The sequence below is a fragment of the Nostoc sp. CALU 1950 genome, assembly GCF_051172895.1.
GTDB lineage: Bacteria > Cyanobacteriota > Cyanobacteriia > Cyanobacteriales > Nostocaceae > Nostoc > Nostoc edaphicum_A.
In genome coordinates, this window is the sequence record NZ_JBDNJQ010000010.1 from 1 (window position 1) to 57671 (window position 57671).

General features: G+C 41.5%; 44 protein-coding genes and 1 tRNA gene. 21 read left to right on the forward strand and 24 right to left on the reverse strand.

What is annotated here, in order from left to right; all coding sequences use genetic code 11:
• Nucleotides 1-63: 63 nt before the first annotated feature.
• Nucleotides 64-1992, reverse strand: a complete 1929-nt coding sequence (locus ABF638_RS04910) for an alpha-amylase family glycosyl hydrolase (RefSeq protein ID WP_435020742.1) — start codon at nucleotides 1990-1992, stop codon at nucleotides 64-66.
• 1142 nt (nucleotides 1993-3134) lie between these two features.
• Here ABF638_RS04910 and ABF638_RS04915 point away from each other — a divergent pair.
• The 3 genes from ABF638_RS04915 (at nucleotide 3135) to ABF638_RS04925 (ending at nucleotide 6966) form a co-directional block, all read left to right on the forward strand.
• The gene (locus tag ABF638_RS04915; protein ID WP_435020744.1) at nucleotides 3135-4187 is read left to right on the forward strand and encodes a hypothetical protein; all 1053 of its coding nucleotides are present in this window, start codon (nucleotides 3135-3137) and stop codon (nucleotides 4185-4187) included.
• Between the two features lie 354 nt (nucleotides 4188-4541).
• Nucleotides 4542-6380, forward strand: a complete 1839-nt coding sequence (locus tag ABF638_RS04920; protein ID WP_435020746.1) for a protein kinase domain-containing protein — start codon at nucleotides 4542-4544, stop codon at nucleotides 6378-6380.
• 367 nt (nucleotides 6381-6747) lie between these two features.
• Nucleotides 6748-6966: a hypothetical protein gene (locus ABF638_RS04925; protein ID WP_435020748.1), complete on the forward strand. Its 219-nt coding sequence runs from the start codon at nucleotides 6748-6750 to the stop codon at nucleotides 6964-6966.
• 63 nt (nucleotides 6967-7029) lie between these two features.
• Here ABF638_RS04925 and ribD read toward each other — a convergent pair whose 3' ends face one another.
• The 4 genes from ribD to ABF638_RS04945 form a co-directional block, all read right to left on the reverse strand.
• Nucleotides 7030-8244 carry a bifunctional diaminohydroxyphosphoribosylaminopyrimidine deaminase/5-amino-6-(5-phosphoribosylamino)uracil reductase RibD gene (ribD, locus tag ABF638_RS04930; RefSeq protein WP_435020750.1) on the reverse strand — a complete coding sequence of 405 codons (1215 nt, stop codon included), beginning with the start codon at nucleotides 8242-8244 and terminating at the stop codon, nucleotides 7030-7032.
• A 253-nt stretch (nucleotides 8245-8497) separates the two neighbouring features.
• Nucleotides 8498-9271, reverse strand: coding sequence for an SDR family oxidoreductase (locus ABF638_RS04935; protein WP_435020752.1), 774 nt, complete (start codon nucleotides 9269-9271; stop codon nucleotides 8498-8500).
• A 440-nt stretch (nucleotides 9272-9711) separates the two neighbouring features.
• Nucleotides 9712-10197: a hypothetical protein gene (locus ABF638_RS04940; RefSeq protein ID WP_435020754.1), complete on the reverse strand. Its 486-nt coding sequence runs from the start codon at nucleotides 10195-10197 to the stop codon at nucleotides 9712-9714.
• A 254-nt stretch (nucleotides 10198-10451) separates the two neighbouring features.
• The gene (locus tag ABF638_RS04945; RefSeq protein WP_435020756.1) at nucleotides 10452-11291 is read right to left on the reverse strand and encodes a nuclear transport factor 2 family protein; all 840 of its coding nucleotides are present in this window, start codon (nucleotides 11289-11291) and stop codon (nucleotides 10452-10454) included.
• 84 nt (nucleotides 11292-11375) lie between these two features.
• On the opposite strand from ABF638_RS04945, the gene murG reads away from it, so the two are divergent.
• Together murG and ABF638_RS04955 are read left to right on the forward strand one after the other, a co-directional pair.
• Complete coding sequence (gene murG / locus ABF638_RS04950) at nucleotides 11376-12449, forward strand: undecaprenyldiphospho-muramoylpentapeptide beta-N-acetylglucosaminyltransferase (RefSeq protein WP_435020758.1); 1074 nt, start codon at nucleotides 11376-11378, stop codon at nucleotides 12447-12449.
• 38 nt (nucleotides 12450-12487) lie between these two features.
• Complete coding sequence (locus ABF638_RS04955) at nucleotides 12488-13813, forward strand: hypothetical protein (protein WP_435020760.1); 1326 nt, start codon at nucleotides 12488-12490, stop codon at nucleotides 13811-13813.
• 51 nt (nucleotides 13814-13864) lie between these two features.
• Here ABF638_RS04955 and ABF638_RS04960 read toward each other — a convergent pair whose 3' ends face one another.
• Complete coding sequence (locus tag ABF638_RS04960) at nucleotides 13865-14227, reverse strand: VOC family protein (protein WP_069073015.1); 363 nt, start codon at nucleotides 14225-14227, stop codon at nucleotides 13865-13867.
• Nucleotides 14228-14478: 251 nt separating this feature from the next.
• On the opposite strand from ABF638_RS04960, the gene psbA reads away from it, so the two are divergent.
• The 3 genes from psbA (at nucleotide 14479) to ABF638_RS04975 (ending at nucleotide 17267) form a co-directional block, all read left to right on the forward strand.
• Nucleotides 14479-15561 (forward strand): photosystem II q(b) protein, encoded by a 1083-nt coding sequence (gene psbA, locus ABF638_RS04965; RefSeq protein ID WP_435020762.1) that lies wholly within the window; start codon nucleotides 14479-14481, stop codon nucleotides 15559-15561.
• A gap of 260 nt (nucleotides 15562-15821) precedes the next feature.
• On the forward strand, nucleotides 15822-16331 hold the full coding sequence (locus tag ABF638_RS04970; RefSeq protein WP_435020764.1) for a hypothetical protein: 510 nt from the start codon (nucleotides 15822-15824) through the stop codon (nucleotides 16329-16331).
• A gap of 48 nt (nucleotides 16332-16379) precedes the next feature.
• Nucleotides 16380-17267 (forward strand): hypothetical protein, encoded by an 888-nt coding sequence (locus ABF638_RS04975; RefSeq protein ID WP_435020766.1) that lies wholly within the window; start codon nucleotides 16380-16382, stop codon nucleotides 17265-17267.
• Nucleotides 17268-17354: 87 nt separating this feature from the next.
• Here ABF638_RS04975 and ABF638_RS04980 read toward each other — a convergent pair whose 3' ends face one another.
• From ABF638_RS04980 to ABF638_RS05000, 5 genes are all read right to left on the reverse strand, one after another.
• The gene (locus ABF638_RS04980) at nucleotides 17355-18077 is read right to left on the reverse strand and encodes a hypothetical protein (RefSeq protein WP_435020768.1); all 723 of its coding nucleotides are present in this window, start codon (nucleotides 18075-18077) and stop codon (nucleotides 17355-17357) included.
• A 436-nt stretch (nucleotides 18078-18513) separates the two neighbouring features.
• Entirely contained in the window at nucleotides 18514-18708 is a 195-nt protein-coding gene (gene rpsU, locus ABF638_RS04985; RefSeq protein ID WP_069073011.1) for a 30S ribosomal protein S21, read from the reverse strand.
• Between the two features lie 124 nt (nucleotides 18709-18832).
• Nucleotides 18833-19144, reverse strand: coding sequence for an RNA recognition motif domain-containing protein (locus ABF638_RS04990; RefSeq protein ID WP_181932305.1), 312 nt, complete (start codon nucleotides 19142-19144; stop codon nucleotides 18833-18835).
• Nucleotides 19145-19536: 392 nt separating this feature from the next.
• Entirely contained in the window at nucleotides 19537-20400 is an 864-nt protein-coding gene (locus ABF638_RS04995; RefSeq protein ID WP_435020771.1) for a 3'(2'),5'-bisphosphate nucleotidase CysQ family protein, read from the reverse strand.
• A gap of 28 nt (nucleotides 20401-20428) precedes the next feature.
• The gene (locus ABF638_RS05000; protein ID WP_435020773.1) at nucleotides 20429-21328 is read right to left on the reverse strand and encodes a sugar kinase; all 900 of its coding nucleotides are present in this window, start codon (nucleotides 21326-21328) and stop codon (nucleotides 20429-20431) included.
• 120 nt (nucleotides 21329-21448) lie between these two features.
• Between ABF638_RS05000 and rsmI the strand changes: the two genes are divergently transcribed.
• The 5 genes from rsmI (at nucleotide 21449) to ABF638_RS05025 (ending at nucleotide 29987) form a co-directional block, all read left to right on the forward strand.
• Complete coding sequence (gene rsmI, locus ABF638_RS05005) at nucleotides 21449-22309, forward strand: 16S rRNA (cytidine(1402)-2'-O)-methyltransferase (RefSeq protein ID WP_435020775.1); 861 nt, start codon at nucleotides 21449-21451, stop codon at nucleotides 22307-22309.
• Between the two features lie 182 nt (nucleotides 22310-22491).
• Nucleotides 22492-23979, forward strand: coding sequence for an ArnT family glycosyltransferase (locus tag ABF638_RS05010; protein WP_435020777.1), 1488 nt, complete (start codon nucleotides 22492-22494; stop codon nucleotides 23977-23979).
• A gap of 557 nt (nucleotides 23980-24536) precedes the next feature.
• The gene (locus ABF638_RS05015) at nucleotides 24537-24815 is read left to right on the forward strand and encodes a GlsB/YeaQ/YmgE family stress response membrane protein (protein ID WP_181932300.1); all 279 of its coding nucleotides are present in this window, start codon (nucleotides 24537-24539) and stop codon (nucleotides 24813-24815) included.
• A 54-nt stretch (nucleotides 24816-24869) separates the two neighbouring features.
• Nucleotides 24870-25781, forward strand: coding sequence for a hypothetical protein (locus ABF638_RS05020; protein ID WP_435020779.1), 912 nt, complete (start codon nucleotides 24870-24872; stop codon nucleotides 25779-25781).
• 558 nt (nucleotides 25782-26339) lie between these two features.
• Nucleotides 26340-29987 (forward strand): response regulator, encoded by a 3648-nt coding sequence (locus ABF638_RS05025; RefSeq protein ID WP_435020781.1) that lies wholly within the window; start codon nucleotides 26340-26342, stop codon nucleotides 29985-29987.
• Between the two features lie 149 nt (nucleotides 29988-30136).
• Here ABF638_RS05025 and ABF638_RS05030 read toward each other — a convergent pair whose 3' ends face one another.
• From ABF638_RS05030 to ABF638_RS05040, 3 genes are all read right to left on the reverse strand, one after another.
• Nucleotides 30137-31543: a lysophospholipid acyltransferase family protein gene (locus ABF638_RS05030; RefSeq protein WP_435020783.1), complete on the reverse strand. Its 1407-nt coding sequence runs from the start codon at nucleotides 31541-31543 to the stop codon at nucleotides 30137-30139.
• Nucleotides 31544-31656: 113 nt separating this feature from the next.
• Nucleotides 31657-32118: a DUF2127 domain-containing protein gene (locus ABF638_RS05035; protein ID WP_435020785.1), complete on the reverse strand. Its 462-nt coding sequence runs from the start codon at nucleotides 32116-32118 to the stop codon at nucleotides 31657-31659.
• A gap of 311 nt (nucleotides 32119-32429) precedes the next feature.
• Nucleotides 32430-32502: transfer RNA gene (locus ABF638_RS05040), tRNA-Ala, on the reverse strand.
• Between the two features lie 71 nt (nucleotides 32503-32573).
• Between ABF638_RS05040 and ABF638_RS05045 the strand changes: the two genes are divergently transcribed.
• Nucleotides 32574-33461 carry a rhodanese-related sulfurtransferase gene (locus ABF638_RS05045; RefSeq protein WP_435020787.1) on the forward strand — a complete coding sequence of 296 codons (888 nt, stop codon included), beginning with the start codon at nucleotides 32574-32576 and terminating at the stop codon, nucleotides 33459-33461.
• A gap of 167 nt (nucleotides 33462-33628) precedes the next feature.
• Here ABF638_RS05045 and ABF638_RS05050 read toward each other — a convergent pair whose 3' ends face one another.
• The 3 genes from ABF638_RS05050 to ABF638_RS05060 form a co-directional block, all read right to left on the reverse strand.
• Complete coding sequence (locus tag ABF638_RS05050; protein ID WP_435020789.1) at nucleotides 33629-35122, reverse strand: ATP-binding protein; 1494 nt, start codon at nucleotides 35120-35122, stop codon at nucleotides 33629-33631.
• A 7-nt stretch (nucleotides 35123-35129) separates the two neighbouring features.
• Complete coding sequence (locus ABF638_RS05055) at nucleotides 35130-37931, reverse strand: PAS domain S-box protein (protein ID WP_435020791.1); 2802 nt, start codon at nucleotides 37929-37931, stop codon at nucleotides 35130-35132.
• Nucleotides 37932-38618: 687 nt separating this feature from the next.
• Nucleotides 38619-40151, reverse strand: coding sequence for a SagB/ThcOx family dehydrogenase (locus ABF638_RS05060; protein ID WP_435020882.1), 1533 nt, complete (start codon nucleotides 40149-40151; stop codon nucleotides 38619-38621).
• 291 nt (nucleotides 40152-40442) lie between these two features.
• On the opposite strand from ABF638_RS05060, the gene ABF638_RS05065 reads away from it, so the two are divergent.
• Nucleotides 40443-41282: an alpha/beta fold hydrolase gene (locus ABF638_RS05065; protein ID WP_435020884.1), complete on the forward strand. Its 840-nt coding sequence runs from the start codon at nucleotides 40443-40445 to the stop codon at nucleotides 41280-41282.
• Between the two features lie 29 nt (nucleotides 41283-41311).
• Here the strand turns inward: ABF638_RS05065 and ABF638_RS05070 are convergent, their stop codons facing one another.
• Nucleotides 41312-41524, reverse strand: coding sequence for a hypothetical protein (locus tag ABF638_RS05070; RefSeq protein ID WP_435020888.1), 213 nt, complete (start codon nucleotides 41522-41524; stop codon nucleotides 41312-41314).
• Here ABF638_RS05070 and ABF638_RS05075 point away from each other — a divergent pair.
• The 3 genes from ABF638_RS05075 to ABF638_RS05085 all read left to right on the forward strand — a co-directional run bounded on the left by ABF638_RS05075 (nucleotide 41438) and on the right by ABF638_RS05085 (nucleotide 44457).
• Complete coding sequence (locus tag ABF638_RS05075) at nucleotides 41438-43159, forward strand: protein kinase domain-containing protein (RefSeq protein ID WP_435020793.1); 1722 nt, start codon at nucleotides 41438-41440, stop codon at nucleotides 43157-43159. The two genes, ABF638_RS05070 and ABF638_RS05075, sit on opposite strands and share 87 nt — an antisense overlap.
• Before the next feature lie 94 nt (nucleotides 43160-43253).
• Nucleotides 43254-44159, forward strand: a complete 906-nt coding sequence (locus tag ABF638_RS05080; RefSeq protein ID WP_435020795.1) for an Rpn family recombination-promoting nuclease/putative transposase — start codon at nucleotides 43254-43256, stop codon at nucleotides 44157-44159.
• A 43-nt stretch (nucleotides 44160-44202) separates the two neighbouring features.
• Complete coding sequence (locus ABF638_RS05085) at nucleotides 44203-44457, forward strand: hypothetical protein (protein ID WP_435020797.1); 255 nt, start codon at nucleotides 44203-44205, stop codon at nucleotides 44455-44457.
• A 59-nt stretch (nucleotides 44458-44516) separates the two neighbouring features.
• Here ABF638_RS05085 and ABF638_RS05090 read toward each other — a convergent pair whose 3' ends face one another.
• From ABF638_RS05090 to ABF638_RS05110, 5 genes are all read right to left on the reverse strand, one after another.
• The gene (locus tag ABF638_RS05090) at nucleotides 44517-45305 is read right to left on the reverse strand and encodes an ABC transporter permease (RefSeq protein WP_435020799.1); all 789 of its coding nucleotides are present in this window, start codon (nucleotides 45303-45305) and stop codon (nucleotides 44517-44519) included.
• Nucleotides 45306-45388: 83 nt separating this feature from the next.
• Nucleotides 45389-46372 carry an ABC transporter ATP-binding protein gene (locus ABF638_RS05095; RefSeq protein WP_435020801.1) on the reverse strand — a complete coding sequence of 328 codons (984 nt, stop codon included), beginning with the start codon at nucleotides 46370-46372 and terminating at the stop codon, nucleotides 45389-45391.
• 261 nt (nucleotides 46373-46633) lie between these two features.
• Nucleotides 46634-48280 carry an ABC1 kinase family protein gene (locus ABF638_RS05100; RefSeq protein WP_069072992.1) on the reverse strand — a complete coding sequence of 549 codons (1647 nt, stop codon included), beginning with the start codon at nucleotides 48278-48280 and terminating at the stop codon, nucleotides 46634-46636.
• 31 nt (nucleotides 48281-48311) lie between these two features.
• Complete coding sequence (yidD, locus tag ABF638_RS05105) at nucleotides 48312-48608, reverse strand: membrane protein insertion efficiency factor YidD (protein WP_084227296.1); 297 nt, start codon at nucleotides 48606-48608, stop codon at nucleotides 48312-48314.
• 78 nt (nucleotides 48609-48686) lie between these two features.
• The gene (locus tag ABF638_RS05110) at nucleotides 48687-49751 is read right to left on the reverse strand and encodes a mannose-1-phosphate guanylyltransferase (protein ID WP_435020804.1); all 1065 of its coding nucleotides are present in this window, start codon (nucleotides 49749-49751) and stop codon (nucleotides 48687-48689) included.
• 115 nt (nucleotides 49752-49866) lie between these two features.
• Here ABF638_RS05110 and ABF638_RS05115 point away from each other — a divergent pair, with 115 nt between their 5' ends.
• Together ABF638_RS05115 and ABF638_RS05120 are read left to right on the forward strand one after the other, a co-directional pair.
• Nucleotides 49867-51387: an LCP family protein gene (locus ABF638_RS05115; protein WP_435020806.1), complete on the forward strand. Its 1521-nt coding sequence runs from the start codon at nucleotides 49867-49869 to the stop codon at nucleotides 51385-51387.
• 85 nt (nucleotides 51388-51472) lie between these two features.
• Nucleotides 51473-51979: a pentapeptide repeat-containing protein gene (locus tag ABF638_RS05120; protein ID WP_435020808.1), complete on the forward strand. Its 507-nt coding sequence runs from the start codon at nucleotides 51473-51475 to the stop codon at nucleotides 51977-51979.
• 82 nt (nucleotides 51980-52061) lie between these two features.
• Here the strand turns inward: ABF638_RS05120 and ABF638_RS05125 are convergent, their stop codons facing one another.
• Nucleotides 52062-55079, reverse strand: a complete 3018-nt coding sequence (locus ABF638_RS05125) for a GAF domain-containing sensor histidine kinase (RefSeq protein WP_435020810.1) — start codon at nucleotides 55077-55079, stop codon at nucleotides 52062-52064.
• Between the two features lie 848 nt (nucleotides 55080-55927).
• Here ABF638_RS05125 and murJ point away from each other — a divergent pair.
• The gene (murJ, locus tag ABF638_RS05130) at nucleotides 55928-57532 is read left to right on the forward strand and encodes a murein biosynthesis integral membrane protein MurJ (RefSeq protein ID WP_435020812.1); all 1605 of its coding nucleotides are present in this window, start codon (nucleotides 55928-55930) and stop codon (nucleotides 57530-57532) included.
• Nucleotides 57533-57671: the final 139 nt, after the last annotated feature.

Consider the following 57671-nt stretch of genomic DNA (forward strand, 5'->3'; position numbering starts at 1 on the left):
GGTCTTTTGTAGAGACGGCGATTTATCGCGTCTTTGTGATAAATTATCGAATCTTCTATATTTCTAGGATTCTCTTCCCGATGCCCAGGTATCACGCCATTTGACAGTGCCTTCTTTGGCAATCACCCAGCGACGATTTACCAGATTTTCGCGCAGAGGCGATCGCCCTTCCCGCCACATGGCATATTTATAAGCAATCAGCTTACCAGCACTCTCATCAAAGGGAATCTCGGCAGACCAGGTATTCGAGTTGATGTACTCTAAAGGATATGCTTTGCTGATATCCCAGTTACCCAACTCTGGGCAATCTCCTGTCACCACAATGATTTCACCGGGTTGAGTATCTACGCCATTGAGTTGGATGCGGACAATTGTCTGTGCTTTAATCCGTTCGCCAACGTGGCTGAAAACAAGCACTCCCCGTTCCTCTAATACCAGGTTATAAATCTTGCCGTCTTTCACTTCATACTTATTGCGAGTCACCACGCAAGTATGTTCTCCATCGGGTAATTCCGTTTCTACTTCTGGGAGAGTAACTTCTCCTCCTCGGTTTAAAGCTACAAAACACAGAGAGTCACGATAGCGGCGTACATAACAGTAAATATCAGGTGTTAAGTATTTTTGCCAGTGGCTACCCATTGATACAGCTGGATTCAGTCGCCGTAAGCCAGACAGCAGCCTGACACAACGATAAATCTCACTTTCGGTATCCCAATTTTCCATCATTGGGCGGTTATACGGGTCGTTACCGCCATCGGTGTCGTCATGCAAATACTGTTCTGTACCGTAGTAAATGCAGGGAATACCGCGACATGTCATGATTAAGGCGATCGCCACTTTCAACATCGCTGGATCGGGATTCAGCGATTGGAAGCGGCACATATCATGGTTATCGATGAAGGTGATTAACTCTGTTGCCCCGTTATAGCGATAATCCTGGTCAAAAATGTATTGAATTGTTTGGAATCCCATTTCTGAACCTTGCCCTAGTGCGGCTCGAATTGCTACACACAGACCAAAGTCTAGAAGTGTCATACCTGAGTGGTTAACAAATTCTACGGAGCGATCGTCACTAGGATTACTGTAAATCCATTCACCAAAAATAAACACATCTGGTTTGTGATTGGTCATCTCGCCAGTGAATTCTTGCCAAAACCAAATCGGCATGTGCTTGACAGTATCCACTCGTAGTGCATCCACACCCCGATCTAGCCATTGTTTAATAGCTGACTTAATATACTCCCGATATTCTGTATTGTTTTCATTAAAAGTTGCTAGACCAGCTAGTTCACAATTCTGCACTTGCCAATCGTCTTCCCAGTTTTGCACTTCACCATAGTGGTGATACCAATGATTGACATCATCATTGAAGTCAGCAATTTTCACACCATCATCAAATAATTCCCCTTTGCTACCGCTGGTATCAGGGCTGCTATGGTTGCAGACAATATCTAGCACCAGCTTCATATTGCGCTTGTGTAGTTCTGTAATTAACCGATCAAAGGTCGTATTTTTTTCTTCTTGGGTAGCATTTAAAGAAGGATTCTCTCCATCGGCAATGTAGCGAGGATTAATCCGTTTAAAATCTTTTGTCCAATAGCCATGCATCGCGGCATTGCTAATAAATAATTCTTCTACTTGCTCGAATAGTGGAGTCAGCCAAATGGCTGTCACTCCCATGTTTTTAAGATAGTCTAATTTGTCGATGACACCTTGCAAGTCGCCACCCCAGTACTTACCCCAATCTTGTCTATTTGGATCATACAGTTCTGAGTTTACACCTTCGCTGTTATCTGGATCGCCATCATAAAAGCGATCTACCACAAGAAAATAAATAGTTTCCTGACGAAATTCAATATCTCTGGTGTAAAGAAACTCTAAGTCAATCTCAGTTTCTGAGGGTGGGCTTTCTATAATAGCTTCTACTTTTTCTTGTGCAGAATCAACTTTATATTGATCCGGTGAAAACTGGGATGGAGGGGTTTTTACCATAAAAAAACTCAAAATTTCATGTAATTCACAGTTGTAGAAACAACAGTACAACGTTTTGAGTATTGTGTGTCGCTACAAACTTCGGTATTGTGACATCCTGCCTACGGTGTAGGTATCTATCGCTAGCTAGTTTATAATTCTATCGGTAGACATAATTCATCTGCTAGAGGATAAAAACAAAGGAATATAGCAGTTATTAACAGTAATTGCTTGATAACAAAAATTTACAATATCTAGTTAAAGTGACTTGTGGTAAATATTGAGCCTAGCTTGATTTAAGTGTATATTCGACAACAGATTTTATAACATCTAAACTCCCAATACGTTTCGGTTAAAGGAGAAAGGGAAAAGAGGAAAGGTTTTGAATACATCCTTTCCCCCTTTCCCCAGACCACAAGGAAAGTGAAAAAGCTTATCCGAACCGTATTGCCTCAATTCCTTCTGTGTTGAAACCAGAATTTGTACTGCGAAGTCAACACCTGGTTAATAACCTGATGGAATGTAAACTTGATCAAGTTCACCCTGTCAATTACTACCATTTGAAAGACTCGATTAGCGCTCACTTGAATTACTATGAAATACCAGGCATCCTGGGGAGAGTAAGGACACCAAGGTTACTGCTTAGATTCAAGTTTTTACTAAAATATCGCGATCGCTTCCTGTATATCTCAAATCATCAGAGGGTAAGTCAGGAGTTTGTGGAGTGGATTACAGCAAAGCTTAATTGGCGCTGGAGATTAGCTGTCAACAAGGTTTCGTTAAACCTGAGCAATACCAAGTAAACCAGATATTAGCGAACTTTTTCTCTAGAAGATTTGCCAATACTACTCGCTTTGTGCATTTTGAACCCAAAGTTTGGTTTTGGGAAAGGGTTACTGGGTTTGGGTTAAAGGTTTTTAATTTCCCTTTTCCCCTTCCCCTTATCCCCAGAGGGGGCCCCACCTTCCCCTTTCCCCCTTAACCGACAAGTATTGAAAGATTTGCTTCATTGGTGAAGAGTGCTGAGTCAAAAAACCACCACGCCACTTGCTTATGGGGAAAACTCTCAAACCTTACTCAGCACTCAGCACTGAGTAAGGTAAACTGACCATTGTCACTTTCAATCTATTATTACTATCAACCAATTAATTTAGGTAGCAATTATGACCAAATATGACAAGGTTTTTAACTCACCAAAGACATCAAAAGAATCACTCAGTCCAGAAGAAGCGGTGGCGGCGATCGCAACTGTCACTGCGATCGCTGATTCATCCATTGAAGATGTAGATGCAGAAAGTTTAGCTGGTATCCTTTGGGAATTCGAGGTCTTTGAGGAATACTCAGAAGATGAAATCGCAGAAATAGTTGATAGACTCCTCGCCATTGCAGAAGAAGAGGGAATTGGGCCTTTGTTTAATGTCGCCAAAGTATCTCTTTCTGATGAATTAGTGCTGGATGGTTTTGCTGCTGGGGTAATCGTGCTTTTAGATGATGAACTCGCCATCCCCAAACCGAAACAAGCCTACCTCAAAAAGCTACAAGCAGCCTTGGAACTTGAGGATGAAGAAGCAGAGGAAATCATCAAGGAGGTAATTGCAGCCTTTCAAGAAGCAGAAGACGAAGAATATGCAGACGATGATGAAGATGAAACAGTGGTCATAGAGGATTTTACTGAACAGACATATCAATCTCCTTTAGGTAATTTTACTGTGCCGATTCCAGTTGATCCGCAGCAAGGCGGTAGAATTCAAAGCCAGGAAGGAGTAGTTGGCTTTTCTGATGACGTTGGTACTTTGCTAAGAATCGATTATTATCCTTTCCCTCTAGAACAGTTAGAGGAACTGGAGTCTGTTGGACAAGAAGAATATTTACAAACAATCTTAGTAGACAAGTATGTACCCCAAGCGATTTTTGTCAATGTACCAGATGCTTCGGTGGAGTATACCGAATATCTGGAAAATACTTTGCGAGGCGCTTACTATGTGTTAATCGATATGCCCAAAGGTTCGACGATTTCTAAGCAAGAAAATAATGGAACTGCAATCAGATTAGATGCGTATCGGGGACTGCTCACCTTTATCAGTGGTGAATTTTTGTATATAGTTAGTAGTCAGCACAGTTTTCTCAACGGCGAAACTCCCGATTCTGTTGAAGAAGAAGCCGAAGACATCAAGGAGAGTATTTTAGAGTTTGTTGAAACTATAGAGTTCACTTAGTACAGCATTTCATTAATTTGTCGCAAATCAAATTTGGCAATACTCTGCATTTTTAATGCATTTATCTGCATTAAAAACGTTATGCTTGTACGCAAATGTCACCCCAAAAAAGGGTCAAAAATAGAAGAACATACTTTTAAAATCGGCGGTTATAACCCGCTTCTAGACAAGCAAAACCCACCTCCGTGGGTTTCAAACACTTAATTTTTTCTTAATTGGTATTGAAAACAGATGATGTCCTCAATTCAGTGTCTATAACTCATGTACATTTGGAAAGGGCGATGTCTGACGACAAGCCCGGAGAAAACAGAAAATCTCTGGCTTCGCACTGGGTATCTACACTTGTAATTTTTCATGACAATAACCCTGCTGAACAATCGCTATCAAATTATCCAGGTAATCGGCGCTGGTGGGTTTGGCGAAACCTTTCTAGCAGAAGATGTCCACATGCCTTCTCGCCGTCGCTGCGTGATTAAGCAACTAAAACCAATAACCAATAATGACCCGCAAACCTACCAACTGATCCAACAGCGGTTTGAACGGGAAGCAGCAACCTTGGAGTATTTGGGTGAAAGTAGTCACCAAATTCCGAAACTCTACGCCTACTTTTCTGAAAACGGGCAATTTTACCTTGTCCAAGAATGGATTCACGGTCAAACCCTGACAAAAATTATCGAAGCCAAAGGATTTGAGACTGAAACTGCTGTTCGGGAAATTCTCTTGAGTCTGCTTTGGGTCTTAGATTATGTTCACAGTAAAGGCATTATTCACCGGGATATCAAGCCAGATAACATTATTCTCCGTTCTGGGGATGGTAAGCCAGTTTTGATTGATTTTGGTGCAGTTAAAGAAACAATCCGTTCAGTGGTGAATTCTCCAGGACAGCCGACACGATCGCTTGTCATTGGTACGCCTGGATACATGCCTAGCGAACAAGCCGTTGGCCGCCCAGTTTACGCCACTGATATTTACAGCTTAGGCTTAACGGCGATTTATCTACTGACTGGCAAACACCCGCAAGAACTAATAACCGATCTGAAAACTGGGGAAATACTTTGGCAGCAACACGTCCCTAATGTCTCTTCCCAATTGGCGGAGGTACTCAATCAGGCAATTAAGCCTCATGCTGGCGATCGCTACAGCACTGCCAGTAAAATGCTACATGCCTTGCAATCTGGTAATAATATATCTCCTGAGTTAGCTGCAAATACTCCCACAGTCAGTTTTTCTCCCTCTGCTGCATCGACTCAACAAACCCAGGCATTGTATTCCCCACAAAAAAATTCTGTGATTCCAGGGTCTTCCACTCCTGGAAATTGGCAAAAACCTGCTGTGATTGTTGGTACTTTGCTGGTAGGCAGCTTGCTTGGTGCAGTCGCCATTTCTAGTATGACTCGTCAGCAACAACCAGAAACAACTATTGCGACAAGTCCCACGCGATCGCTAGAATCTTTGCCTACCGATCCGCCATCTCCCGAACCGTCTGTTTCTTCCCAAACTTCTCCAGTTCCAGTTGTACCCACTTCACCATCACGACAGCCAGTAATTCCCGATCCTTTGCCAATCTTTAATCCCCCAGTTGTATCTAAACCACAGCCAGAAAAAGAGCCTGTAACTTCAGATACACCACCAGCAGAAGTGCGTTCTACACCACAGCCAGAACCAGAAAATATTGTACCTCCCACACCAGAAGCACCTTCGCCACCACAGAAGAATGATGAGTCACCGAGTAAATTAGCTGCCACTAACAGCAGCCAAAGTGTTCCCGCATTTCCTACAGGTACATCAAGAAGCACGGTAGAAGCTACCCTCGGCAAACCAAATCAAGATTTAAGAGGCGCATGGGGCAAGACTCGTGCCGTTGTTTACAAACTAGTACCAAACAAAATTGACCTTGGCTACCTATTTGATCGTAATTCTAAAGTGCTGCGTCAAACGGAGGTATCTTTTGCCCAATCGGTAGATCCACAGCTAATGGAGGCTACCTTGAATGGAATGTTAAGTGGGCAAGCCACTGAAGAAATTAAGCAGGGACTCAAAAAGGTACAAAAGCGCCAGTCTGATAATTTTAGTTTTCAGAATGGCTCAGTTAAAGGTCAGATAATCCGCCAACAATGTGATTTTATTTACATCAGCATTTGGGATGAAGATTTACATGATTTTGTGAATCCATCTACAGGTAGAAGATGTTAATGTCCTGGGAAACACTGTTCTCAAAAGTTAGATTTTTGTATCCCTTAACACAGTTTTAGTATTCAATATAGTTCTTAAAAAACTGTCTTTATTGCTCTACAATCAAGACAGTTTCAGTCTTCACAATCACAAAAACCCAATTTTTAGAATTAGTGCATTTGTTTTCTAGGTTTTGCAACTAAACCCGTTCCCATTAACCATTCCCCATCTTCAAACTGAGTTTTAAATTCTTAATCTTCATAAAGTTATAAATATCATTATTAAGTTTTTAATAATACTTGTCTCAGCTTCTACATTCATGTCGTAAAGTGCGATTGGAATTGTGTAATCTGAAGACAGCAAAGCTAAATTATTCAATTGAGGTCTGATGACTCCTACAATTATGCGTCAGCTTTGGTCAGTGGTTGAAACTGCCCAAGCCAAGCTCCTCTTGCAACTGGATGATGCTAGCTTGGTGCAGTGGTTAGTGAAACAAACCGAAACGCAAGTGTTGTTAGATTCTAACGAAACTGATTTTCTGTGCAACTACATTCAATCTCGGCTAGCCCTTATACGTGATATGGCCCATGAACGTCAGTGTTCATGATGCCTACGGCGGGCTACGCCAACATAAAATCACGATGAATTGATTGATAGTCAAGTGTTATTACTATTGACTATTGGCTTTTTGGGGAAAATAACCTTCCACTAAGCAGTCAGAGCCGACTACACGCCAACGAACACGTTCTAGGGACAACGCCTCAGTCATGGTGGTAAAACCTAAATCGCCCACAGGTGTGGGAGCAATGCTACCACCAATGATTTTCGGGGCGATAAATGCTAGAACTTTTTGCACTGCTCCTTGAGCGATCGCACTAGCAGCTAAGGTACCACCACACTCCCACAACACGCTACAAAAACCCCGTTCATATAAGTACGCCATTGCCTTATCTGGTGTAAGTGACGTTAATTCCACCACTTCCACCCCCTGCTTGAGCAACAGTTTTTGGAAGTCGGGATTAGCACCCTCTTGTGTCAACACCAAAGTTGGAGCATCCACAGTTTGCCACAGATGGGCACTTTCCGGTAAGTTGAGATGGCGACTCATCACCACCCGCAGGGGATTATGTGCCTCCACCTGATGGCTGGTTAAGTAAGGATTATCTTGTCTGACTGTGTTACCACCGACAATTATGGCATCGCAACCCGCCCGCAACTGATGTACTTCATTGCGGGCCTCTTGGCTTGTCACCCAAGCACTATGACCAGAGGTAGTAGCAATTTTGCCATCTAAAGTCATGGCATATTTTAAAATTCCCAAAGGTCGTTTGTAGAGAATGCGATGGACAAAAGCTTCATTTAGTTGACGACAAGCTGACTCTTCTACTCCTACCAACACTTCGATCCCCGCCGCACGTAAACGGGCAATTCCACCTCCAGCTACCAGGGGATTGGGATCAACCATACCCACTACTACTTTTGCCACCCCTGCTTCGATCAATCCTTCCGAACAAGGGGGAGTACGTCCGTAGTGATTGCAAGGTTCGAGTGACACATAGATTGTTGCACCACGAGCGCGATCGCTTGCTGCTTTCAAAGCAAACACTTCTGCATGAGGCTCACCTGCGCGGGGATGAAACCCTTCGCCGACAATCTCGCCATCCTTGACAATCACCGCTCCCACTAGTGGATTCGGCGAAGTACGCCCTAAAGCACGGCGAGCAAGTTCCAAACACCGCAGCATCATGCGAGAGTCAAAGTCACTTCCTACCCTTTCCTTCGGTGGTGAATTCGATCCAACTGCTGACTCCACTAGATGTATATTTTCCTGAGTGTGATTTGGTAAAGATGCATCTGCTTGAGCGACCACTGGGAAATTATCCATAATTTTAAGCAATACTGTAAATATTCTGCACGCGATCGCCCAGCCTTTCCACAGGAGAATCGCGCTTTAATCCTGATATAAACAGTAATATTCAGCAGGAGTACGGGAAAGCGGAGCAGATGCTCTCTACGAAACGTTTTGCTATCGCCGCGTAGCAGCCGTAGCTGACAGGATCTTGCGACAAACTTTTGTCTCCGACACGCTACGCGATCGCAAAATCTAAAATCCAAAATGGTATGAGATGGGTTACTTACTATGTTCGCCGATTAACCAGGGTAGCGCTAGCTTGGTCAACAGGCATCAGCACAACTTCATTAATATTGACATGGGGCGATCGCGTCACGCAGAAAAATATCACATCAGCCACATCATCTGCTGCTAGAGGTGTAACTCCCTGGTAGACTTTGTTGGCGCGTTCAGTATCTCCGTGAAAGCGCACCTCGCTAAATTCTGTTTCTACCATACCAGGGTCAACGGAAGTTACACGTACCCGCGTTCCCAAAAGGTCTTGTTTTAAACCTTCAGAAATTGCTCTGACAGCAGCTTTGGTAGCACAGTAGACATTGCCACCGGGATAGGTTTGATGTCCGGCTATGGAACCTAAATTTACCACATGACCGCGATCGCGACTTACCATTCCAGGAATGACATAGCGGGAGAGGTAAAGTAAACCCTTAACGTTAGTATCAATCATGTCTTCCCAGTCTTGAAAGCTGGCTTCGTGTAACTTGTCTAAACCGCGACTTAGACCAGCATTGTTAATGAGAATGTCGATTTCAGACCAGGCGGGGGGTAGAGTAGCAATGGCTTCTTCTACAGCGCTGCGATCGCGCACATCTAACTGTAATAAATGAATTTCAGTACTAAAATCTTTATTGAGAGTATCTGCTAGCTGCTGCAAACGTTCCAGCCGTCGTGCGGCTAAAATCAGTTTTGCACCCGCACCAGCGAAGATTCTCGCACAAGCAGTACCAATACCACTACTTGCACCAGTAATCAAAATGATTTGATTTTGTAGGGAAGTCATTGTTACTCAATATTCAAGAGTCCAGTGTTAATTTAAATACAAAATTTAGCAATTTAGCAAGTTACTGAGTCCTATATTTGTTTTTTGGTGAGTTTAATCTTACCAACATAACTTCTTATATTTATCGAACATAATTCAGGAGTCAAGAGTCAGAATTCAGTTGGGTATTTTGACCGAAAAAGCGGTACTTCGCAGCACTAGCGAGTATTTTCGAGTCGCGTCTGAATAAGCGGCGTTTTTGCACCCCCAGCAAATCTACGATTGGGTGGTCTTGATTTTGATTCCTGAATTCTTCAATATATCTGCTTTAATATCTGTGAAACGTGGGTTTAAAAACAGTTATACAGACGTTGAGTTACAACGTCTGTATATCCAGATTCATCTCTCGATTCAGCAATACCCAATTATTGTATAACCTATAAAAAATTCCATTATATATTTTAAGGTGAAGTAACGCCTAATTGCATTCTTTTTAATCCTCCTTCACTTGTGCAGTCTTCCATTTCGCCAAGAAATTCTGGATAATATTCTGTATTTCTAATTAACCAGTCACCGCTACGGACTCTAGCATTATTCTGAAATTTACCAGATACCGATGATAGTTCATTTTTTTTAATTGAAAGAAAACTTTCTACTCTGCCTGAAATTCTTACATTACCATTACCATTATTTCTATTGATAATTTTAAATCCAGACATTTTCGTAATTGAAATACCTGGGTTTAAAGAGCAAGCAGAGCCACTTTGCATATTCGCAGCGATCAATAGTTTTTCACTAGTAATAAAAAACCTCATATTTTTACTTGTTGAATCTGAAACTTGAGCATTTGCAGGAAATGATGATATGGTGAGGCTTGCAAGAGCAATAGAAATGTTTAATAATCTTTTCATTGTCTTCAGCACAAGCTTCTTTTTCAGTTCTCTCATAATCATTGATGTAAGATTGATCGTTAGTCGTTTAGCAGCCTATTACTTAACAAGTTATAAAAGTTATGTTTTATAACCACTCTTCTAATATCCATAACTTTAACTGTTAGTACAATGGCAGAATCAACGATATGAACATCAAGATTTTATGAAGAGAAATGCTATGGCGGTTCTCAATTACATAGAATACATACCTAAAATCAAGATTTTTAGTACGCTAGGGGTAGCGTAGCGCACTAACTCCCAACTCCTAACTACTTCTTCACCACTTGCAGCCGTTGAGTTACCATCGTCATCCCATTACCTCGTAGAATGACGGCAGAAACCCATTGGCTACCAGGGGTAGATGGTGCTTGTCCAACTTTAAACAGTCCACCAGATGTTAGTAGTTGCAAATCCACAGATGTCGGGTTGAGAAATTTATCTGGTTTGATGGGTTCCTCTAGCGCTGTTCCTAGTAGAAAATCATCACCAAGTGGCTCTTGGACAATCGCATCAAAACTATACTTCTGACCAACTTGTACCTGTTGTGGTAATTTGATATCAATTTGGGGTGGCTTACTGCCAGAGGTAAGTAGGGTACGTTCCGACAAAATGTCTTGGCGGACGATTTTGCCGCCTTGAATGCGCTGACGCGATGTAATCGTGGCATTGAGAGCCAACTTATTACCGTTACCGGATGGTAAACCAGTTATCTTAGTTTCTGTTTCAGCAATAATTCCATTGCCTTCAGGTTTTGAAGATAACAGTTTCGTAGTGTATTGCAATTTGGGATATCGTTGCCAAAGTGAAGTCAAAGATTTTTCCATGCTTTGGAGGTTTAACCCATCCCCATGAGTGAAATTGGGGCTGTAAAATTGCAACACCCCTTTGACATCGCCTCGGCTGGCGGCAGCATCAACTTGTGTCAACAGATTGTTCAAATCGGCTGGTGCATTTTGGGGTGTAGTGGTTTGGGCTAATTGCGGTGGTGTAGTCGCTTGAGTGCGTTGCCAGCCACTTGTTAAACCAAGAGTTAGCAGGAACGTCACCAGCCAGATATTTGCTGGAAATCTGAGTTGGCGTCTCACTAAGGTGCTAATAATGTTAGTCATTGGTAAGAATTTACTGATTTGATTAGAGAAAGTAAGGAAATTGTTTTATCTTAGTTAAGCTAGACGCTAAACGGTAGAGGTTTGATGGCAAACGCACCGATACGATTATTAATAGCTGCCAGTGGGACTGGTGGACATTTGTTTCCAGCGATCGCACTGGCACAAAAACTGCCAGATTATCAAATAGAATGGCTGGGAGTACCCAATCGGCTCGAAACTCAACTTGTTCCTCAAGAGTATCCCTTGAATACTATTGCAGTTGAAGGGTTTCAGCAAGGGTTTGGACTCTCCTCGATTCGGATTTTGGCTAAACTCGCCCTTTCGATTCTAGAAGTTAGACGAATTCTCAAACAGGGAAATTTTCAAGGGGTGTTTACCACGGGAGGTTACATTGCCGGGCCAGCAGTGATTGCGGCGCGTTCTCTCGGTTTACCTGTGGTTTTCCACGAATCTAACGCCTTACCAGGTAAAGTCACTCGCTTTTTTGGCCCTTGGTGTAGTGCGGTAGCCTTGGGATTTGAAGTAGCTGCTAAGTATTTGCCCCGTGCTAAAAATGTCTGCGTTGGCACTCCCGTAAGAGGGCAATTTCTCGATGGGGCAATTGATGCACCACTGGATTTAGCTATTCCTGATGGTGTTCCTTTAATTGTCGTCTTTGGTGGTAGCCAAGGTGCAGTTGCGGTCAATAAGTTGGTGCGTGAATCTGCAAAAGCTTGGTTTGATGCTGGTGCTTACATAGTACATTTAACTGGCGATCGCGACGAGGAAGCAGATAGTCTCAAACATCCGCAGTACATAGCCTTACCTTTTTACAACAATATGGCGGCGTTGTTGCAACGAGCAACTCTTGCTATTAGTCGTTCTGGCGCGGGTAGCTTGACAGAATTGGCGGTGTGTGGAACACCCGCGATTTTGATTCCTTACCCCTTTGCCGCAGAAGACCATCAATCTTACAATGCAGACGTATTTACAAAAGCTGGGGCGGCCTTAACACTGAAGCAATCGGAGTTGACGACGGAAGCATTGCAAAGTAATGTGTTGAATTTGTTGCAGTCACCGGATGAGCTAGCAAAAATGGGGGAAAAAGCCAAAGCGATCGCAGTTCCCGATAGTGCCGAAAAATTGGCGCAATTAGTGCGTGAGGTGATAGAAACATAACCTTGATTATTTAGTATTAGAAATTTATTTTCCAAGTTATGAATATGTTATCCAGCCAAAAATTTCGCTTCACAGTAAGTTGTGCTGCCTTATTACTTGTCAGTTTGGCCAGTAGCCATCTATATACCCAAGCCCAAGAAGATCAGTCTTTTACTCAACAAGATAATTCTGCCCCACTTCGATCACAGATTTCCCTGACCTCAAATCAGCCTGCTGATTCACTTACCTCAAGATTTCAAAATCCTTTTGTTAGTCAACAAACATCTGATGAAATTATAGGTCAGGAAAAAACTTTTTCATCTCAGCAGGATTTGTTAGCAGCATCTGCACCCTATCCAGTTGTCGATGAATTCAAAAAATATAAATTTAGCATTAATGGCAGCCAGGTTGTTACTCCAGTCAAACTGCCAAGTAGTAAAGTTAACTTTAATCAAGGAGATTTATTAACCGTTCTCGTTAATACTAGAAAATATTTTCAAGATCATGGTTCAGAAGACCCAGATATTCTGCGTACAGGAATGCTTGCTACTCAAGGGGTGACTGTACCAGATGTTCTCAAAACTTTGGACTTCATGATTGTTGTTTTAAAGGAAGACATTGCTAATAATCGAGCGACTCGGTTACAAGATCCGAAGTTTATTAATAGCAATTTTAAAGTTATTAAATGGACTGCTTATAATCCAAAAAACAAAAAGCAAAAGCAATTACGAATTACCAAATATGCTGTTTTTACCCACACAGGTTCTCGCAAGAAAACCTCTACTTACAATACACCAATTTATAGCCTAAAAGAAAACTCAATTACTGATAAATTCTATACTAGATATACAAAACAGGATGTTTTATCTGGGATTTACGAACCAGGTGGTAAAGAATTTGGCAAAGTTCAAAGTCTCGCTTATCTAACCAGAACTGGCTTAGAAGAGGCGCTGATGCAAGGAACAGTTCTGATTAACTTTACAGATGGTTATAAGGCATTTTTTAATGTCGATAGAAATAATGGAATGTCTTATATTCGCGGATTGAAAGCAACAGCCCAAAAGCGATATTGGTATTTTAGAGAGGTTGATGCTATTAAAGGCTATGGATATAAAATAGATGCAAAAATCTCCATTAAACCAGGAGTAACCTTTGCTGGAGATGTGCTGAATATTGGTTTAGGTAAAGTGATTATTATTGAGCATACTAAAGGTGGTCGCAAACATCTGCAAATGGGAGTTATGGCTGATACAGGTGGAGCCTTTTTACCCAATCTTTATCAACTCGATTTTTTGGCAGGTATTTTTAAAAGTCAAAAAGAATTTAGCCAGAATATCAGCCAATTGCCTGAGTATGCTACAGCATATTTTTTAGTAAAGAAGTAATGCATTGAAAATTCGTAATACTCGTTTGTAGCAAGTATTACGAATTCGTAATTATTTGGTCAACAGTTCTAAGTTATGACCATTGGGATCATAGAAATAGAAGCCACGACCTTCCTTCCTATGGTTAATTTGTCCTTTATTCTGATGCATCGGGTCACTACTGTATTCAATACCCGCCTCTTTAATACGTGTAAAAATTGCATCAAATTCCTCATCGCTGACATGGAAGGCATAATGATGGGACTCGAATGTTTCAGCGTCAGCGAAGTCTAGCGTCAGCACATCATTAATATGTACAGCAGCAAAGTGACCAACGGGAACCTCGACCTCTAAGCCAAAAATTTTCGCAAAGAACCTTGCTGATGCTTCTTTGTCATGTGCGGGCACTATGGTGTGATTTAGAGTAATTGTCATGCACACCTCCCCTCCTAATTTTGGTAATAATCAACATCAACTCTTTATTCAGAGTTAATAACAATAATGTTCCTTTCTATTTTATCTTTTGGGCGCTAACACCAGAGACTTAAATAAGCAAAACTAATAAGTCGCATCAGGTTTACTGAAGTAAGAAAAGTTGATTAAAAATTGTAAAGCAGTGTAAAGTAGTTTCACAGGCAAAGACGCAAATGCCTGATTCATAAATAACTAACCGCACTTATAAAACAATGACAACAACCTTACAACGTCGCGAAAGCGCCAACGTATGGGATCGATTCTGCGAATGGATCACCAGCACCAACAACCGGATTTACATCGGTTGGTTCGGCGTCGTCATGATCCCCACCTTACTAGCAGCTACCGCTTGCTTTGTAATCGCATTCATCGCCGCTCCTCCAGTAGACATCGATGGAATCCGTGAACCAGTAGCAGGTTCCTTAATCTACGGAAACAACATCATCTCAGGTGCAGTAGTACCTTCCTCCAACGCCATCGGTTTACACTTCTACCCAATTTGGGAAGCAGCATCCTTAGATGAGTGGTTGTACAACGGCGGTCCTTACCAATTGGTAATCTTCCACTTCCTGATTGGCGTATTCTGCTACATGGGTCGTGAATGGGAACTATCTTACCGCTTAGGTATGCGTCCTTGGATTGCGATCGCATATTCTGCACCAGTAGCAGCAGCAACCGCAGTCTTCTTGGTATACCCAATCGGACAAGGTTCATTCTCTGATGGTATGCCTTTGGGTATTTCTGGAACATTCAACTTCATGATCGTGTTCCAAGCAGAACACAACATCTTGATGCACCCCTTCCACCAACTAGGTGTAGCTGGTGTATTCGGCGGTTCCTTGTTCTCTGCAATGCACGGTTCACTCGTAACTTCTTCACTAGTTCGTGAAACCACCGAAACCGAGTCACAAAACTATGGTTACAAATTCGGTCAAGAAGAAGAAACCTACAACATCGTTGCAGCCCACGGCTACTTCGGTCGTCTAATCTTCCAATACGCTTCATTCAACAACAGCCGTTCACTGCACTTCTTCTTAGCAGCATGGCCTGTAATCGGAATCTGGTTCACCGCCTTGGGTGTAAGCACAATGGCGTTCAACTTGAACGGTTTCAACTTCAACCAATCAATCATTGACTCTGAAGGTCGTGTGATTGCAACTTGGGCGGATGTAATCAACCGCGCTAACCTGGGTATGGAAGTAATGCACGAGCGTAACGCTCACAACTTCCCTCTAGATTTGGCTGCTGGTGATTTTGCTCCTGTAGCTCTTTCCGCTCCTGCTATCAACGGTTAATCATAATCTGAGATACTCTCTTCATCCTTATCTATAAATAAAAGACGCTCTCCCGAAAGGGGGGCGTTTTTTTATTGGGTTAGTTGGTACGTTGAACATGCCACTGAAAACTTTTTGAAGTGCAAAAATATTGATAATCAAAATTAGACCGCTATAGTTGAAAATTGAGGCAATAATTATCAAAAAGTAAATTTTACGGGTAAAAATTACTTGCAGCGCTGATAATTGCCTCAAAGCTCAAGTATAAGGAGAAGTCGAGAATGATTTTACATCGTGGGCGGAGGGTAGTAGCTGCTTTGTTGCTGTCAGTAATGTTACTGACAACAGCCTGTACACCAGCAACACCTGGACGTTTTGACCAAGCGCAAAAAGAAAGCACTCAACAAAAAAGAGGTCAATCGGTAGCTAAAACCGCAACTCAAGGTAGCGAATTTAATAAATTTTTCCCAAAAGCTAGTGATGGCTACCAGCGCGTCTATACCCAAGAGAAAAAAGGCTTTGCGGAAGCGAAGTTGAAGAAAGGCGGTAAAGATATGGCGGTGCTGTCTATTTCTGATACTACCAGCACACCGAGTGCAGCAGCAAAGTTCTCGAATAGTACCAAAAAAATTGGCGGTTATCCCGCAGTAGAAGTAGGTAAGACACAAACTGCAATTTTAGTAGGAAAGTACCAAGTAAAAGCACTTTCTCGCGATCCGTCATTTACAGCTAGCGATCGTGCAGATTGGTTAGAGAACTTTAATCTTGATGGTCTGGCTAAACTGAAATGATTTGCACTACAAACATTCAGATAACAAAACCTAAATAAGGAGATTTTTATGGGCAAATCGATTGTTGAGTTGGTTGATCAATTGCCAACTGGTGGCTTGACTGTTTCTATGTTAAAATCCCTCGATTTTGTTGCTCCTGGTCAGTGGCAAAATACTGTTGGCTTTGTCAACACCATTAAGACTGTCACTGGCGAAGACGACGAAGATTTAATTCAGCAAATTGGCGAAAGAGCAATTTATCTATTCAACGACAAATCCCAAGGATACCAAACAGCTTTGTGGCTTTATCAAACCGTTGATGCTACAGATAGAGCGCTTGGTGCAGCAGCTTTAGCTAACAAAGTTGGCGAGAAAATTCCTTTATTGGGTTTTTTAAACTCTGTCACTCCCAAACCTGATAAAGCCCAAACTATCGATCTGACATTGAAATTAGTGGCTGAGTTATTAGCCTTCTGCCAAATTAACGGCATTCCTGGAGACAGTATTGGGGATTTTGTCGCCTCTTTAGGTGAGTATAGTGGTGAGTCACTCATCCGCATGGTGGCATTAGTTTGTGTTGATGGTTTGATACCTTTGGGCCCAGACTTCATCAGCAAAGCAATATCCGGGATTAATCAAACAAATCCACAGGAGTTAGAACAAAACTCAACTTTCCAAAACATCAAAGATGTAATTCCAGGAAACAATGCTAGTAGTAAGCTTAACTTTATTGGCGAAAGCTTTGACTCAGTTAAAGGTTGGATGAGTGGACTAGTTAGTGCCAATAATTTAACGCCACAAAAGGTAGTTAGCAATTTGCAAAGTTTTGTCGATATTGCTGATGACAAGTTAGACTATCTTGCGGCGTTCCTGGATGTATCAACAAATTATTATGAACACACAGGTACGCAAACTTTGGCACATCGCTTGATTGAACGAGCGGTAGCTGAGATTTAGGTTGATGGGGACTGGGGACTGGGGACTGGGGACTGGGAACTGGGAAGATTACCCAATACCTGATCTCTAATACCCAATCTCCAAGACCTATTGGGGTAAACGTAGATCAGATGCGATCGCATACAAGTAAGGTTGAAAAATAGCCAAGTTTTCCAGTTTTTCAAATTTACCTGTTTGCGTACCTGTGTCAAATGCAGTGGTAATTACGTAAAGTTTACTGCCATCAAAGGCAACATGACCGATGTGTTGCTCTTTTACTCCACCTTGTTCCTTAAGTCCAGCGAACCCATAGCGAATTCCCTGAAGCTTACCAATGGGTACTGGTTGCGGTGGGTAGGCTGAGAAACTAATCTCTTTTCCATATTCACCCTGACGATCTTTCGCAAACGCAGCGTAGTGATCTACAACCCAAGTTTTAAGTACTGGTAATACCTGAGTTTGGTATTTGGTACTTTGGTAGTCCACTTGAGAAGCAGTTGGAATACCCGCTGCTGCGAGTTTATTTCGGAAATCCTCATTATTTGCTAGTGGGTAAATGTTAATCTCAACTGTACCCAAACGTTTCCCTTTAGAGGAGACACACAACAGGGGTGCATTTCCCTCACAAGCAGAAACTTGCCAGTTAGTTGGAGCAGTAGCATTTCCCAGGATTTTCTGCCAGATATTTCCCTCATTCGGATTGGGAAGTTTTGCAACGGCAGAGGATTTTATGACTTTGGGTGGAGAAAATTGGGGGAGAACAAATTTGGCTCCCAGCGGTATTGACACCAACAAAATAGAACCTAGTAATAAATGATAAAGTCGTAACATTTTTTTTAAAATCCAGAGCCAACTATTGCAGACGCACCATAACTACAATACTTTATCGGTATAGAGGAACATAGATACATTTATATTGCTACAAGTTATATTTGTAGAACTCAACAAACTATAGCGCTTCTTTGTAGAATAAGGTACAAGGTAGGCATAAATAAATTAAAGTTTGTAGTGTTCGCGTAGCGTCTCGCAGAGAGGACTTTAGTCCTGATAATCCCTTCTATGAGCGATGAATCGCTCACTACAAACTAAGATTTTTTTGTATGTTTAATTATGCCTAGTAGCGCTGAAAATTAATACAGCGCTACTACTAAACAGTGTTGTTTATTGATTGATGTATGCCTAATTACTTGTGGCTTGTCGGAGATATGACAACAATGAAGAGATGCTGGCTAGATGTCAAATCAAAGGGCAAATTTGCTTGGACTTTTTAATTGAAGCGAGAACGTTGTTGACGACGTTGCTTGTGCCTAGCAATTGCTTTACGCTTCTCTTTTTCTATCGGTGTCTCGAAGTGACGCTTTTTTCTCATATCTTGGAAAATTCCTGCTTTAGAAACTTCCCGCTTAAATCTTCTCAAGGCTGATTCTATACCTTCATTCTCCCCTAAAACTACCTGTGTCATTCTCATTCCTCCTTAATGTGGATGAATAGTTCAAGACTAGATACCAAATAAAATATTCCAGCAGAGTGGAGCCTTTGGCTTTGTCTGCTGGAGACTCTAAATGTGAAACTTTAACGAATCGACTTTAGTAGCGATTATTGTTGCGGCGGGCATTACCGCCACCCCAGCTACCACGAGGAGAACCGCTTCTTTCCTCACGAGGTTTAGCTTTGTTCACTTTCAAGTCACGTCCCATCCATTCAGCACCATCAAGTGCATCAATGGCAGCTTGTTCTTGTGTGTCTGATTCCATTTCCACAAAAGCGAACCCACGCGGCCGGCCTGTTTCCCGATCTGTGGGTAGTTGAACACGATTTACTGTTCCGTATTCTGCAAAAGCCTGCTTTAGGTCCTCTTCTGTAACCTGATAGGACAGGTTCCCGACGTAAATTGACATAGAAATCTCCGAATTCAGGGAGTGTAGAGAGTTAAATTCGGAGAGACGGTTTTTAGAAATCAAAACTAGTTACTCAACCGAAAATAATCTTTATGTCCATGAGTGTAGCACAGCCCTCAGCCTTTGAATATCGTCTAATAGTGAATTTTATTCACAAATCAAACCTTTAAAACAGGTTTGCAGACTTCTCCATTGGCTGGACTTTGTTGCTTGTACTATACAAGTTACACTTTTAACAGGAAATCGGAATTAAGTAGCGATCGCCTAGGTATTTAGTGTTTTGAAAATTAAGCTGTGGACTAAGAGATAAAGATTATTATCGGTAGTGGGGGTAATCATACCATAACTAACTGTTTTAAAAGCAAATTCCAAAATATTCATCCTGAAGTACCCTATTCGCTATGGTCAAACTGCGCTAAAATCCCTTCTGCTTTCTTACACAGTAATTCGTGATATTCACCGTTACTAGCCAGCAAACCTCCCCATTGATTGATATCACCGGTGTTATACTGCAACGGAGCGCCGTCAAAGTGGGTAAATTTACCACCTGCTTCGGTTAATATCAGTTCTGGGGCTGCCATATCCCAATCTTTGGGCGCAGACTTGCCGGAAAGGGAAATGTAGATATCTGCCTGTTGCTCGACAATAGTGGCGATTTTGCAGCCTACACTACCCACAGATTTATGATTTTGACAGGGTAAGTGTTGTAGTAAGTAATCTAAGCGTTGGTTGCGGTGAGAGCGACTGAATACTAAGGTTAAATCCTCAACTCGTTTACCTGATGACACTTGCAAAGGAACAGATTCACCACGAGTTTCTACAAATGTACCCCCGCCTTTGGTAGCGTAATATAATTTTTCAGCCTCTGGTACTGCCACTACTGCCAACACCGGGCGCATTTCCTTGACTAAAGCAATGTGAACTGCATAATCCCCAGTTTTTTCGATAAAGTCTCGTGTGCCATCCAAAGGGTCAATTATCCATACCCAAGGGGCGGAAGGCTGTGCGCCTGTGCTTGGCGATTGATAGGTTTCTTCACTGATGTAAGCAAAATCTTCATTACCCAAACTTGCTTGTAGCTTTTGCAAAATGTATTGACTCACAGCTACATCAGCAACGGTAACAGGCTCATTCTGTTTATATTGTATTTCTAAGTTAGGGTCTTTTGCAGTGCCGTGGTAATACGATCGCAGTATATCTGCTGCGCCCCAACCTATCTCACGAGCGATCGCTAATATTTCTTGTAAGTCTTTCATTAAATTTGGCCTTCTATAATTTTATTACTCAGCCCTTTAAATTCATCCAGCGCCGGGTGCCAAAAAATTTACAGGAATCAGCAGCAATATTAGCTGCCAGTGCCAACGCATCAATAAAACTTTCCCTTAAAATGTAATGGCAGAAAGCACCGTGGAAAATATCTCCAGCCCCTAATGTATCAACTGCTTGAATCTGCGGCACATCTACGATACCAGTTTTAGTGCAACTCAAGTATTCAATTGGTTTTTGTCCGTGGGTAATGGCAATGTGAGGAATGTCAAATCCACCCAGATAGCTAAAAACGTCTTCTCCAGTCTGGCAGTTCGGGGGATAAAAATTAGCTGAACAGATGGCGTAATCTACAAATGGCAGAATTTGCTCAAATCCAGGCTTCCAACTACCACCATCAATTACTACTGGGATATTCTTAGCTTTAGCCATTTGGGCTATGGAATAACTAACCTCCATCTGATGTCCATCAATTAGGACGATATCGACATTTTGCAAAATATCTGGCGGGATAAATGCTGTGCTGGCTTGAGTTTTGACAGCATTGATGGAAACCACCGCTCGTTCACCTGTGGTTTGGGTGACAATGATTGAGGAGATAGGCGGTACTAAATCAGTGGTAGGCTCAAGGTCTGCGATCGCAACTTTGTAATTTGCCAAGTCACCTCGAATTAGCTGTGTCATTGGGTGAGAACCTACTATACCCAAGACTGTAGCCTGGTTATTACCTAAATAATTGAAAGTTACAGCCGCGTTTGTTGCTGGCCCCCCTGCCGCTACAGTATAGTCAATAGCGACAATTTTCTGATTATTCTGAGGAGGGGAGTCAGCAAGGTAGATTAAATCTAAGGTTATTAAACCTACAAATAACCCACGATCCGATTTTGAATTTTGAATTTTGGATTTTAGATTATCCATTTCTCATATATGTTTCGTAATTATTTGTAATTCTTGTACAGACGCGATTTATCGCGTCTCTCCTATCTCTCCTGCAAAGACGCGATGAATCGCGTCTCTACAAACTCCTAACTCTCCCTCATGCAAACTGATCCAAAACCAGGAACACTTTATGTTGTCGGCACCCCAATTGGCAACCTGGAAGATATAACCTTTCGGGCGGTGCGAATTTTGCAGACTGTGGATATCATTGCTGCGGAAGACACCCGTCACACGGGGAAACTGCTACAGCATTTTCAAGTTAAAACTCCCCAGGTGAGTTACCACGAACATAATCGTACCAGCCGCATCCCAGAATTATTAGAGCATTTAGTCAACAATAAAGCGATCGCTCTGGTGAGTGATGCTGGGATGCCGGGAATTTCCGATCCGGGATATGAACTGGTGAAAGCCTGTATTGAGGCGGGAATTCCAGTAGTTCCCATTCCCGGCGCTAGTGCAGCAATTACCGCTTTGAGTGCAGCTGGATTACCAACGGATCGGTTTGTTTTTGAAGGCTTTCTCCCAGCTAAAACTCAACAGAGACAAGAACATTTAGAATCTCTGCAAACAGAATCTCGGACATTGATTTTCTATGAATCGCCCCATCGATTGCGAGATACTTTGCGAGACTTAGCAGAAGTTTGGGGAAGCGATCGCCAAATTGTGCTAGGGCGGGAGTTGACTAAATTGTATGAAGAATTTTGGCGAGGGACGATTGCCGATGCGATCGCTCACTACAGCCAACGAGAACCCCAAGGTGAATATACATTAGTTGTGGCAGGAATTCCAGCTAGTCAGCCCCAATTGACAGAAGAGGAACTGAAAGCCGAATTGAGACAGTTAATTAGTCAGGGAATATCGCGCTCGCAAGCTAGTCGTCAATTAGCAAAATTTACCTCCCTTCCCCGTCGCCAACTCTATCAACTAGCTCTTTCTTTAGTCTTGAATCCTGAATCTTGAATATTTAATACCGCTTTTTAAAACTTCAGTTTTGTAAGTAATTGAATATTTTCTTGCTTACTTGTTTCAATCAAAGCATCTTAAAAAGATTAATATCTCAATTGCAACTTTCCTGTTGAATACCAAATCGCTGATTTTTATTTTCTGTGTCTCTACCTGAATTGCTCCGAAAAACTGGTTATATGCAAAATAATCTTATTAAAAACAGCTTCCAAAAATCGCCAATCTTTTTTTTGTTAACTCTAGGCATAGCTATCAGAATTTATAATATCAATTCGCCCATTATCGGTATTCATTCCTGGCGTCAGTCAGATACAGCAGCAATAGCCAGAAATTTTTATGAAAATGGTTTTAATCTATTTTATCCTCAAATTGATTGGGGAGGTAATTCTCCTGGCTATTGTGAAACAGAGTTTCCAATTTATTCGTTTATCGTTGCTCTTATTTACAAATTTTTTGGAGTTTCAGAATTTTGGGGTAGACTATTATCAATTATTTGTTTTTTGGTAGCATCATACTTCTTATATCAATTTGTTAGCAAGATTCTAGATAAGAAAGTTGCATTTTGGTCTTGCTTATTTTTTATAATTTTACCTTTGAATACTTATTATAGTAGAACTTTTCAGCCAGAGTCTATGCTGCTGATGTGTTCAATTCTCGGCGTATACTATTTTAATAATTGGCTTGAATCAGAAAAATGGCGAGATTTAATCCTATCAGGTAGCTTTGTAGCTTTGGCTTGTCTAATCAAAGTTTTACCAATAATATATTTAGGAATTCCACTTTTTTACTTAGCGTGGACTAAATTTGGGATCAGAGTTTTTTCTCAACTGTCTCTGTGGATTTATAGCATATTTATCTTAGCATCTGTAGTTTTATGGTATTACCATGCTCATCAACTATTTTTAGGATATGGTAATACTTTTGGTTTTTGGTCAGGCTCAACAAATAGGTATAACTACAATATTGTACTTACTTTACATTTTTGGACAGAAATATTATTTAGAACTGCTGTTAGGCATTTTGCTATTTTTGGCTTACCCATATTTTTACTAGGATTGTTCATTACTAGAAAAAGTTCGAAAGAATATGTATTAGATATTTGGTTAGTTTCAGTAATCTTAACTTGGATTTTAGTACCAGTTACTAGTCTAGTGCATGAATATTACCAACTCCAATTTATGCTCCCAGGAGTGATATTTATGGGTAAAGCTTGTAGTCAATACTTCGATAACAATGCTCAAAAAGTGAATCAGAGAAAAATTATAGTAGTATTGTTATGTCTAACTTTAGCTGCTGGTTCTGTCATTTATAGTATTGATTATATGTTAAAAGAAAGAATAGATAAATCGGCGGTTTTTCAACTGGCACAGCAAGTAAAACAAAATACTGAACCTGATTCGCTAATAATTGCTAGTACCGGGAGCGATCCAACATTACTTTATTTATCACATCGGAAAGGATGGCTGGTTAACCACAGTGATGTAACTGAAGAAAATATCTTATATAGAGTGAATTTAGGAGCTAAGTATTTGGTAGGAAGCTTTAATTTTGTGGAAAGCTATAATTTTGTTGTGGATGATAATAAAAAGAAAATTATTAATAAATTTCTCAACAAATATCCTAATATTCTCAAAGATCCTATGAACTTTATCGCTAAATTACCGTGAGTTAAACAGCTTTGAAGAAAAATACACAATACAGAATTGATAACAAGAAAATGGGGATAACCTCTGCGGTAAGCAAGCTATAGCCATTTTTAATCCGGTGAGGTACAAGTATGCAAATAGACCTAACCCCCTAACCCCCAACTCGTCGCGGGAAGGGAGAACAATTTAAAGCCTCTCTCCTTTTAGGAGAGAGGTCAAAATTGTACTTTACGCTTGTCTATAACCGCTATATAGACATTTGTATAGCCAATGCAGCAATTGGATTGCTACTAGCTTCCGAATTCTCTATGGCTTCCGTAACACAACGCCAGTCCGCTCAAGTCGGGAAACCCACCTACGCGATTGGCTCCCCTACATATACTTAGATTTTTCAGAAATCCAATCGAGTTCCTAATCGTTCCTAATATTTATCCCTAAATAGGACATAATGAATATTCAAATGATATCTAAAGATTTTTGATATTAGTTCTCTAGATAGATCAGGAATTTTGTAGGCAAACTTTAAGATGAAATAGTCAAAAGAAAACAAAGTAGGTTCTCACGAAGGAGAAATTCACATGACTAACATTATTGCTTGGCTGGTTTTGGGTTTAATTGCAGGTGCATTAGCTAAGTTATTTTATCCAGGAACTCAAGGTGGTGGTATTCTCTCCACAATTGTATTAGGAATTCTTGGAGCCGTAGTTGGGGGTTATTTGGGTCAAGCTTTGCTAGGTAGTAGTTCAGCCGCCGCTGCATCTGTAGGAGCATTATCTCTAGGAAGCATCTTATTTGCTGTTCTTGGTGCTATGCTACTGATTTTCCTTTGGGGTTTACTGAGTCGTCGAGCTGTGTAATTAGCTCAAATTAATAGTTTTGGGAATCACTTCTAGCTGCAATAAACCGATAAAATGACATTAGAAAAAGAGCGAATAACTATAGGAGTTTTCGCTAGATGTTCCGATGCACAATTGGTACTTCAGGAACTAAAAGCTTCTAATTTTCCAATGCACAAAGTTTCTGTAATTGCACGGAATGCAGAAGAACAAAGTGATATTGCTGGTGTTGATGTTAAAAAGCACACTGGCAATACATCTGAAGAAAACGCTGCTGGAGCCGTTACTAGTGGTACTTTAGGTGATCTTGATGGTTTAGTGTCCGGTCTAGCTCTCTGGGCAATTTCTGGTATAGGCTCAGTCATGCTAGCCGGAGCCAAAGCAACTGCGATCGCTACTACTTTAACAGGTGGTTTGCCTGGAATTTTGCTAAGTTTAGGGATTTCTGAAAATCAAGCACAGGGTTACAGCGATCTTGTCTGTAAAGGTCACTATTTGGTGATAGTAACCGCCATAGACATCGAAATTCGTATTGCTAAGAGAATTTTTAATCGCTGTGATATTCAACAGTGGCGTGTTTATGAGCCATACTCGACCCCAGACAGCCGCTATAAATATGCAGTTGGTGTTTTTTATACGCACCAAGATGCAGAAAGAGCGTTTACTGAACTGAGAACCGCTGGCTTTCCCATGAGTCAAGTATCAATAGTTGCTCACAATACAAGCTATCTAAGTGATATTTTTGAGGGAAATATTAGCAGTTCCCAAGATAACTATACTACTTTAGGAATTCCTGATGATCTAGCCAGATATTATGAGCATCAGGTGACTCTTGGTCATTACTTAGTAGTTATTAAAGGCACTGATATCTACATAGCAGGTGCAAGAGCTATTTTAGAGAGTAACAAGATCCAACATTTTAGTATCTATAGCCAATCTGAACTTGATGTGTCTAGAAGCGATCGCCAGGTTATTACGAACTTATAGTTAAACATCAAGTTAATATCAAGAGGTTTAATGATATATCGTGATTGTGCATATTTTTGAAAATTTATAGCATAAGTATATTTGCTGTAAAATAAATCACATTGTTTTAACTTATAGTTTGCTTTATGACACCTTACCCTTCTACGAAAATATCCATTGTGATAACTGAGGTTAAGGCTTATCTGTATAGTGATGTACAATGGCATTGATGTAATATCAAACCACAAAAGCCGTTATATCTAGCTAGCATTTATAGAAATTGCATTTTAATAAACTTAATAAACTTAATTTTTACTATCCGGCTGTTTTATTTTACTATCCAGCCTTTTTGTTAAGCACGAAATTTGTTTAACCATCACAATAGAATAATATTAGATAGGTGTTGATTTTTTGATAAAAATATCATGTCAACATAAAATCTAAGTGCCAAGATGGTAGTCTTCGAGTAAAATAATATCTGTTTCAAATAGTAAAATAGTAGTTTCATAACCAATCCTACCCATTTCTGGTTCTGAATCTATTTCCATTTCTATAAGATTTGAATAGCTGCCTGGAATAATGTTGAATCGTTTGAAGATTGGAACCAAGATTGGAATAAGTTTTGCCCTGAGTTTGGCCACTCTGACCACTATTGGTCTAATCTCCTACCAAAGCACCAATGAGTTAATTGAAACTTCGAGCAAAGAAAACCATACCTATGAGGTGTTGAGTCAGCTTGAAGACCTCAACTTACAACTGACAACTGCTGAGACTGGGCAACGCGGTTACATTATTACTGGAGAAAAGCGCTATTTAGAACCTTATAACGCTGCTCTTGAATCACTAAATCAAAAAATCAAGGAACTTCAAAATTTAACAGCAGATAACCCCAACCAACAAAATCGGCTTGATATTTTACAGCCATTGCTAACGCAGAGAATGGCTGTAATGAAATATATCATTGAAATACGGCAAAGCCAGGGTTTAGAAGCTACCCAAAAAGCTGTTTTGACAGACGAGGGTAAGCGGCTAATGGATCAAATCCAGAAAGTTATTCAGGCGATGAAAACTGAGGAGACTGCACTGCTGAAACAGCGCTCTGAGAAGGCACAAGCAGCTGCCCAACAAACGCTCGGCAGTATTGTATATAGTATTCCCTTATTTTCCGTAATCTTAGCTTTAATTGGATTTTCCCTGACCAGACATATCTCAGTACCGCTGAAACGAGTTTCTGATTTGGCAGAAAAAATGGCGGATGGGGATTTATCGGTAAGTTTACCAGATAGCGATCGCCAGGATGAAATTGGTGTGCTGACGCGCACCTTCAACCAGATGATTGTTAATCTGCAAAACACAACTAAAAAAAATGAGGAGCAAAACTGGCTAAAGTCTAATTTGGCTGAATTTACCCAGATGCTCCAAGGACAACGAAATCTGGAAAATGTATCTAGCCTAATCTTGTCGAATTTAGCACCCCTGGTTGGGGCATCCCAAGGCGTTTTTTATGTGATGGACTCCGTAAACGACCAGCCGATGCTGAAGTTGTTGAGTAGTTATGCTTATAAAGCCCGCAAAAACTTGGCAAATCAGTTTCGCTTGGGCGAAGGACTGGTGGGACAATCCGCTCTCGAAAAACAAAGAATCCTCCTCACAGAAGTTCCTAGTGACTATATCCGCATCAGTTCTGGCTTGGGAGAAGCACCACCACTAAATATTATTGTGTTGCCCATACTATTTGAAACGCAAGTAAATGCCGTAATTGAACTTGCCTCTTTTGGGCCTTTTAACGAGTTGCACCTGAAATTTCTAGAGCAATTGAGTGAAATTCTTGGTGTATTTTTAAATAATATCGCTTCACAAGTCCAAACCCAACAACTACTTGAAGAATCTGTTGCTTTAACAGAGGAACTGCAAACCCAGCAAGAAGAACTACAGCAGAGCAATCAACGCTTAGAAGAACAGGCACACGAGTTAGAAGAATCACAATTTCTTGTCAAGCAGTCTAACGAAGAATTGCAACAATTAAATGAGGAATTAGAAGAAAAAGCAGAATTGTTAGAAGTACAAAATCGGGAAGTTGCTCGCAAGAATCAGGAAGTTGAGCGGGCGAGACAGTCTTTGGAAGAAAAAGCTGAACAATTGGCGTTGTCTTCCAAATATAAATCAGAATTTCTCGCCAATATGTCCCACGAACTGCGGACACCGTTAAATAGCTTGTTAATTTTAGCAAGGCTGCTAGCAGATAACTCTCTTAACAACTTGACCGACAAACAGGTAGAGTACAGCCGGACTATTTACTCGGCTGGAAATGATTTGCTGGAGTTAATTAATGACATTCTAGATTTGGCAAAAATTGAGTCGGGTACTATGTTGCTCGATATTGAGCAAATTGCTTTAGTAGATTTGCAGACATCTCTAGAGCAGACTTTCCGGCAACTTGCCCACAATAAAGAACTCAGTTTTACCGTTGAATTAGATGAGAAGTTACCACCAACAATTTATAACGACTCCAAACGCCTGCAACAAGTGCTGAAAAATCTTCTAGCTAACGCTTTTAAGTTTACAGAACAAGGAGGTGTAAAGTTACAAATTAGCATGGCAGATGATGCCGCCCAAGTTGATAATTCCATGATTGCTTTTGCAGTTAGCGACACGGGTATAGGCATTCCAGCCGAGAAGCAGAAGATTATTTTCGAGGCATTTCAGCAAGCAGACGGCACCACCAGTCGCAAGTACGGGGGAACTGGCTTGGGCTTATCCATCAGCCGCGAATTGGCTCAACTGTTGGGTGGAAGAATTGAACTAATCAGCCAACCAGGACAGGGAAGTACTTTTACCCTCTACTTACCCAGGCGACAGGAAAAAAATGCTAAAAATACTCTTACCACACCACCCCCTGAGCCAACTACCTCTATTAGTACAGCATCGACCATAAAAGAAGTGCCAATGGTCGAAAAAAGATCCACAAAAAATATGGATACTTCGGCACCAGCGAAAGTACTTACCACCTTACCCAGCGAAATTCCAGATGATCGGGAAATAATTCAACCAGGCGATCGCGTTTTGCTAATTATTGAAGATGATGATAAATTCGCCCGCATCTTACTAGATATGTCTCGTGAGCAGGGTTTTAAAACCATTGTTGCCTTACACAGCAAACAAGGTCTAGCACTCGCGCAACAGTTTAAACCCAATGCGATTATGCTAGATATCCACATGCCAGAGATGGATGGTTGGACGGTGTTGGATCGTCTGAAGCATAAACCAGATACCAGACATATACCAGTACACATACTTTCTGTTGATGAAAGACAGCAACGGGGATTACATCTAGGGGCGATTACCTATCTACAAAAACCTGTTTCTCCAGAAGCGCTTACTCAGGTATTGACTGAGATTAAAGGCTTTATTGAGCGTCAGGTAAAAAATCTCCTCATCGTAGAAGATGACCCCGTACAAGCTCAAAGCATTATCGAACTGATCGGTAATGGCGATGTTCAAAGTACAGCAGTGGGTACGGGAGCAGAAGCCCTCTCGATTTTGCGATCGCACCATTTTGATTGTATGGTGTTGGATCTGGGTTTGCCCGATATGAGCGGGTTTACACTAATTGAGCAGATAAAACTTGAACCCAGGCTGTTGAAACTGCCAATTATCGTTTACACCGGCAAAGAACTCAGCCGCCAAGAAGAAACCCAACTGCGGGGGCTAGCAGAGACAATTATCATTAAAAATGTGCGATCGCCAGAGCGGTTGTTAGATGAAACTGCCCTATTCTTACATCGGGTGCAAGCAAATTTGCCGCCACCAAAACGTCAAATGCTAGAGCAACTACATCAAACTGACCCGGTGCTGGCTAATCGGAAAATTCTGATTGTAGATGATGATCTGCGAAATATTTTTGCCCTCACCAGCTTTTTAGAAAGCTATCAAATGCAAGTGCTATTTGCCGAAAATGGCAGAGATGGCATAGAGAAGCTGCAAACTAATCCTGAGATTAATATAGTTTTGATGGATATCATGATGCCGGAAATGGATGGTTACGAAACCACCCGCGCCATCCGCCAGCAACAACAGTTTCGTTCCTTACCAATAATTGCTTTAACTGCCAAAGCTATGCCAGGCGACAAGGAAAAGTGCATCCAAGCTGGAGCATCTGACTACATCACTAAACCTGTAGATACTGAACAACTGCTTTCACTACTTCGGGTTTGGCTGTATCGGTGAGGGAGTTAAGGCAAAAGACGCGATGAATCGCCGTCTCTACAAAAGACCGATTATTGTAGAGACGGCGATTTATCGTATCGAATCTTTGTGATCTAAAATTTTCATCAAAAAGCCTTAACCGAACTGTATTGTCCTGCCTCCTGCCTTCTTCAACTAATCATCTTCTCCAAAGCAACCTGTAAATCTTTTGTCAAATCGCTCACAGCTTGTCTAGACGCGAGGCGATCGCCCTGACAATTGCGAAAGCGTTCCGTAACTAAAATTGGCTCCCCCACGGTGATTTGTGCCTGTCGCAAACCTAACCGAGGTCGCCCCGGAAGCGTTGTATCTTGAATTCGGGAAAGCATATCGAAAATAAGCAAAGCTGTTTCCGCAAACCGTTCCGTTGTCGGTTGTTCCTGAATATAGGTAGCTGTGACTGCAACAAAACTTTCCACTATCCGCATGTGCCGCATTCGCAAGTCTGCTTCCTCTGCAATCCAGTCTGCTAAACCGCGTTTAAAGGGTGCTAAAGCATTGATATCTGGCAAATCTTCCCGATAAATGTAATTCCAGCCAGCTTCTTCCAAGCGGCGACAGCGGTCAATAAAATTACCCTGCGCCTGAACTCCAAAATATTGCTCGGTAACTTGTAATGCCTTATCTAGTAAGCGATGCAGTCGGGCAATTAATACCTGATTAGGAGTAGCAGATTCATCAATTGAGATGGTTTTTGGGATGTCTTGATGATAGAAGCGACGATAAAACTCTTCCATCTCGGTAATCAGATATTCGGCCAACCTACAGAGGCGTTGATAGTAAATCTCTTCACGATTGCCCGAATCAATTTTCTTTACTGGTAAGCCACTATCAGCTTCCAACTTACTCAACAACCAATCCAGTTTAGACCAAGGTGGTTCGGCGTAACGATACTGGATAGCGATCGGCAAAATGATCACAGTCTCAGTCCGGTTAGCTTTTTGCAAGTCTTCTACACACCAGAACCCCATTTGAGCAACACCTGGTTCCAGTGGGCTAACAATACCACTATGACCATTAGTACCGCCTTCGGGTGCCACTGCGATCGGTAGTTCGCCATTAGCAAACAACTCTCGTGCAGTTTGGATAGCTTGCCTATCTAGTCGCCTACCGCGATGAACCGGCACACCTCCCAGCCGAGAGAACAACCAACCTAGCCATTTTCCAGCCCAAACCGTCATACCCCGGTCATAAAGAAAATAGCTGTGAACCAGGGATTGTAATGTAATACCTTCCTGACGAGCGACTTTTGGCACAATGTGAGAAAGCAAATACAGCATACAGAGGGGATCTTCCACCTCTGGGTGGCGAAATGCCAACAAAAAGCGAATTTTTCCAGCCTGGAATTGTTGATAAAGTTCAGCTAATACCTCAACATTCGTGGCTTCAATCTTGACAATTCCAGCTGGTAGCCAAGGGCGAGTGCGAAACCGTAGTGCGATCGGCAATAACCACCGAACAATCTGGAGTACCAGCGGGTTCAATCGTTGGGGAATAAATTTCAGTGGTGGTTGAGTAGAGTGAATCGATCTAGGCAAGTCGCTCTCCAGATTGTATTTTTAGCGATTGTACAACGTGGGGTCTTAGTTTTGTGTAAACCTGGAGCTTCTTAAAAGAGTGGGCGTGTTTCTCTTGAACTAATGACTAATAATTAATGACTCCGCGCAGTGGTTTGATGTTTAGGAAAATTTCGTAATAAATAGCCAAACACTGCTAAGTTCAACACAAAAATAAACATTTTTATAGGAGAGATCCCCTGAATTAATTCATAAATTTCTGGTGGAATACTGATACCTACAAGTCCCAATACCAAGACATGTGCCCAACGTTTTTCGTACCATAAACCAATGGCTTCAATAGTAGTAACAATAGCATATATTCCTGTTCCGATACCGCTAAATGCCAAGGTTCGGGGATTTAAGTGAATAACTTTCTTTAAAAGCGAATCAATAATCATCGATTTCCCTTCTAAAACATAATTCTCTGAAAAAGCCTCTAGAGTTTGATAATTTTTTAATGTCAATAATAAAGCGATCGAAGTAACCATAAGCAGCAAAGCGGCAAATGATTTGTAGAGAACAATTGCTACTAATCCCAATGGACGCTTTTTCAAACAACCCCCTAAGTATAGATAAATCTAACTTTGATTAACTGGTTATCGATGATGCTAACTAAGACGCTTATTGTAGCAGTACTTAATCGCCCTATCTTTCCACTTTTCCCAACAAGTCAACTAGGGAAACTTCAACAAAGAAATTACTACTAACTACTTGTGGGGTGGCCGGAAAAGCCCGCGCAGTTCACAGGACAGGTGAGACGCCCATCCTACAAGAAATATTGGAATATTTTATTACTTGGAAGTTGCTTGTATATGCGTAGGCGTAGATTAACCCATGCATCGCACATTTCAATAAACATCTTTAATGGAGGTTAGCGGACTCGAACCGCTGACATCCTGCTTGCAAAGCAGGCGCTCTACCAACTGAGCTAAACCCCCGTAAAATTAAAATAGTAGGTAACTTTGATTGCCGTTGCTATTGTAACTTATATTGTTCCATTATCAAAGGGATGAAGCCAGAAAATATCCAAGTTGTTGCAGCACTGTATAAATTTGTCAGGCTGCCAGATTTTGCTGAGAAACGAGATCCTCTGCTGTCTTACTGCCAAACCCAAGGAGTCAAGGGGACTATTTTGCTGGCACAAGAGGGCATTAACGGTACAATTGCAGGTTCGCGTCAGTCCATTGACTCAGTTCTCTGGTTTTTGCGTTCTGACCCCCGTTTAGCAGACCTAGAATACAAAGAGTCATATACCGAAACTCCGCCCTTTGAGCGGATGAAGGTGCGGTTGAAGCCAGAAATTGTCACTTTGGGGTTGCCGGAAATTGACCCAAATGAGCAAGTTGGTACTTATGTCAGCCCCCAGGAATGGAATGATCTAATTTCTGATCCAGAAGTAACCGTGATTGATACCCGCAATGATTATGAGGTGAATATCGGTACTTTTCAAGGCGCAGAAAATCCCCAAACTGACTCATTCCGGGAATTTCCCGATTATGTGCGTCACCATCTCGACCCAACTAAACACAAAAAGGTTGCTCTGTTTTGTACAGGCGGCATTCGCTGTGAAAAAGCCTCATCCTTCATGCTTGCCCAAGGTTTTGCAGAAGTCTATCATCTTAAAGGCGGCATTCTCAAGTATTTGGAGGAAGTTCCAGCACAAGAAAGTTTATGGCAAGGCGAATGTTTTGTTTTTGACGAGCGGGTAGCTGTTAGTCATGGATTGGAAGAAGGGAGTTGTGAGCGGTGCTTCTGTTGTGGGCGTCCGATTTCTGAGGAAGATAAGGTGTCTCCAAAGTATGAGCAAGGTATCTCTTGTCCCTATTGTTTTGATAGCCTCACCGAAGAGAAAAGAGCGCGTCAGCAAGAAAAATGGCGTCACTACCAAAGGGAATAGGGAACAGGGAATAGGGAATAGGGAATAGGGAATAGTTTTTCATATTAGGAATTCTCTTTCCGGGAGTAAGATAAATACGCAACTAAGTGCGGACTGTTTTAGGTGGGGTCTAAATCCTCTTTTCTATTACTCTCCGTTCCCTATTTAATAGCTTCAGTCAAGGATAATTAGGAATTTAAGGGCAAAATTACTGTAAATTTAGTACCAACTCCAACTTGACTTGTGACACTGATTTTACCCCTATGAGCATCAACGCACCTTTTAACGATTACTAACCCCAATCCAGTACCCTGAATTGATTGGACATTTGAGGCTCGGTAGAATGATTCAAAAAGTCGAGTTTGGTCTGGTTCGGGAATGCCCATACCTTGATCTTGAATATAAAAAATTGCTACTTTCTCAATCGGGTCGCATATTAAATCAAACTGAATGTTGCCTCCTCTGGGAGAATATTTAACTGCGTTTGAGAGTAGATTTATCAACATGTAATGTAAGAGTTCTTCATCCATTACAGCAGACGTGTTCTCGCTATGACAGTTAAAAACAATTTCACATACGCTACTTTCAACAATAGAAAAATCTTCGACTAACTCTCGACAAAAATGCTCTAAGTTAAGTCCGGCGGGGTTGTATATAAGTTTTTCTGCTTCCGCTCGGCCCATAAACAGCACTTCTTCCATGAGTTTTTCCATAGATTGCACAGCACCTTGAATTCGCTTTAAATAAACGCCTCTTTTTGCATCTGTCAAATTTGCTCCTTGCATTTCGATGAGTTCTACTGCCGTTTGAATAACAGTTAGCGGATTACGAAACTCATGAGATACGGTAGAGATAAATAGTGACTTGAGACGGTTAAGTTCTTGCTCCTTCTCTAATGCTTGCTCTAGCAATTTTGTTTGTCGTCGTTCGCTAAGATCCCAGAAAACAACTACTACACCATTTATCTGGTCAGATCCTCGCTTTAGTGGTGAAGCACTATCACCAATTGGAATTCTTTTTCCGTTTTTTGTAATCAGAGATGTGAATTCCCCTAAATAAACAACCTGTTGCTCCCGCAGCACTTTTGTCACAGGGTTTTCTAATGTAGTCTCTGTAACTTCATCGACAATATGAAAAATTTTCGTCGCCTCATTTCCTAAAGCATCTTTTTGCTGCCAGCCAGTCAGCGCTTCAGCTGCGGGATTCATGAATGTCACTGCTCCCTGCTCATTGGTAGCGATGACAGCATCACTCATCGAATTTAAAAGGGTTGCTAACTGATCTCGATTCTCTCGCAGTTCTCGTTCTAACTGGTGTTTTAAAAGACCGATCTCGATCGCTATTCTTAAATCTTTTGTAGTAAATGGTTTAACAATGTATCCGAAAGGTTGGGTAAGTTTGGCTCTTTCTAAAGTATGGTCGTCACCATAAGCAGTTAAATAAATTATGGGTACATCTAACTGTTCACGAATCTGACTAGCGGTAGCAATACCATCCATCTCACCTTTAAGAATAATATCCATTAATACTAGTTCTGGTTGAGTTGCTGATGCTTTGGCAATGGCAACTTTTCCAGATGAAGCTGTACCCGTAACAATGTACCCTAATTGAGTGAGTTGGCTAGCAATAGTTCTAGCCACAATCACTTCATCTTCAACAACTAAAATTCTAGCTGGACCCATTTGATATTTATTGATGCAAAGTTAACTGCGTGAATTGGATTTTGAATACTGTTCCATGATTTCGTTCTAGAGTAATGCTGCCTTCCAGTTGTTCTATAACCAAGTCATATACTAACGACAGACCCAAAGAATCAGTATTTGTCCAATCTAAATTATCTGGTAAACCAATCCCATTGTCTCGGATAGTCATCTCGATATTATTACTAATATTGCGTAGAGCAATACTAATTGTGCCTGCTTGTTGATTGGGAAAAGCGTGCTTGAGGGCATTGGAGATTAATTCGTTAATAACTAATCCACAGGCAATAGCCTGGTCAACATTCAAATTTAACGGTTCTATATCAATTTCTAGTGCAATTTTACCCGGCCATATTTGATAGGAAATTAGCAAGCTTGTTGCTAAATTATGGATATAGTCAGCAACATCAATTTGCCCAATATTAGCGGAAGTATACAAATTTTTATGGATTAGAGATATTGACTCAATTCGGTTCTGACTTTCTCGAAGAACTTTGATTACTTCCGGATCTTTGAGTGTTTGAGACTGAAGTTGTAATAAACTGGAGACAATTTGCAAATTATTTTTAACTCGATGATGAACTTCCTTTAAGAGAACTTCTTTTTCAGCCAAGGCATTTTTTAATTTCACTTGAGCTTTTTGTCTTTGAACAAGTTCAGTTTGAGCTTGCTCAAAGATGCTGGATTGTTGAATTGCGATCGCTAATTGGACTGTAAGTTGATCGAGCAAATCTAATTGATTTTCTTCCCAATGGCGGAAATTAGAGCATTGGTGAGCAACCAATAAACCCCAAAGGTGAGAGCCGGGGCTTTGAGAGCCTACTTCTAGCAATATGGGTACAACTAAATTTGCTTTGACTTCAAACTGTTCTAACAGGCGAATATGGCAATCAGTGAGTCCAGCTTCGTAAATATTAGCGATCGCTCGTTTGCGTCCCTGATAATACTCCACCCCTGCACCTGTTTGAAAACACGTATCATGAATCTCTACACCCAAAGAAACTGTCCATCCAGGTTCCACCGATTCTGCCACAATTGTGCCGATCATCTCTGAGTCAAACTGATAAACTACTACTCGATCAACCCCAAGTAAATCTCGCACTTCTTGAACTGTTGCATTCAAAATATCTTGGAGATTCAAAGATTGACGAATCCGTTGAGCAACAGTCCGCATCAATTGCTCTCGCTCGGCTTGAGCTTTTAGAGCTAGTTCAGTTTGCTTCCGTTCTGTGATATCTTGCCCAATACCAATAATTTGACCATTTGAAAGTTTAATATTAGTCCAAGACGTATCCAATAAACGACCATCGCGCACCTGAGTTCTAAAGTCACCCCAATTGCGTTGTGCGGACTGAACAAAATTTATTACATACTGTCGATATTCAGGATTAGGGTATAACGCTTCCAATACATCATAAGTTTGGCAATCTTGAAGTTTCCAACCGAGAATATTTTCCCATTCTTGGTTCACCCATTGAAGTTTACCATTGGGAGCAATGAGGGCAATCATCAATGGTATACTCTCGAAAATTATCCGCAAAAACTCATTTTGCTCTTGGAGTTTTGTTTCGGCATTTTTTCGGTCATTAATATCATAGAATACTGTTAAAATCGCTGATTCATTGTTGAAGTTTAAATATTGTAGTGAAGTTATCGCCCAAAAATAAGTTCCATCTGCTCTTTTTAATTGAAGTTCATAATTATGAATAAAACCATGCTGATTAAGAAGTTTTAATAGCGCTTCTAAATCTGCCAAATTATGATACAAATCTAATAAATTTTTGCGATTTATTAAATACTCTGGAGAAAACCGAAATGTTTGAAGCAACTCTGGATTAGCGTATAAAATCAAACCATCAGATGCACGGGAAATAATGAATGGAACAGGAATAGCTTCAGAAACAACTTGAAATCTAGCTTCACTTTCCTGAAGAGTTTTTTCTATTTGTTTATGTTCTGTGATGTCTCGTATATTAACCAAATGAGCTTGGTGACAAGCATAGTCTATTAAATTTGTGACAATTTCAACATCAATAATCTGTCCATCTTTTCGCCGATGTCGCCATTGTTCAGTAAAGTCTAAGTCAGAGTGCTTTTTTCCTAAATATTCCAGGAAAACAGGCATGTCTTCTGGTGTGCAAATGTCAGTTATTCGCATTTGCAAGAACTCTTCTCGTGAGTAGCCGTAGTGAAGAACAGCAGCTTCATTGACATCTAAAAATTGCAGATTATTCTGGTCATATACCCACATTAGGTTAGGATTTTTAGAAAAAAGGAGATTAAAACTCCTTTGGCTATCATCAATAAGTTTTTGCCGATGTAATTCTAAATACCTGATTACCTGTCGAGCCAACTGTTGTAAGGCTACTTGCTCTTTAACACTCAAGTTTCGTGGTGAAAAATCAATTACACAAAGACTACCTAATGCAAAACCACTTGAGGTAATTAGGGGAACTCCTGCATAGAAACGGAAATAATTATTTGATGTTACAAGGGGATTTGTAACAAACCGTTCATCTTGCAAAGCATCCGGGATGATTAATATTTCACTGTGCAAGATAGTATAACTACCAAAAGAAATGCTTCGAGGAACTTCCGATATAGTTACTCCAATTTTTGACTTGAACCACTCTCGTTCTGCATCAACTAGACTAATCAGGGCGATTGGTGCTTCACAAAAGTTAGCAGCTAGTTGAGCTAGTTCATTAAAAACTTCTTCTGGTGGCGTATCTAAAATTTGATATTGATTAAGTACTTCTAGACGTTGGCTTTCATTTTCAGGAAATAACATCAGTGGTTGTGTAACAAAAATTTTGTTAAATATCAGATTTAAACAAACTAAATATTAAAAAATAATTCTGCTAAATAAAAATCGTTTTTTAACGTTTGTAATGCCAGATTAAATTAGCTAAAGCCTATGCTGAAATGAACAAATGTTTTTACTCTAAAAGATTGTTACAATATTTATTTTTTGTGAAAATAATTTACTCCATTTGAATGGGTACTTGGGGTTTCTTAAATGTGAGTTTCAAAAAAATAATATTCACCAACAGTTCTTTTATCAAATTCTGGGCAGTTTTTGCAACCTCATAAATAGATAAGTTTATTAAGATAGTTCACTTACTAAGGAGTAATAAAACAAGCAAGAATACGGCTACATACGGAGATTGATAACTCTTAACTCCTAAGCTAAGTTTACAAGGGATAAGTTGCTACAGCAAAGTTTCAAGATGTATTATCCCAGACCAAACCGCATCGAACCCCAAAATAAGGTTGACAATTTACGGCAATACTGAAGTAAGAATTGTATCACCGTACAAACTATCAGGTAAAACTTTTTACAGTATATATTTACCGCCAAAAGTTTAAGTTAGGAAATGAACCACATACTAATAGGTTGAAGCAAACTACGCGTAGCGTCTCGTAGAGTAGAATCTTTGCGGACTTGATGTTATATTGCGGTAGCCTGCGCTATGTTTTATCTTGGGCGTCCTAATGTAGTGATATATAAAACAGCTTCATCAGTAGGTATACCCAAAACTTCATTTACTTGGTCATCAAAGAATCCACCAATACCACTGACGCCTACATTCAGGTGCATTGCTGCTAAATTCAAGCGCTGTCCTAAATGACCGGCATCCATGTGTAAGTAACGGTAAACGCGATCGCCATATTGTGCGATCGCAGCTTTCAAATCCGCTGTATGAAACAATACCGCTGCGGCATCCCGCCCCAATTCTTGCCCTAAACAGAGAAAATGTAACTCTCGCCGAAAGTTTTTAAACCGAATTTGGCGTAATTCTTGGGCTTTGGGTGCGTAATAATAACAACCCGCCTCCAGTCCTTTGACTCCGCAAACAGCAATGAATGTTTCTATTAAATTCAGATCAAAGTAGTCTGGAGAAATATCTAAACTTTGGTCGATGTAATTTTGTGGTTGGTAAGTGAAATCGAGTAAACTTTTCAATTCATCGAAGCTTAAATCATCACCATTGTAGGCGCGGGTAGAGCGTCGCTTGTACATAGTGGTTTCCAGTTCTGACAGCTTTTTTCCCCAGTCTATAGGTGCGGTGGTGGTGGGAATTTTCAAACAGAAAGGAAAGTTGTATTTATCCTCCAAAGATTTTTCTTGTTTGATAACTGGTAGATTGAGATTGCCAGTTATACCTGATTGGATTTGGGTGTGACGATGGAAATATGTCAGCAGTTCGCCATCGGGGATTTGGGGATAACTAGTTTCGGTGGCGGAAGGTAAGGCAGTACATCCCAATGGTAAATTTTGATTGACATCTAATAAATCTGCCAGAGGTAAGATAGCGATCGCACCTTCTTGTTGCGGATCAACATAAAGCAGATCGTTAACTGATTCATCCACAAAGCCGCCGATTAAATGGGGACGATAATCAGTAATCGCAGCAGCTAACTCGATATTACCCAACAAGTGTCCCGTATCCAGAAAAATCCGACGATAAGCCCGATCTTCATAGCGCCACGCAGAACGATAGAAAACCGCAGTGACAATGATTGCCAGTTGGGTATTTTCTAAAGAAGGATGCCAGAAACAAGCTGCTTGGAGAGTTTGCCAAACATCACTTTCCCAATAATGCATGAGAGAATGAGTCCGACACTGGTAGTTATATAGACCAGGCGGCAATAACGACGTCCCACGGGAAACCACATACACTTCGGCAGGGTATAATCCGCCTGCACTGGGAGCAGCGCGTAAATACACAGCACTCCCCATAGAAGGCATTTTCGCCGTCAATCCATAGCTGCGAAACAACAGCCTTGAGAGTCTTTGCCACCATTGAGCATCTGGATTATTAGCAAATGCCTCTGCTTTTTCTTGGATATAGGGTTTGAGATCAAAAGTAGAGCCGATTTTGTACTCTTTAAAGGGCACTGGCTGTTTAGTCCAGTCCAACCGCTGATTTTTGGAGGCGAGAGTCTCAGGATTGTATTTAGTCCGTTCGTGATAATGCTGGGCAATTGATTGGTGTAATTCTGGCATAGTACTTTCAATATCCTTGGGGCATCCTTTATTTTTGATCTTGGCATTCATTAGCCTCATTGTTTCGTGTCAATTGGTACAATCCTCAGAGTCATAAAGTGGTAATTGGTAACAATTGGAATGGGGAATGGGGAATGGGGAATGGGGATTGGGGATTGGGGATTGGGTATTGGGTATTGGGTATTGAGCATTTGGGCATTTATTTGGGTATTAGTTATTCTTGTCTCCCAGTCCCCAGTCCCCAATCCCCAGTACCATATAAACGCAAAACTATCTACATCTGGATGTGCAATGATACCTGTGCGTCAAACTTTATCAAAACCTGATATCCAACTTTCTTATTTAGAGTGGAACCAGGGTCAAGAACCTTTACTGCTGTTACATGGTTTAGGCGACCATGCTCTGGTGTGGTCTAGTTTAGGAGATTATTTGGCAGCAGACTACCACATAGTTGCACCAGATATGCGCGGACATGGCCAAAGTAGCAAGCCAGAGATAGATTATAGCTTTGAGAGTGCGATCGCAGACCTTGAAGCACTCATGGATCATCTTGGATGGACTTTTGCTCATATTGTCAGTCACTCGTGGACAGGCAAATTAGCCGCGATTTGGGCACGAGAAAACCCAAAGCGGTTGCGGAGTATAATTCTGGTCGATCCGATTTTCATTTGGAAGATGCCCAGTCTTCTCAGGGTAACTTTTCCAACGTTGTATCGCTTCTTGCCTTTTCTCAAAAGCATGGGTCCCTTTGCCAGCTACGAAGAAGCCGAACAACAAGCACAGCAGTTAAAGCAATATCAAGGATGGACTTCCTTACAGCAACAAGTCTTCCAAGCAGGAATAGAACAAAAACCCGATGGTAGTTGGGGCAGCAAATTTACCATAGCCGCCCGCGACGGGATTTTTGAGGCAGTAATGCAGGTGCCCGGTTTTACAATTCCCCTTGACACCCCTGCCCTATTCATCCAGCCAAAACAAGGACTGAACCGCCAAAATTGGCAAATTCAACCCTACAAAACCCACCTTCAAAACTTACGCATCTGCCAAGTTCCCGGCAATCATTGGCCATTTTTGACACAACCAGAAGCATTTAACCAAACAGTGGCAGCTTTCTTGACAGAACACAGATAGAAAATCTCATGATTATTTAGACGGGATTATCATACGGCAACAGAAGAATTAATAGGAGCAATGTCTAGGGAGATTGGGCATGGGGCATTGATTATTCCCCCATCTCCCTCATCTCCCCCATCTCCCCCATCTCCCTCATTCCCCATTACCCACTCATGAGCCTTTGTATCAATCCCGTTTGCCCTCAACCAAATCACCCGAATAATCATCAAAACCGCTTTTGTCAAAGTTGTGGCTCCCATCTAGAATTGCTAGGGCGTTATCGAGTGACGTGCCTGTTGAGTGATAAAACAGGGTTTAGTAAAGTTTATGAGGCATACGAACAAGATACCCCCAAAATCCTCAAGATACTCAAAGAGGATCTATCAAGCGACGCCAAAGCAGTAGAACTATTTCAGCAAGAAGTAACCGTGTTGGGACAACTCAAGCATCCCGGCATTCCCAAAGAAGATAGTTACTTCCAGTATCAAACCCGAAATGGTTTAGTGTTGCATTGCATAGCAATGGAAAAAATCGATGGCTACAACTTAGAACAATGGCTAAAGCAGCAGAATTGCCCCATATCCCAAGAACAAGCCATAGATTGGTTAAGACAATTGCTAGAAATTTTGGATGTAGTGCATGGTAAACAGTATCTACATCGAGATATTAAGCCATCTAACATCATGATCAGATTCCCCCTTGATAAGGGTTGCAGGAATCTAGTACTAATTGATTTTGGTACCGCCAGTGAAATTACTAAAACCTACCAAGACCAACTAAGCAACAGCGACAAAATGACAGCACTTATGTCATCTGGCTACAGCGCCCCAGAACAAATGAATGGTCAAGCAGTACCGCAATCAGATTTCTTTGCTTTGGGACGCACATTTGTATTTTTGCTCACGGGATACCATCCTTTGGATATGTATGATGTCCAGCATAATTTATTGCATTGGCAAAATCATGCAATCCATATTTCACCCTTACTATTGAATTTAATTGATTGGCTAACAGCATTGGATATAGAAAAACGTCCTGCCAATACTCAGGAAATTTTGCATTCCCTAGAAGAAATTGAAACTCAACTAACAGAAGCTACTTCTATAGATATTAATATACTAAATATTTATCAAATTGAAAATTTACCTCAGCCTGTTAATGACAACTTATTGCCTGTAAATAAACAACCCGAAAAAGTGCCGATGTTGACTTTTTTCGCACTGCTGCTAGTGGCGTTAGGATTGCTTAGTATACTGGCTTTAGCAACACGAAAATCAGATTCTTCTGGAATGTCAAATTACAGACAATATCCAGAAAAAAAAGGTAATATTGATTATTTTGATTATAAAGAAGGTAGAGATAGTCAGGGAAGGATAGCCGAATTTAATATAGCTATTTTATCACTAGAATATAAATGGCTTGCAGGTAGTAATTTTCAAGTTAAATATAATGATGAAATTATTAGTGTTGACCTTTTAAATCTGAATTTACAACAAGAAACTATAGAGAAGGTAATGGAAGATTCCAATGAAATCATCTCCGTTGGCACAGCTTCTTGTAAGGGTGATACAGCAGTTCAAGAACGTGTGGCTTTAGAACGTTCCAAACAAATACAAGTTTTAGCTAAAAAAATATTTATTAATACACCAAACATTAAAAGTTATCGCTTACTGAATTTGGGTCAATTTCAGCGAAGTGATTGTCAGAAAAATCAGAATTTAACTACATATCAGAGAAGTGTAATAATCATTGGTGTTAAAAGAGAATCAGCAGGTGTGATTCTGGATGAGGCGCTACGCAATAGGTTAGAAAAAAAGCCTTTTGCTGATTTTAAATTAGAAGATTATTCTTTGGGGTCGGCACAGAAATTTAAGACGATACCAAGTAATTTATAAAATCTATAACAAAGTACATCAGTGCATAGGTGTAGCCCATCGTATATATCGCCACTTTAGCCATAAACTACAACTATGGTCATCTACATCTCCTATGGCTAAAACAGCAGATATTAGCACCAAGCGATTAATCAGCCTCGCACCCGAAAATTGGGTAAAATGGGTAACACAAATTCCCGATATTGCATCTGGAGAAATTATCAACTCCGAATTCCAGTGGATTAGCCGTGAGAGTGATGTATTAGTCCGCGCCACCAGTCCCCAATATGGCGAATTTATAGTACTTAACGAGTTACAATTACGTTACAAGCTTGAAATGCCCAAACGGATGCGGGCTTATGCAGCACTGGCAGAAGAAAAGTACAATTTGCCCACCTATCCAGTACTGGTTAACATCCTCAAAGAAAGTGATGTTGAAATCCCCACCAGTTATGAATCGCAATTTGCAGGTTTACATGCGCGTCAAGACTACCGCGTTATAAACCTTTGGGAAGTCGATGTGGACATCGCTTTTACTCAACCTGTTCCCTCATTGCTTCCCTTTGTCCCAATTCTCAAGGGAGGTGCAGAAGAATCGACTGTGCAACGGGCATTGCAAATTCTTCGCGCCGATGAACAATTGAGCCAGTTAGAAACCGTCATGGCTTTTTTTGCTACCTTCGTATTAGACAGCGCTATAGTTCAGCAAATCATGAGGTGGGATATGGCAGTGTTACGCGAATCTCCCTGGTATCAGCAAATTTTGAGAGAAGGGGAAGAACGTGGCGAAAAACGTGGGGAAGAACGAGGACGGCGAGAAGGGGAAGAACGAGGACGGCGAGAAGGACGGCAAGAAGAGATACTGTCAGGTATTGAACTCGCTTTGGAGATAAAATTTGGCGTTGAGGGATTGCAACTGATGCCAGAAATCTCTCAAATTTCAGATTTAGATAGATTAAAAGCAATTCAGCAGGGAATTAAGAGCGTGAATACTCTAGATGAACTACGGCAATTAATTTGAAGTGATGAAACTTCCTTGAGTTTGGCAAATTATGAGGTGATATATGTCAGTGTTCGAGAAATCTTTCTTTTATCAAGAAAGTTTCAAAAAAGGTTATGAAAAAGGTTGGCGAGAAGGTTTTCTGCCTGAACTTGAATGTGCTTTAGAGAGAAAATTTGGCTGCGAAGGATTAAAACTGATGTCAGAAATCTCTCAAATTTCAGATTTAGAACAATTAAAGGCAATTTACCGAGGCGTATTAAAGATGAATAATTTACATGAAGTGGATGAACTCATCCGCAACATTCAAATTACCTAAATTTAGCTAAACTCTGGAGCGGTAAACTTCCTAATTATGAATTATCAATTATAAATTGTTCATGCTCCCATCCCAGAATACCGCTTCAAACCTGCACGCCAAAGCAAGCGATTCACACCCAAAAATACTAATATCCATCCCACCATTGACCAAAATCCCTGACCTAAATTTACGGGTAGCCCTACCAAAAGACTTGCGGGAAAATCAATCAAATAAGGAAAAGGCGTAAACATAACTATTTTCCGCACAGGTTCTGGAAAAACCTCTAAAGGTGCTATCAAACCAGATAAAAATAGATAGAATAACAACCAGAAGTTTTCTAAAGCGCTAGCCCTTTCTGTCCAAAAGGCGAACATAGCAAAGGTGTACTGAATCAAAAACCGCAAAGCAAAAGCTAGCCCCGCTGCCAATGTAAAGAGCAAAAATCTATCCAAACTTGGTATCCAAAAAGCCTGGGGATAGAGAATAAAAAATAATCCCACTAATAAAAAAGCAAAAGTTAAACGAGCAAATCTTTCAGAAATATGCCCCGCAACATGATGCCATACTGGGTCGAGCGGTTGTAGCAACTTGGGCGAAAGCGTGCCTTCCACAACTTCTTTTTCAAAGTCCCAAATTACCCAAGCAACTGTGAGTTGTCTGACAATAAAAACTGTGATGAAGTAACGGGCAAAATCCACGGGTGATAGCCCAAACTGTCCTCCTTGTGCGGCTTGTATCCAGACACCCATGAGGATAATCGGCAAAGACCCAGCTAAAACCCATAAGATTAGTTCTGCCCGATACTCAACCATATAGGCGTAGTATACTGACAGCAAAGTTAAGGCTTTTCTGATTATCCGCTTCATTTATTCACTTCCCGCTACAAAAATTACCCACTGACTCAGAATTCCCCACTCTTGCTCTTGTACAGACGCGATTAATTGCGTCTCTAATCCACAACGCCTGCCTGAAAAACTCTTCCAATTACTTCTTCCACAGGTGGTTCGGTAACTGTTAAATCAATTACCTCCAAATCCGCTAAAATCTGAGATACGGTGCGGGTGAGCGCCTCTCGTGATACCATAAAACGCACTGCTCGCCCTTCTAAGAGTTTCACGTCACCATAGGTCATAAGTTTTTCTATTGGTAGAGGTTGGGCTAACTCTATATACACTTCTCGGTAAGGAGCAAAACGTTCTAGCAATCCGTCTAAGCTACCGTCATACATCAGTCTTCCCTGGTGAATCAACAGCACCCGTTGACACAAAGCTGTAATGTCAGCCATGTAATGACTGGTTAACAGCACTGTAGCTTGATAACGCTGATTGTATTCGCGTAAGAACTCGCGTACCGCAGCTTGAGCATTTACATCTAATCCCAGCGTCGGTTCATCTAGGAACAATACGTGGGGATGATGCAAAAGTGCTGCCAACAATTCTGCCTTCATCCGCTCACCCAAGGATAGCTTCCGCACTGGTTGAGTAAGTTTACCTTCTAGGGAAAGCATCTCTGTTAATTCTCCTACCCGTCGCTGGAACTCTCTATCAGAGATGTTGTATACAGCGGCATTAATTTTCAAAGAATCAAGTGCTGGTAAATCCCAAATTAACTGCTGTTTTTGCCCCATTACCAAGGTAATTTTTTGCAAAAATGCTTCTTTACGCTGAAATGGAACTTGTCCAGCGACTCTGACTGTACCGCTGGAGGGGTGAATCAGCCCCGTAAGCATTTTGAGTGTGGTGGTTTTACCAGCACCATTTGGGCCTAAAAACCCCACTATTTCACCAGGGGCAATTTCAAAGGAAACATCCTGAACTGCTTGAATTGAGCGGTAGGTGCGGCGAAAAAAGTGGGTGATTGTACCTTTAATACCCGGACTTTTAACTGCTACTGGATAAGATTTACTCAGATTTTCAGCGATGATAATTGACATATTTTTTATATTAGAACCACAGATGTACACACAGAGAAGTCTGAGTGGCGGCTTCCGCGACTCAGAACTTCGATGGTAAGGACTGGGGACTGGGAAAACATTCTAAAATTTGGGAGGGGTTAAAGCCCCGAACATCATTTTTCGTTTGATAACCCAATCCCCAATCCCCAATCCCCAATCCCTAATCCCCAGTCCCCAGTCCCTTTTACTTTTAGATTTTAGATTTTTCCTTCAATTCAAAGTCCAAAATTTAAAATGGTTTTACCGTAAACGTCCCGATCGCAATGTACTGATAATTAACCACAAACCCAATAAACTGGCGACTGCAAACAGGATGGTGCTTAAAAAAGATAGCTGAGTTGTCTGCGCTCTGGTAGAAATTATTGCCGCACCCATAATCAGCGAACCCACTAAAATACTAAAAGAAAGTCGGTTAGCGGCATCATCCATAGTGCGCCGCACACCATCTAACCCCCGCAGCGATAGATTCCACTGTAAGGTTTCTGAGGTAACTCGGTCTAATAACAGTTCTATTTGACGGGGAGATTGAAGAGAGAGACTTTTAATATCCAAGGCTGTTCTGAGGAGCGATCGCACTGGATTATCCCCTATTAACTGGCGTCGAAACAAGTCTGTAATTAATGGTTTGACTTCATCAAAAAAATTCAGATCCGGGTTGAATGTCCGCGCTACACCCTCTAAATTCGCTATGGTTTTGGCATACAAACCCATATTACTAGGCAACCTAATTTTATTGTTGCGGGCAACTTGTAAAACTTCATAAATGATCTTACTGAAGTTTATTTGCGTGAGGCTGACGTTGTGATATTTTCGCAACATGCGATCGTAATCATTTTCTAACCGCGACAAAATTACTGGTTGAGCAGAATCTGATAGCTGCAAAGTTAATTGAGCGCACCTTTGAGCATCTAAATCAACGATCGCTAACAACATCTCTGTTAATATCTGCTGTGTACGGGGATCAAGTCTTCCCACCATGCCACAGTCTAACAGGGCAACACGCCCATCTTTGAGATAAAACAAGTTCCCTGGATGGGGATCAGCGTGAAAAAAGCCATCAATATATAGTTGCTGAAAAAATACCCGAAATAACAAAGTAGTTATTTCTTTACGCTCTACAGCAGGATCTTTACCATTATTGTTGTTGTTCAAATCCGCCGACAAGAAGGGTACCCCATCCAGCCATTCCATCACCAGTAATTTTTCTGTGGTCAATTCCCAGTTAATTTCCGCAACCACTATTTGCGTGGGATCAAACCAACGACTTTTAGATAAGTTGCGCCGTAGTTGGTCTGTAAAACCCGCTTCCCGCGTAAAATCCAACTCGGCTTCTAGCGCTTTGGTAAATTCTTCAGCGATGGATTTGATTTCATAGGTTTGCCCAAACTCAGTCCGCGCCACTAAATCAGCAATACCTTGAATTAAAGCAATATCTTGGGCAATAGTAATATCAATTCCCGGACGTTGCACTTTCAGAGCGACTTCTCGACCGTCTGCTAATGTCGCGCGATGTGTCTGGGCAATTGATCCCGCCGCTACGGGGATCGGGTTAACTGTACTGAAGGTTTCTGCTAGTGGACGTTTTAATTCTTTACGGAGGATTATTTCGATCTCTGGCCAGGGAACTGGCGGTACTTCGTCTTGTAGGGTTGATAGTTCCTCAATGTAGGCTGCACTTAGTAAATCTGGACGGGTAGAAAGTAGCTGGCCAAGTTTGACGTAAACTGGACCCAAGTCTACCAGAATATTTTTTAAAACCGCAGGTGTCGGTAGCTGTGGTTCATCAGCTTTGCCACCAGTGAGTAACCTTCGCATATAGTCCCAGCCATTGCGAAGGAATACTTCCAGGATTTCTCGTTGACGGGGAACAGTTTGGGTGAGGAACATTTTTGTAAAGAACTGCAAAGATGCAGAGGAGTTAAAGAGGTAAACAGCAGGGGATGACAATACAACGGAAGTCGGCTCTAGCTTTGGTACTTGTTAAAGTTTTGCTAGCTGCGGCACAGTCTTTGAATCTTTTTATGGATGATTGTACGGCTTCGTGGAGCTTCTGTTCACTCAGCATCCGTTTGACGTAATTAGAGCAGGAATCCCCACCATGTAATAAGCGATGGGAACAACTAAATCCTTTGGACGGAGAAATATATTTTTGATAGGCAGTAATAGAATCAATGGCCATTGTTTTGGCGAGAGGCTCAAAGCTAATAATGTCCATAACTGTCAGATAAAATAACAGACAGTCAAGTTATAATAGGAAAATAGACTTTTTCGCCTCTGCCAAGGGTTTTAATTTTTACAGCAGGTCGCTAAATCGGGAATCGCTTTGAAGAATTTTGAGGATCTGCTTAATTTCCTGGGTACGTTCTTTTTTAACAACGAGAGTGACATTGCGATCGCGCACAATCACCACATCCTCTAAACCAATTGTAACAACTACATCTTCTGGATTTGAGGCGTAAATAATCGCCCCCTGCGTGTCCAACCCTACATGAGTAGCGAGTTCCACATTGGGATTCTCCTCTTTCTTCAGTAAGCGTTCGATCGCGTTCCAATCTCCTAAATCATCCCAACCAAAATCAACTGGCAAAACGTATGCTAGAGTTGTCTTTTCCATTAGCGCATAGTCTATACTCTTCTTAGGCAACTGGGGATAGATATCAGGACCATGTTGTTCTAAAGGTTCGATAATTTCTGGAGCATGGGTATGTAGTTCCTTGAGAACAACCCCTGCCCGAAAAACGAACATTCCACTATTCCAGCTAAAGCGTCCCGTAGATAAAAAAGTCTCTGCCGTTTCACGGTCGGGCTTTTCAGTAAAGCGGTTCACGTGATAAGCTGGCAACTCATTAAAGCTACCTATTTTTTCACCTTGTTCAATGTAGCCGTAACCGGTTGATGGAAAAGTAGGCTTGATCCCCAGTGTAACAATCGCTGCTGTACTTGCTGCCAGTTGCGTAGCCGCGCTTAATGTGTGTGCAAACGCTTTTTCGTCAGCAATCCAGTGGTCAGCAGGGAAAAAGCCAATCACAGCGTCTTCTCCATAGCGCTGTTTGATTTCTAAACTTGTCCAAGCAACGGCTGCGGCAGTGTCTCTTCCTTCGGACTCGATCAGTAAGTTTTCAACTGGTAAATCAGGTAATTGTTGTCTTACCCCTTCAGCTATCTGACTAGAAGTTATAACCCACAGGGAATCCCAACTTCCTCCGAGTGCTAACAAGCGATCGGCGGTTGCTTGTAATAAACTTTTAGAGCTACCATCTAGACTTAAAAATTGCTTGGGTCTGTCTTTGCGACTCAGGGGCCAAAAACGTTCACCTTTACCACCAGCAAGGATTACGGGGAACAATAAAGTATTCATGTTGTCATACACGCCTACCGAAGAACATTACAAGTTTACAGTGAGCTTTTCCACTGGCAATATTTGTAGCTTGGATTAACATACTTTTAGGGAGTGGTTGAGTGGGGAGATAATTGTGATAAAACAAGTCGAATGGTCGGAAAATCCGGTTACATCTCAACAAGTAGTAGAGTTTGAAAGTGAAGTGCGATCGCAGCAACTTCAACGAACGGAAAATCAAGTAACACCTGTACCAGTAGCCGACTCAGAGGAGGAGGAGGTCGAACTAAACCTACCAGCGAATCCGAACCGTAGCGTCGTCGAATCTGTGGGTGCAATTCCCAATCAGCTTTACGAGAGACTGGGCTTAACCATGCCTCGATGGCTGTTATGGATTATGACGGTTGTTATCGGTGTCATCTTATCTGGGCTACTGGTATCAACTTTAGCGCTGTGGACTCCTCTGTGGAGCAACCTAGATCGAACAGATGAAGATTTAGGAACTGCTGGTAAAGACGAGATAAAAATCCCACTACCAGGCGAGTTATGGGGAAAACTCTCCCAGTACCAGCTTTCCCGACCGATGAATATTTTGATTATGGGGATTGAACCAGTCAGCGGTACGGTTGATGGCTCTCCAGAAAGCTTTGCTGGAAAAAGCGACTCCATGCTGCTGGTACGTCTTAACCCTAGTGAAAAATCTGTACGGGTGCTTTCCATTCCCAGAGATACGATGATTGCTATCCCCGAAAAGGGAGAAAAGGGATTAACTAAGGTATCTGATGCCAATGCCCAAGGCGGCCCAGTCTTGGCAGCACGGGTAGTTAGTCGTACCTTAAACAACGCCCCAATTCATCGCTACATCCGTATTTCTACCAGTGGCTTACGGCAGTTAGTCGATCAGTTAGGCGGAGTAGAAGTCTTTGTTCCGCAATCAATGGAATATAAAGACTCCAGCAGTCGTCTGTCGATTAATTTAGTTAGTGGCTGGCAAACCCTCAACGGCGAACAAGCAGAACAGTTCGCCCGATTCCGCGAACCAGGTTTGGGAGATTTGCCAAGAGTGCAGCGTCAGCAAGCACTAACAGCAGCATTGCTACAACGCCTTAATAGTCCCACCATTTTACCCAGGTTGCCTCAATTAACTCGCTTGATGCGAAAATACTTTGATACCAACCTGAAGATGGAAGAAATGATGGCGTTGGTGAACTTCGGTCTCAACCTAGATCGGGATAACTTCCAAATGACCGTGTTGCCTGGTACTTTTAGCCGTTTTAGCAAAGACCCTGATAGCTATTGGCTAAATATGACTGGACAACAGAGCCTGTTGAATGATTATGTTGGGGTAAATGTACCTGGTCTGAAGCCAGATATGCGTCAGGTTCCTAACCTCAAAATTGCTATTCAAAATGCTTCCAATCAACCTCAGCTAACTGAAAAAGTTATTGCTTATCTGAAACAGAAAGGCTTTACTAATATTTACAAAGTGCCTGATTGGCCAGATACCCAACGTCAAACTCAGATTGTTGTCCAAAAAGGCAACCGGCGAGTTGGAGTTGATTTGCAAAAAGTCTTAGGCTTAGGTCAAATAGAAGTGTCTGCGATCGGTGATTTAGAATCTGATCTCACAATTCGGATTGGTAAAGATTGGAAATAGCCAAGAGTCATTAGTCATTAGTCATTAGTCATTGGTTAAATGACAAAGGACTAATGACCAAGGACTACTGACAAATAATAAAGTTATGAAAAAGATTTTACTGCGCTTTTTTGGTTTGATAGCGATTTTGATACTAGCCTTTTTGTGGATAATACTTAATCCCAAACCGGCTTTTGCTCAAATCAACACAATTAACTACAACAATATAAATTTAGAAAATCGTGACTTCTCTCATGCTGATTTAGCAGGTGTGACTTTTGTAGCAGCAGAAATGCGGGGTACGAATTTCCAAGGAGCGAATTTAACCAATGCAATTCTGACTAAAGGCGTTTTGTTAAAGGCAAATCTCGAAAGTGCGAACTTGAACGGCGCTTTAGTTGATCGCGTCACTATGGATGGTGCTAACCTGAAAAATGCCATTTTTACAGAAGCAACTTTGACCCGCAGCCGCTTTTACGATGCCGAAATTACAGGTGCTGATTTTACAGACGCTCTGATTGACCGTTATCAAGTATCGCTGCTGTGTGAAAGAGCCGATGGCGTCAATCCAGTTACGGGTGTCTCAACGCGAGATAGTTTGGGTTGTAAGTAAAGAATCTCGGCGTTGAGCATAAAATGCTTATCCTCGTTTCCTTATTTAAGATTGACTGAAAATTGTCAAAAATCAGTCGCCTCTAATTACCACTGGGAATTTCAATTAAAAATTCTGTTCCTTCTCCTGGTTTAGAAGAACATTTAATCTGACCATGATGTTTTTCCACTATTATCTGATAGCTAATAGACAATCCTAACCCTGTACCTTTACCTGGTGCTTTGGTGGTGAAGAAGGGATCAAACATGTGCGATCGCACCTCTTCTGGAATCCCAAGACCATTATCAGCTATTCTAATTACAATCTGGTTATGAACAGCTTGCGTACTAATCCAGATAGTTAAAGGTATTTTTGGACACGTTTGCAATAATTTCAAATACCTTTGCTGTATAGTGTTAAACTTTTCCTCTAATGCATCAATACTGTTACTCAAAAGATTCATAAATACTTGATTTAATTGCGCGGGATAGCATTCCAGCAAAGGGAAATCATCGTATTGTTTAACAATCTCAATAGCTGGGCGTTCAATATTATTTTTGAGGCGATGCCCTAAGATTAACAAAGTACTATCCAAGCCTTCATGAATATCTACTGGCTTTAATTCAGCCTCATCTGTACGAGAAAAGTTACGCAGCGATAGCACAATCTCACAAATCCGCTCTGTTCCTACTTGCATTGATTCAAGGGTTTTGGGTAAATCTTCGATGAGAAAATCTAAATCAGTCTTGTCAATTTGTTCTTGGATAGTTGGTGACAATGAGGAATTTTGTTGGTAAAGTTTCACTACCTTTAGCAGTTCTTGAGTATATTCATTTAAATGAATAAGATTGCCAAAAATAAAACTGATAGGATTGTTGATTTCATGGGCAACTCCAGCCAGTAGTTGTCCTAATCCTGCCATTTTTTCACCCTGAATTAATCTAGTCTGAGTTTGTTTTAATTCTTGCAAAGTTTGAGTAAGCTCTAAGGTTTGACGTTTAGTTTGTTCTAATAATTCCGCTTGCTGAATTGCTATTCCCAATTGCACCCCGACTTGAGCCAATAAATTAATTTCTTCCTCTTTCCAATAACGCGGTTGCGAATTTTGATAAGCAACTAATAATCCCCATAATTTCTCACCTTCCCGAATCGGAACAAAGGTTTCGTTACGCGGAAGTTCGTTATCGTCGTCTGTATCCTCAAAAGTTTCTATAACTATTGGTTGGGTTTGTACAACAGGTTTCCAACCATCTTTAAAAGAATCTGCCACAAATTTACCACTCCAATCAGGGTTGAAGCGGTAAATTGCAACTCGCTCGACTTCGAGCAACTCTCGCACAGCTTGAGTAGTGGTTCTAAAAATAGTTTTAATATCGAGTGACTGGCGAATTTTATCAATAGTTGCAGCCAGCAATTCTTGTCGTTCCATTGCTTTCTCACGTTCAGTGGCTTCTGCTAACTGGACAACCTGCATTTGTACTTGCTTTAAATAAGAATCCTGTTTTAATGCGACTCCCAATTGCTCGGCTATTTGACTGGCAAATTCAATTTCAGAGGGTTGCCAGTAACGAGGAGCGGTGCATTGGTGAATACATAGCAATCCCCAAAGTTCGCCTTTTTTCAATAGAGGTGCGACCATATTTGCCCGCACTTGAAATTTTGCTAGGATTTGAACGTAGCAACCTGGAAACTTTCCTTGATAAATGTCAGCGATCGCATTTACTCGACCTTGAGCATAAAGAGGTGCAAAGTTTTCACCGAAGCAATAATCATAAACTTTTTCTGCTATTACCGAGTTACATTCAGGTACAACATCCTCAGAAATAAATTCTCCTTCCCAATCTTTTTGAGGGTCAAAACGAAAGACTGCAACTCGGTCTGCTTGCAGCATTCGCCGGGACTCAGTGACAGTAGTCTGGAAGATTGTCTCTAAATCTAGGGACTCCCGAATTCGAGTAATCACGCTAGTTAATGTCTTTTGTTGCTCTGCTTGGTACTGAGCGTATGCCAGCAACTTATGGTGTCGCACTGCCACACCAATTTGTGTGCCGATTTTGGTCAGTGATTCGACTTCATAAGATTGCCACTGTCTGGGCGAGGCATTTTGGTAGGCAGCGATGATTCCCCAAAGTTGATCTCCTTGGAGAATAGGCGCAGTTGCAAAGGCTTTTGCTTGGAATTGCTCCAACAGCGTTATATGGCAGTCTGTTAATCCAGCTTGATAAATGTCATTAACTGTAAACGTCTGGTTGTTAACATAACGTCCGCCTTGCGTCTGTTGTAAATAAGTATCAGCGATCGCAGGCTCAATGCCAACTAAGGGAATCCAGTCTTCCTCAAATGATTCCGCAACAAAGTGACCACTCCAATCTGGATTGAAGCAAAAGATGGCAACTCGGTCAGCTTGCAGCAGCTTGCGTATTTCTTGAGTTGTGGTTTTAAAGATGGTTTCTATATCAAGGGGTGAGCGAATTTCATCGACAATCTGAGCGATTACTTGGTCGCGTTGAGCCGCTTGAGCCAATTGTGCGGCTTGCAATTTGACTTCATGGAGATGCTTTGCTTGTTGAATCGCAACGGCAAGATGGTCAGCAATTTGACGAATAAACTCAATTTCCGATTCTTTCCAGTCACGAGTCTCACTGCACTGATGAATGCAAAGCAATCCCCACAGTTCCTTCTGGCGGGATAGAGGGACAACGAGGTTGGCTTGTACCTGAAATTTACTCAAAATTGCCACATGGCAATCACTCAGCCCTGCGTTGTAAATATCTGCTACTGCTTGCACTCTACCTTGTTGATAACTGGCAGCAAATTGTTCTCCAAAGCAGTGGTCGTAAACTTTTACTGCCATTGCTGAGTCCCAGCCAACTGCAACATCCTCAGAAACAAATTCTCCCTCCCAGTTTTGTTCACGGTCGAACTGGAAGACTGCTACTCGATCAGCATTTAGCAACTGACGCACTTGTGTAACGGTCGTTTGAAAAATTGTTTCTAAGTCAAGAGACTCCCGAATTCGGACAATTACACTTGCCAAAGCCTTTTGTTGCTCTAGTTGCTCTTGAAGTTGAGCGCTTGACAAGAGAAGTTGATTTTCCGTGAAATTTGAATTGGGTTCCATTGCTCTGGGTTATGTCGTTTTTATACAAGGGTTCCTAATACCAAACTTCATGGTGTCAAAAATATGACAAACTGCAAATTTTTACAGTGTTTAACTATTTTCCAGAAGATGGTTATCAGAGAAGGCAGGAGGCAGAAGTATTACCCAGTTTAAAAAGAAGATACTGGTACGAGACGTGCAGCACGTTTGCGGCAGCGTCTCGCAGAGAAGTGCGATATAAATCTAAAGCTTCCACAGCTTAAGTCCCACGTTTTTAAGAGTGGGTTACTCTTGCCTCCTGATTGTTATAGTTCCCCTTTCTTGATCTATCCTCGTAATGAGTTAAAAAATAATTTTGGCTTGTACACAACAAGGAGATGACTAAGTTAGTATTGCCAGGACAAATCAGAAAAGCGATCTTACCCTTTTTGAATCGTTAACTAACTAACTTGCAATTCGCTGTATCATAACAATCTCAGGAATTTAATTTTGGGCGTAGGCGTAGCCCAACCTAGCCCTCATTTCTCACAAGCTTCAGGCGTTTGATAGAGCAGAGGGGCGGAGGGGCGGAGGGGCAGAGGGGCAGAGGGGAAAGAACTTAGTATTTGAACTCTCCCCCGCTCCCCCGCTCCCCTGCTCCCCTGCTCCCCCGCTCCCCTGCTCCCCTTGCTCCCCTGCTCCCCTGCTCCCCTGCACAAGCGCAGGCTTTGAGAGGTGTGGTGAGAAATCCGGGCTAGGCATCGCTTTGCCAATGCAAAGAGCGAAGGCATTTAAAATTACTAATTTGTCAAAATTTACCTGACAGACTACGGGATTTCAGGTTAAATGTTTAAAAGTATGCACTCTGCAAGAGTTGTCGGGTATTATTCGTGACACAACAAGACCAAAATCCCTCTCGTTCTTTCGCTGGAATTGCTGGCATTGTTGCCGCAGCCACATTAATTAGTAAAATTTTCGGTTTAGTGCGGCAGCAAGCGATCGCTGCGGCTTTTGGTGTTGGTGCTGCTGCCACTGCCTATAGTTATGCCTATGTTATCCCTGGCTTTCTATTAATATTACTCGGTGGCGTAAATGGGCCGTTACACAGTGCAATTGTCAGTGTTTTAGCGAAGCGTCGACGAGAAGAAGCGGCTCCCCTTGTGGAAACCGTGACAACGTTGGTAGCTGGATTGCTGTTGGTGGTAACAGTCGCTCAGATTTTCTTTGCGGATACGATCATTGATTTAGTTGGTCATGGTTTGGAGGCGACAACCAGAGCGATCGCCATTCAACAACTCCGCATTATGGCACCGATGGCTTTATTTGCCGGTTTAATTGGTATTGGCTTCGGTACTCTTAATGCAGCTAATCAATATTGGTTGCTCTCCATCAGCCCTCTGTTATCCAGCATTACCGTTATTATCGGCATTGCTTTCATGACCATGCAAGTGGGCAAGGATATTATCAAGCCAGAATACGCTTTAATCGGTGGTATGGTCTTAGCCTGGGGAACCTTGGCAGGAGCAATTCTCCAATGGCTGGTGCAGCTAATTGTTCAATGGCGGTTAGGATTAGGTACGTTACGCCTGCGGTTTGATTTTAAATCCCCAGGTGTTCAAGAAGTGATTAGAATCATGACTCCGGCAACAATTTCTTCCGGGATGATGCCAATTAACTTTGCTACTGTGCTTTACTTTGCAAGTCCCATCCCTGGTGCTGCTGCTGGCTTTAACTATGCCAATTTGCTAGTGCAAACTCCTTTAGGGATTATTTCTAATATCATTTTGCTGCCTCTGTTACCAATATTCGCCAAACTTGCCGAACCAGAAAATTGGGACGATCTGAAAATACGGATTCGTCAGGGACTCCTACTTAGTGCTGTCACCATGCTACCTCTAGGAGCATTGATGGTAGTCCTATCTGTACCCATTGTCCAGGTAATATATGAGCGGGGTGCTTTCAAGCAAGATGCTACGCAGCTAGTTTCCGAGTTGCTAATTGTTTACGGTATTGGGATGTTTGCTTATTTGGGGCGTGATGTCTTGGTGCGGGTATTTTATGCCTTGGGTGATGGGCAGACACCTTTTCGCATCAGTACCTTTAACATCTTTCTCAATGCTGCGCTCGATTGGATTTTAGTTGGGCCTTTTGGTGCTCCCGGTTTGGTGTTAGCAACAGTAGGTGTAAATTGCAGTTCCCTGTTGATGCTGTTATGGTTGCTCGATCGCAAACTAAATGGTTTACCTTGGCGTGAGTGGAGTGTGCCAATTTTGGGTTTGACTGCTGGTAGTGTGGTAGCTGGGGTGGCAAGCTATGGAACTTTAGTTGGAACGCAACAGTTGTTAGGTAAAACGGGTTTAGTAGTTCTGCTGTTGCAGTTATGTATCTCTGGCTTCGTGGGAATTGCGGTGTTTGCTGCGATCGCTTCATGGATGAAAATACCAGAGGTGAATATTTTCACATCTCGTCTACGTCAACGCTTTTTAAAAAAATAACTTTGAATTTCTCAGTGGGTACACCCAAGTAGGTGAGAAATAATTCAGCCAATCGGGTGAGCCAGGTGTGCGAGGTTACATTTTGTAAAAAAAGAGATTCTAGTACTAGAGAACATTGACTTTAACTAACTCTGGTGAG

Coding starts and splice junctions, on each gene's coding strand:
- ABF638_RS04910 (WP_435020742.1), bottom strand. CDS start 1,992: ATGGTAAAAACCCCTCCATCCCAGTTTTCACCGGATCAATATAAAGTT.
- ABF638_RS04915 (WP_435020744.1), top strand. CDS start 3,135: ATGACCAAATATGACAAGGTTTTTAACTCACCAAAGACATCAAAAGAA.
- ABF638_RS04920 (WP_435020746.1), top strand. CDS start 4,542: ATGACAATAACCCTGCTGAACAATCGCTATCAAATTATCCAGGTAATC.
- ABF638_RS04925 (WP_435020748.1), top strand. CDS start 6,748: ATGACTCCTACAATTATGCGTCAGCTTTGGTCAGTGGTTGAAACTGCC.
- ribD (WP_435020750.1), bottom strand. CDS start 8,244: ATGGATAATTTCCCAGTGGTCGCTCAAGCAGATGCATCTTTACCAAAT.
- ABF638_RS04935 (WP_435020752.1), bottom strand. CDS start 9,271: ATGACTTCCCTACAAAATCAAATCATTTTGATTACTGGTGCAAGTAGT.
- ABF638_RS04940 (WP_435020754.1), bottom strand. CDS start 10,197: ATGAGAGAACTGAAAAAGAAGCTTGTGCTGAAGACAATGAAAAGATTA.
- ABF638_RS04945 (WP_435020756.1), bottom strand. CDS start 11,291: ATGACTAACATTATTAGCACCTTAGTGAGACGCCAACTCAGATTTCCA.
- murG (WP_435020758.1), top strand. CDS start 11,376: ATGGCAAACGCACCGATACGATTATTAATAGCTGCCAGTGGGACTGGT.
- ABF638_RS04955 (WP_435020760.1), top strand. CDS start 12,488: ATGAATATGTTATCCAGCCAAAAATTTCGCTTCACAGTAAGTTGTGCT.
- ABF638_RS04960 (WP_069073015.1), bottom strand. CDS start 14,227: ATGACAATTACTCTAAATCACACCATAGTGCCCGCACATGACAAAGAA.
- psbA (WP_435020762.1), top strand. CDS start 14,479: ATGACAACAACCTTACAACGTCGCGAAAGCGCCAACGTATGGGATCGA.
- ABF638_RS04970 (WP_435020764.1), top strand. CDS start 15,822: ATGATTTTACATCGTGGGCGGAGGGTAGTAGCTGCTTTGTTGCTGTCA.
- ABF638_RS04975 (WP_435020766.1), top strand. CDS start 16,380: ATGGGCAAATCGATTGTTGAGTTGGTTGATCAATTGCCAACTGGTGGC.
- ABF638_RS04980 (WP_435020768.1), bottom strand. CDS start 18,077: ATGTTACGACTTTATCATTTATTACTAGGTTCTATTTTGTTGGTGTCA.
- rpsU (WP_069073011.1), bottom strand. CDS start 18,708: ATGACACAGGTAGTTTTAGGGGAGAATGAAGGTATAGAATCAGCCTTG.
- ABF638_RS04990 (WP_181932305.1), bottom strand. CDS start 19,144: ATGTCAATTTACGTCGGGAACCTGTCCTATCAGGTTACAGAAGAGGAC.
- ABF638_RS04995 (WP_435020771.1), bottom strand. CDS start 20,400: ATGAAAGACTTACAAGAAATATTAGCGATCGCTCGTGAGATAGGTTGG.
- ABF638_RS05000 (WP_435020773.1), bottom strand. CDS start 21,328: ATGGATAATCTAAAATCCAAAATTCAAAATTCAAAATCGGATCGTGGG.
- rsmI (WP_435020775.1), top strand. CDS start 21,449: ATGCAAACTGATCCAAAACCAGGAACACTTTATGTTGTCGGCACCCCA.
- ABF638_RS05010 (WP_435020777.1), top strand. CDS start 22,492: ATGCAAAATAATCTTATTAAAAACAGCTTCCAAAAATCGCCAATCTTT.
- ABF638_RS05015 (WP_181932300.1), top strand. CDS start 24,537: ATGACTAACATTATTGCTTGGCTGGTTTTGGGTTTAATTGCAGGTGCA.
- ABF638_RS05020 (WP_435020779.1), top strand. CDS start 24,870: ATGACATTAGAAAAAGAGCGAATAACTATAGGAGTTTTCGCTAGATGT.
- ABF638_RS05025 (WP_435020781.1), top strand. CDS start 26,340: ATGTTGAATCGTTTGAAGATTGGAACCAAGATTGGAATAAGTTTTGCC.
- ABF638_RS05045 (WP_435020787.1), top strand. CDS start 32,574: ATGAAGCCAGAAAATATCCAAGTTGTTGCAGCACTGTATAAATTTGTC.
- ABF638_RS05050 (WP_435020789.1), bottom strand. CDS start 35,122: ATGGGTCCAGCTAGAATTTTAGTTGTTGAAGATGAAGTGATTGTGGCT.
- ABF638_RS05055 (WP_435020791.1), bottom strand. CDS start 37,931: ATGTTATTTCCTGAAAATGAAAGCCAACGTCTAGAAGTACTTAATCAA.
- ABF638_RS05060 (WP_435020882.1), bottom strand. CDS start 40,151: ATGCCAGAATTACACCAATCAATTGCCCAGCATTATCACGAACGGACT.
- ABF638_RS05065 (WP_435020884.1), top strand. CDS start 40,443: ATGATACCTGTGCGTCAAACTTTATCAAAACCTGATATCCAACTTTCT.
- ABF638_RS05075 (WP_435020793.1), top strand. CDS start 41,438: ATGAGCCTTTGTATCAATCCCGTTTGCCCTCAACCAAATCACCCGAAT.
- ABF638_RS05070 (WP_435020888.1), bottom strand. CDS start 41,524: ATGGGAGCCACAACTTTGACAAAAGCGGTTTTGATGATTATTCGGGTG.
- ABF638_RS05080 (WP_435020795.1), top strand. CDS start 43,254: ATGGCTAAAACAGCAGATATTAGCACCAAGCGATTAATCAGCCTCGCA.
- ABF638_RS05085 (WP_435020797.1), top strand. CDS start 44,203: ATGTCAGTGTTCGAGAAATCTTTCTTTTATCAAGAAAGTTTCAAAAAA.
- ABF638_RS05090 (WP_435020799.1), bottom strand. CDS start 45,305: ATGAAGCGGATAATCAGAAAAGCCTTAACTTTGCTGTCAGTATACTAC.
- ABF638_RS05095 (WP_435020801.1), bottom strand. CDS start 46,372: ATGTCAATTATCATCGCTGAAAATCTGAGTAAATCTTATCCAGTAGCA.
- ABF638_RS05100 (WP_069072992.1), bottom strand. CDS start 48,280: ATGTTCCTCACCCAAACTGTTCCCCGTCAACGAGAAATCCTGGAAGTA.
- yidD (WP_084227296.1), bottom strand. CDS start 48,608: ATGGACATTATTAGCTTTGAGCCTCTCGCCAAAACAATGGCCATTGAT.
- ABF638_RS05110 (WP_435020804.1), bottom strand. CDS start 49,751: ATGAATACTTTATTGTTCCCCGTAATCCTTGCTGGTGGTAAAGGTGAA.
- ABF638_RS05120 (WP_435020808.1), top strand. CDS start 51,473: ATGAAAAAGATTTTACTGCGCTTTTTTGGTTTGATAGCGATTTTGATA.
- ABF638_RS05125 (WP_435020810.1), bottom strand. CDS start 55,079: ATGGAACCCAATTCAAATTTCACGGAAAATCAACTTCTCTTGTCAAGC.